The sequence below is a fragment of the Salinivibrio kushneri genome, from assembly GCF_005280275.1.
In the GTDB taxonomy this organism is placed as follows: Bacteria; Pseudomonadota; Gammaproteobacteria; order Enterobacterales; family Vibrionaceae; genus Salinivibrio; species Salinivibrio kushneri.
In genome coordinates, this window is the sequence record NZ_CP040022.1 from 403700 (window position 1) to 461370 (window position 57671).

Sequence of the window (57671 nt, forward strand, 5' to 3'; positions counted from 1 at the left end):
ATCAACACGCGGCTGAAGCCTCGGTAGTTGGGGTAGGGGTTAGCTTCGGTGCAACCGCATCGTTGACGCCGTTTTGGTTTAAGCAAGGGTTTAAGCCGGTTAAACTGGGATTGAAACGCGATCAAGCCAGTGGCTGCTACTCACTGCAAATGATTAAACCTATCCAGCCATTGAGATGGTGTGATCTGGCGTTGCGCTTGTTTAGGCAAAGTCTTCCCATTCAGATGCTCACTAGCCATCAACGGATGGAAACGGACATTGCTATGTCTATCATTGCAGGGTTACCAACCACACCGCTACCGGAGGAAGTAAGACAACAACTCGATGGGTTTGTAGCCGGTGGTGTAGGAGTCGATGCTGCCCTATCGAGTCTACAGGCTTGGTTATATCATCATATTCGTTGTGACGGGAAAAAGGGCGAGAACGCCACACTCCCCATTCTGGTTAGCCGTATTTTGTTAGGGTTGCCTTGGTCTGTGGTTTGCACCCGATATCAGCTTGCGGGAAAGAAGGACGCGGAATCTCGAATACGGGACTATGTTCACATGCACCTGACGACATGAGCGATTTACACTGTAAACGAAACACGCGGCATTGGCTTGATTTACAGTGTAAACGCTGTCACGCTTGACACGTATTTACACTGTAAATCGTTCTAATGTCGATCATTGTGGGGAGCATGAAGAGGGTCAATGAATTAATCCTACCCTGGTCACGTTTTTATCAGTGATCCTGCTCCCATAAACGATAAACCTGTATAATTTATTATAAATGAGACAATTGCGCACACTGGCATTGGATTTGGACTAATCTAGTCAGTGACGACAGTCGAGCGTAACGTTCCACAAGATGATGGAGCAAGCGCGTTGCCAAGTGGTTTACTGGGCTAATAAAGCCGCCACAAGGATCAGATAGGCAGGAAGCGAGATGCTAGACGATATCCTCCGCGTCTCTCAGGATGGTCAGCGTGTATATTTATCGGCAGGGAACGTCGAGCATACAAATGGCCAACCCATAGAGAAAAAACAGATTAAGGACTGGTTGGTGAGCAATCAAGTCGATGGCTTTTTTTGTTTTGATGATACGATAGAGTCAGCCCTCACCAAGTTAAATGCCTCGCCGGATGATGCTGAGTCGGAAGATTTCATTATAGCAGAACGCCGTGATGCAACTATCGAGGCGCGTATCGCCGATGATAAAATGACGGCCTATTTGATCGTTAACGGCGCTTGTGGCGGGCGTGGACTGAAAGCCGATGACATTCTTTCGACACTGCGTGATGCTAATATTGTTCGAGGGATAAAAAAACCAACCCTGCAAAAACTTCTCTCCGCATCAGGAAAGCTCAAACCTGGTGAATATCTCGATGTGCCCGTTGCATTCGGCCGACAGCCTATCGCCGGCGAAGATGCACACCTTGTCTATCTCATTGAAGATCCTACCGAGCGTGTTCGTCGTCCCAAACAGCGTGAAGATGGAACCGTTGATATGCGTGATTTGGGGGAAATGGTGATGGTGAAGCAAGGACAGCCTTTAGCCAAACTGATCCCAGAAACGTCGGGTTATGAGGGCTTCACGGTCACTGGCTCAGTGTTGTCGACCTCGTCCGGTCAGCCAATGACACTCACCGCTCACCCAGGTAGTGAGTTCAGTAACAAAGATCCGAATATTTTGGTGGCGACCATGGCCGGGATCCCTCGGTTACAAAAAGACGGCGTGGCTGTCGATGATGCCTTGAGCTTAGATGCGGTTGATGTCGGTACTGGGCATGTCAACTTTGAAGGCAGTGTGGTGATTAAAGGGGATGTCGAAGTGGGTATGAAGGTCACGGCATCGGGAACCGTCACGGTAGGAGGAGTGGTAGAATCGGCGACCATCACCGCCGGTGCCGACATTATTGTCCAGAACGGGATTATCGGCCGACAAGTTGCAGCCGATTCTGATATTAATTGTACCCTGATTGCGGAGGGCAATATCGTTGCCAAGTTCGCGCAGTATGCCACGCTCTGTGCCAATCAAAACCTAGAACTTACCTTGCATGCGATGCACTGCAAAACACATGTGGGGCAGTCAATCATCATTACTGATGCCACCAAGCGCAAAGGGACATTAGCGGGCGGTCAACATGAAGTCGGTGAGAAAGTACAGGCGGTGATTATCGGCGCCAGCGCAGGGGCGCATACGTATATCCATTGTTTCCCGCGTCTGCCGATACTTAAACGGGAACTCGTCAATCTAAACAAAAGCTGGGAAGAGAAAAGTGCCCAACTGGACAAGATCCAGGCGGCAGAGAAAAAACTTGACGCTGTTCCAGAAGAGAAGCGCGACGCCGCGATGGTGGAAAGAATAAGTTCGACACGCGAGCACCTTTCTACCGAGCTAAGTGAAATAGAAGCCACGGTGGAAGAAACAGATGCGGCGATAGAAAGCGGATACAAAGCCGCCAGTATCATTGCGACTAAGTCATTACTGAATCGTGTCCATTGTACTATCGGCGAAGACAAGCACGTGATTCACTCAGAGCATGGTCCATCACATTTGTTTTATGATAATGCGGCGATTGAATTAAAGCCGTATCAAGCCAATGGTTAATGCTGGTTTACAGTGTAAACTGTTAGCCAACCTTACGGATTTTCCCTTCTTTTAAGGCTTGAAGTACCGCTTTTTTCGGGCCATCTGCGACCACACATCCTTCCTCCATCACAATAAGACGGTCAACCACATCCAGCATGCTGGTTTTGTGGGTACTGAGAATGAGTGTCTCCTCTCTGCGTAAATCTTTTAGCTGGGTCTTAATGAACTGCTCTGTGCGGTTATCCATCTGACTGGTTGGCTCGTCGAGTAAAACCACCGGTGGGCGGCCTAAAAAGGCGCGAGCAATTGCAACGGCTTGCCGTTGTCCCCCGGACAATAAGGCACCGCCTTCTCCAACCTGTCTTTCTAGTCCAGAGGCATGGCGTTGGGTGAAACTTAACACACCGGAACGGGTCGCGGCGTCCATAATATCAATATCATCAGCGAGTGGTTGGCCTAGGGTCATATTGTCTCTGATTGAGCCAAAGAATAGGGTCGGCTCTTGAGGAACAAAACCGACATTGCGACGCACGTCGATATAATGAAGCTGTGAGATATCGGTATCATCGATGGCAACCGAGCCTTGGGTGGGAGAATAAAGACCGACTATCAGACGGGCAAGCGTTGTTTTTCCTGAACCCACCCGGCCAATAATACCGACTTTTTCTCCCGGATAAATACGAAAGGACACCTGGCGCAAGGCGAGGGCAGTGGTGTTGGGGTAATGAAAGTCAACGTTGTCGAGTTCGATTTTGCCACGCAGCATCGGGCGATGAATATAACGTTTACCCTCGGTTTGTTCCGTGGGCAATGCCATGAGTTGGTCGATAATATCGAGTGCTGATTTTGCTTGGTGATAGCGCGTGGATAACAAAGATAGCTGAACCAAGGGCGCTACCGCTCTTGAGCTGAGCATGCTTGCCGCAATCAATCCCCCCATTGTCAGTTCGCCTGCGGCTATTTGGTAGACACCAAATACAATCATACTGACGATGACAAACTGCTGAACAAAACTGGCCGAGTTATGGACCGAGTCTGTGAGACGACGTGTTTTGATGCTCCAGTTTGCCATATGGGCAACGGCTTCTTCCCAGCGATACTGAAACTGACTCTCTGCCCCGAATATTTTAATGGTCTCAAGCCCTGATAAGCTCTCTATGAGGTTGGCGTTCTTTTGTGAAGAAAGACGTGTCCCTTCCTCAATCGTGCGCCTCAGGGGCTTTTGGATCAGCCATGCGTGGATAACCAGTAACGTAACCGCAATGATAGGGACGATCACCAAAGGACCGGCGACAAACCAAATCACGAGTAAGAAAATGATGGCAAAGGGGAGATCGATGAGTGTGGATATCGACGCAGAGGTAAAGAACTCGCGAATGGATTCAAACTCTTGCATATGTCGCGCAAATGCCCCCACTGAAGGTGGTTTGGCGTCCATTCTCACCCCGATGACTTTGGCATAGATACGGGACGAAATAAGCAAATCCGTTTTCTTACCGGCAATATCAATAAAGTAACTACGGAGCAACTTAAGGAGTAAGTCGAAGACAAAAATGACCAAAATCCCACTGGCGAGCACCCAAAGTGAATCGAAGGCCAAGTTAGGCACGATTTTGTCGTAAACGAGACGAGAAAAGAGTGGCACACTGATCGCGAAGGCATTAATAAAGAGTGAGGCGATTAAGACATCTCGGTAAATATGACGCGATTGCCAAAGCGTGCCCCAAAACCAGTGGCTCTCATCCTTCACTTGTGCGTCTGGCGCGCGTTCATCAAAGCGGTATTGCTTTTTCAGTAAAAAAAGGCGTCCCAGATAGGCATCGTTAAGATCATCAAGCATCACCCAACGAGGTGTCATATCCGCATGCGGCAAAACGATTTCCGCACGCCCCTTTTTTGCATCCATTTCGAGTACGACGCACGCGTCGTTATCTTTCATTAGCAAAATGGCTGGGCAGAGCAGCGAAGAGAGGCGTTCGAGCGGCATCGTTTCTTCTTTCGCGACAATCCCCGCTCGTTCAGCCGCGCGGGGAAGTAAAAAAGGTGAGAGGTAGCCGTCGGAGATAGGGAGTCCAGACACAAGGGCATCGGGGGAGTTCGCGTTACCGAAGTAACGCGATACATAAATCAATGATTGCAGGAGCGGATCTTTAACCATGGCTGTCCTGAGTGTTATTGAAGATATAGCCTTGGAAACCATTGACGAAAAGCTCGGAAAGGTGAGCAAGTTGTGCGTCTGTTTCCACGCGTGTCGCGATAGTGGTGATATTTAGGTTATGCGCGGTGCGACAAATTGATGCCAAGACATGCCCTTGGGCATCGTCTTCTATATGGCTGGTATAGGCAAAGTCTATTTTTACGTAATCGGGCTTAAAGCGTTGTAAGTAATCCAAAGACTGGAAGTTGCGACCATAATTATCGACGCCAAATTGGAAGCCTGCTTGGCGGATTTGATCGATCAACAAGCCAGTGTGATCAGCATGACGAACAAAAGCGACCTCTGGGATCTCAAATAACAGTTGGCCGGCCAGTTTGCGGTGCTGATACAAGGTTGTTCCCAACCAACGAATAAACGACGCATTGGTCACACTACTCAAGGTGAGATTCACCGCCAATGGCCCGACACTGGCGTCTTGAGATAATGTCTTAAGCACGTGAGTAATGACATACTTATCGAGGGTCTCACCCAGCTGGAGCTGTTCCACGGCCCCTAAAAAGTGCCCAGCCCCATAATACTGGTCGTCTTTTTCTATCGCAGAAAAGACCTCTTGATGCAGTCGGTTTGATTCGCTGTCTGTGGCGGGTTGGTATTTGAACACAAACAGCTCTTGTGCGACGGCTTCATGCAGCAGTGCTTTCCATTGCTGTTTACCCATTGCAGCGTCACCGATGGATTGGTCAATCAGTACGACAGGGTGCTCTGGCGTATTGCGTGCTTGTGATAAGGCATTATCTGCTTGTGACAGTAGCACGCTGGCATCCTGGTTCCCGCCGCCATTGATAGCTAACCCAACCGCTACCTTAGGTGGCGTGAGGCCGGTCGGATCCGCTTGCATGTCCACGACCATGGCGAGCACACTCTCGCCGAGCAAGCGTAAGTCATCAGGGTCTGAATTCGGGGCTAGGATCACAAATTCATCTTTGCTCAAACGCGCTGCGGTCATGTTGTCGTCGCTGATAATCGTGGTAGTGAGGTTATTCGCAAATTGCTCAACCACACGGTCCCCCGCTTCGAAGCCATGGTTTTTATAGGCCTCCCCAATGAGGTCCACTTTAATTAACGCCATACCGCCAACACCAGACTCGGTTAACCAAGATTTAAGCTGGCCAACATAGAAGCTGCGGTTACCGAGGCCAGATACCGCATCTCGATAGGCGGTTTTACGTAACCGGTCGGCCTCTTTTGCTTGTTGTTCAAAGTAGTTTTTGAGCTGATCGGTCATGACATTAATGGCATTAACCACGGTTTTAAGCTCTGTCGTGGGAGGAAGCGGAATGGGATCACCAAATTTGTTTTTGGCGATTTCGCCCGCTTTGGCCGTAATGCGCGCAAGCGGTCTCAGAGAGCGCTGTAATTGCCAGCCAATGATCACGGACGCAACCAAAAAGATGACCACCATAATGGTCCCCAGTTGGACAAATGATTTCCATAGTTGCTTATATGCATACCCTGGGTGCGCGACCACTTCGACTTCGGCAAGTTGCATCCAACCACTGGTGATGGTTTGTTTTTCTGTGATCACAGGAAAAATATCGAGATCGATAAACCACTGGGGAACGCCCTGAATTTGTACCGGGTACTCGCGAACAATCTCGCTGTTATCTGACAGCAAGGTCAAATTAACCTCGCGGTAAAAGCCGCCATCAAAAAACGCATTGATCACTGACTCGGCGGCGACTTTATCATCCGATTCTAAATAGGGTGCCAAGGCTAACCCCATCGAATTGACCGTGTTGTTGACATCAGAGGTTTGCTGATTGAGTAAAAAGTTGCGAGTGGTATTCAGCTCGATACCGAAGACGGCCAGCACTATGCAGAAGAAAATCACTAGCATCCATGAGAATATTTGGTTGAATAACGTCATCGGTGTTTACCTATCAAATTGTCTAATCGGTTTTTGCATCTTTAAGGTGTCGATACGGCTACGTAAATCATTCCAAAGGCCAAGTCGGGAGGCGTTGCCAGCAAGCTCGCCTTGGCCGCGTTCTTTCATTAACCATAGTCGGCTACCATTAAAGCTATATATAGGAAGCAGGTCGCGTCTTAACGACGCACGTTTAATTGCTGGATCTAAGTTATCGAGTAGCACCGGCTCGGAGGACGGTGTTGGGTAATACGCAACGACCATATGAAATTGGTCGAGACGGATTGCTTTTACGTACACCAGGCGCAGCTTTTTATCATCAATGCCTAACTCGCGAAGCGAAAAGTATTTTGCGATACTAAAATCTTCACAATCACCGGCGGCGGCACCAAGAAACTCTAAAGGCGTTGCCCAGTAGTCTTTTTTTCCCCATAGGTCGATATCATCGACAAAGTACATCTGATTAAAAAAATCATTCACCTTGCGCAGCTTTTCTTGCTCTGATAAGCCTTGGGTCTTTTCCACCATGTTGCGCCATGCCGTGACACGCTTACCCGCGCGTTCACCATAAAAGCTCGATACTTGCCCCACCCAGCGTGACTCTTTGGTGGTCAGACTCATCGCGCTGAGAGAGAGCAACAAACATAACCCGGCAATATGCCATTGCTTCATAAATGGTTTCGCTTTAAGACTGAGGTCGACGCGTGAAGATGGTCCATGCTTTCTCGACATCCCCTTTGAAATTCAATACTTCACCACTGACTCGCCGATACGCGTCGGCTGCCCCACTGCCATGCTTGGCGTCCGTCTCTCCTTTGGCAACCACGTCGATGCGTTGTGGCGTGATACCACGCTCGATAAGCGCACGCTTGACCGTCATAGCTCGACGATAAGAGAGCGCGTGATTGTAGGATGCCGAGCCGCCCGCACTGGCGTGACCGGTTAAACGGAGCGTGGTACCAGGATAATCCATCAGAAAGTCTGCCATAGCGTCGATATTGGTTATAGCGCCCGTCGTCACTTTTGCGGTATTGGAGGCAAAGTACACATCAATTTGTCGTGCTGATGCGGTCGGTGACTGGCGCGCGGCGGTCGGTTGAATGTAATTGGGACAGCCTTGATTATCAATGACGGCGCCGCGTGGTGTGTTGTCGCATCGATCACGGGCGTTGATGACGCCATCTTGATCACTGTCGGTTACATCATGACTTTGCGTGGCCGTAGGGGGTGGAGAGATCGCCACCGTACATCCGGTGACTAGCACAAGAATCAGGCTCAGTCCCAATACTTTCATTCCGTTTCTCCTTCTGTTCCTTGCCACTGTTTGGGTAAGGAGACTCTCAAGGCTTCCAATAAGTGACCGGTATTGTTGAGTAAACGATATTGTGCCAATAAATGATCGTAGTTTGCGTCTAAGTAAGCGCGCCTCGCTTCAAGCAGTTCGTTTTCGGTGTTAAGTAGGTCGAGCAGCGTTCGTCGCCCAATTCTAAATTGTTTTTCATACGCTTGCACTGTGTCCGAGGCGGCATCGACTTGCTGTTGCAAAAGGTCTTTTTGTTGCTCGGTGAGCTGGAATGCACTCCAAGCCAGCCGGGTGCTTTCTTCTAATTGTCGATAGGCGTTATCAAAGATATCTTTGGCACGATTTAACTCATAGGCGCCTCGTCGAATATCGGCTTGATCGCTCCCGCCATTAAACAGTTGATAACGCACGCGTAGCATGGCGCTAAATTCATCACTAAAATCATCCACGCCGCTGACTTCATCCGCCCACGTTTGGCTGACTTCTACACTGATGTTTGGGTGGTGAGCGCCTTTAAACTGTTGATACTGTGACTTTGCCGCTTCAATATCGTATCGCGCTAATTTGAGTAGCGGGTTACGTTTGACGGCTTGTTCAAGGGCACTATCCAGTGAGGTGGGGAGGCGTGTTTTATCAATCACGGGTTGGACTGTGTTGTTCGCGGGCACACCAACCACGCGAAAAAATGCCGTAAAGGCATCTTCTAGGTTGGTTTCAGCGGACAAGAGGTTAGCTTGGGCCCGAGCAACGCGCGCTTGTACCTGCGATAGATCTGCCGTTGAGCCAATGCCTGTGTCCGCCCGGCGGCGAATATCGGCGAGAATTTCTTCGTGTACAGTCATATTCGCGCGAGAAAGGTCGAGTACCTGCTGAGCTTTAAGTATCTCAAGGTACACTTCGGCGACCCGTAGCGCTTTATCGGAGGCATCCGAACGCAGTTGAAAGCGCTGACTCTCTGCCTCATACTGATTACGGGCAATGTTGTTGTGTGTTTGCCCGTCCCACAATAATTGCCGAACATTAAGAGTGGCATCTTTTCGCGCAAAATCGAGGTCATCTTGCGCTTGTGTTGTATCATTATCGATGCGTTCGTAACCCATCCCTGCATTCAAATCCACGTCGGGGAGATAGTCGCCCTCACTGGCCTTGGTTCTCTCACGGAAGCTTTGCAGCTGATGAAAGGCGCCACGCAACTCAGGATCCGTGGCAAGCGTTGTCACCACGGCTTGCTCTAAAGACTGGCTATGAGCCGGTGCGATCACTGCAATTGTTAGGGCGACGCACCAAGAGGGTTGCCAAGGAAAGTGGTAAGCCATAAAGTCTGTTGCCTCTTTATTCACGCAATGCGGTTTTTTGCGCGCGCGTAATGGGATTGAGTAAGTAATCTAAAACCGTACGTTTACCTGTGATAATGTCCACGGAGGCCGTCATGCCGGGAATAATGGGTAAGCTGGTTTCTTTGCCCAAGCTGTCTTTTTCGGCACGTATCTTAGCCAGATAAAAACTGTTGCCTTCTTCGTCTTCGATGGTATCGGCACTGATGGTTTCAAGCCTGCCATCCAGTCCGCCATAGACGGTAAAATCATAGGCGCTGAATTTGACCACTGCATTGAGTCCTGGGCGTAAAAAAGCAATATCTTGAGGGGCAATTTTGGCCTCAACCAAGAGGTTATCCTCGGAGGGGACGATCTCTATAATGTCCATGCCTGGTTGGATGACACCGCCGACTGTGTTGACGTGCAGCTTTTTAACCGTTCCATTGACAGGCGAGGTCACCACGGTGCGTGAGACTTTATCCTGCAATCCCACACGCCCTTCAGACATCGTAGCTATTTGCTTCTCTACTTGGTTTAGTTGTTCTTGCTGGTCGGTGCGAAACGTTAAAGCGACATCGATACGTTGGAAAACGGCTTCGCGCAGTGCTGAGACCACAGAAGGGAGAGAAAGCTGTGCTGAGGATAATTCACGCTGTGTATCATTGAGTTGACGCTGCAGCTTAAGCAAGTCGATTTTGGGCACAACGCCTTCATCGGCAAGTGGGCGCGTGATGTCCAGCTCCTCTTGCGCAAATGCTTGGCTTTGTTCGAGATTCGCGATCCGAGACTCTAATTCGACAAGCTCTTGTTCCTTTTGCCGGATCTTTTGCGCGGTAACGTAGAGCTGATTTTGAATATTAGACAGCTGCTCTTGATATCGCGCTTGTGTCTGTTTGATCAAATCAGGGCGTTTTGTGGTAAAGACATCCGGAAACGAGAGTGGTTGGCGCTCCAGCAGGATACTTTCTCGCCATTGCTCAAAAGGCGCAGTTTCATCAACACGAATCGCGGTGAGCAACGCTTGCAGACGCAATTTATCTGCACGTAAACCGAGCAACTCTTGTTCTCTTTCTCGGAAGTTGGCGCGAAAGAGGGTATCGTCAATGAGGATAAGCCGTTGCCCTTTTTTTACCTTGTCGCCTTCTTTGACCAGGAGCGCTTTGACTAAGCCCCCTTCAAGGTTTTGCACCACTTGAAGTTGTGAAGAGGGAATCACTTTTCCTTGTCCGACGGTCACTTTGTCGAGTTGTGCTTGCGATGCCCACGCCGTGGCGACAACTAGAAACAGCACGATAGTCCATAGCAAAACACGCGCACTTTTCGGCGTGTTGAGCAAAAGTGCAGCCGTCTTGTCATCGATGTAATCGAGGTGCTCATCTCGGGGCAAGGTCGCGCGAGATTTATCACGTATCGCCATCTGACCCCCATCAGGTGTTTCACTTCTTTCAAGCTTAGCCTATGGTGCTGATTTTTTGCAGACTTTATCAGGCTTTGAATGGATAAGTGCGACGAGCGTATAGATGGCTCGCGTTGCTAAACCTGAGAAATCAAAAGCGTCGCGATCACTGATCCCTGTTTCTGTCGCCACGGTAATAAATTGCACTTGTGTATCGGTAGGTACCTGCGCAAAATAGTTGAAAATAAACGAATTGGAGAAAGCAATGGAGTTGTCAGACATTCGAAGAGAGTACACCCAAGGGGGATTACGTCGTGATGATTTACCCGATGCGCCCATGGATTTATTTGGCCAGTGGTTGCAACAAGCCATTGATACCCAAGTGCCAGATCCAACCGCAATGACTGTCGCCACGGTTGATGAAGATGGACAACCTTTTCAGCGCATCGTTTTGCTTAAAGACTTTAATCAAGAGGGGTTTGTGTTTTACACCAACTTGGGAAGTCGCAAAGCGCTGCATTTGAAAAAAAACAGCAAGATTAGCTTGCACTTTCCTTGGCATTTTATCGAGCGACAAGTCCATATTATGGGGGAAGCGGAGCCTCTGAGTAAAAAGGAGGTGTTTAAGTATTTCACTTCTCGCCCCAAAGAAAGCCAGATCGCGGCATGGGCGAGCAAACAAAGCGAACGTTTATCAGCACGCTCGGCGTTAGAAGGCAAGTTTTTGGAGCTGAAAAAACAGTTCGAGAAAGGGGAAGTGCCTGTCCCTACATTCTGGGGCGGTTATCGCATCAAGCCTAAAAGCATTGAGTTTTGGCAAGGTGGCGAGCACCGCTTACACGATCGTTTCTTATATCAACGGCAAGAGGATGACAACTGGGCGATTGAGCGCTTAGCGCCATAGCCGCCCCTTTGATGATAGCGACGAGGGACATCTTAGCGCCCTCATCGCGCAGGACTGGCGGCAAGATGGCGCACTGTTGAACTGGGCGCTGTCTGATTAACCTCGTAGCACCACAGACAATTGCTGGGTTAACAAGCTTTCTGGAATCGCGGAGCCAAATCCCTGCGCGAGCGCATGCTCGAGTAAGCCTGCTTTGGAGTCGACATCGAACTTTTCACGTAAATGCGCAAAGTGATTTTCGATGGTTTTGACGGATACCGACAATGTCTGCGCGATCAATTGCGGTTTCTTGCCATGCAGATGAAGGAACAGTACCTCCCGCTCTCGCGATGTCAGGTGTACCTGAGCTTCACCATGATGATGATCGGATAACGCCTGTTCAGGGTGAGTGACTGCACGGCACACCCAATGTCCCACTTCTAAAATGGCGGTGTCGCTCAGCTCCTGGCCACAGAACATGACCCCACAAATATGCCCCTGTTCATTGAACCAAGGCGTTTTGGTAAACAGGTGCGCATGCCAACGGCCATTGGCATAGGGATGAATATCGAGCACACGGAGTCGCTTGCCTGTTTTCATCACGTATTGGTCTTGCGCTTGAAATTGATCGGCACAACGCGTGGTGGGGCAGGGCATATCATGATCTGTCTTGCCTATGCAGTCTTGCGGTTGTTTGAGGCCCACAAGACGGCAGTATTCACTATTGGCGTAAACAAATACCGATTGTGTATCTTTGCAGCCCCAGCAGCCGGGTAATTGCTCGAGCATAGACAGAGCAGGAGGAACGTGATTCATATCGCTTACCCATTCATTGTTATTATTATTGGACGTCATCGCCCACCAAGATATAGAAAAACGGACACGTTATTGGAGCATAAAAAAAAGCCGGCATAAAGCCGGCAAAGACAAGATTTCCCCAAAGGGAGTTATCCTGTACGACGTGTAGAAGAGGTTGTTTAGATAATTCACTGGTATCATGAGGGTTGTTGATACAAGATCGTTATCTAACTGCACCTAACAGTGTTAGGAACTGCAAACGCGTCTATCGGGACAAATTGCGTTTACGGGGTCTACTATATCCAGAAGACTAGACGTTGGGTAGGGGGGATTTGACCTATTGACATTGAGTAAAGCAACTTAATATCAAGATTGTTGATTTTATCTTACTCGAAAAAACGCCGCTAACGAGTAGCGGCGTGTGTTTTCTACTATTGTGATGAGGCGAGTGAGATCAAGGTGTTTTGATATCTCGCACCACGCGGAACCCAAGGTAATTGGCGCTGGTGTTCTCTCCTAACTCCAAACGCTCGGAAACGCGAGAGCGTTGAGGTGAAAAGTTCCACGCACCGCCGCGAGCAATAGGGGTATCATTGCTTACCCACTCCCAAACATTGCCTGCGGTGTCATAAACACCGAACGGGTTAGGCGGAAAGCTTTTAACCGGCGAGGTGCGGTCGTTTGACCATACCGTGCCGCTCCAGCCGGTATTGGCGTTGCCGACACCGATTTCATTGCCCCACCAGTAATCGCTTTCCGTGCCACCACGGGCAGCAACTTCCCACTCAACGTCGTTTGGAAGCGCGTAGCGCTGGCCCGTTTGCTGACTTAGCCACTCGGTGTAAGCCTCGGCATCATCTTTATTGACACAAACGACTGGGGAGTCGGCCGCTTGATCAAAGCCGGGTTGACGCCAGTCTGTATCCAAGCTTTGGTTGATCTCGCCATTTACCAGCTTATCGCAGCCATTACCTTGTTCGGCTGCGGTGACATAACCGGAGGCGGTGACAAAGGCGTCAAACTGCTCTACCGTGACGGGTGTGGCGCCCATCGCAAATGATTGCTGAATAGCCACATTTTCACGTGCATCTGGCCCGACTTTGTATTCGCCAGCGCCGATCACCACCATTTGCGGTGCTTCGAGATTATTGGCAACAGGGTCGGTAAACTTTTTTCCTGGGCTAGGGGGCTGATTAGGTTGCTCTTTCAGTTTGGCCCACACTACCTGGTCTTTACCGAGGTAAACTTCGCGATCATAAGGCATAAAACCAGGCTTAGTGACCGTTAAGTCATGGTTACCCACTGGTAGCATGAGTTCTACCGGTGTGCTTCCGTATGACACATCATTAATGGTCACACTGTCATCGTAACGATTAGAGCGTATCGTCACGTTAACCCAGCGTTTCGCCTGCTGTTTACGATTGGCTTGCTGCTGTGCTTGGGTGGTTTCAACACAGTATCTGTCTTCAAGATCAAGCAGTCGACATGCCGCCGTTTTATCAGGACGGCTTACCAGCTCGGCTTTGATACGTGTTGTGTAGTCCATGCCACCGGTAAAGCCTGCGTCAACGACTTCACTGTTAGTGACGTGGATATTAAACGCCACTTTATCGATGTTTTGCTTCACGGCATTGGATTCGGTGACAAAGTCCGTTACCTGGCCTCGGAAGTCACGAATCGCTTTTTGCATGGTCAGCGTTTCACCTTGGTTCGCGCACGCCGACAATGTCATGTTGGGTGAACAGGTCAAGCTATGGACAACTTCAATCGTGTCTTTTTGGGTGAGTTCTTTACGTAGACGCTCTGCACGTGCTTCGCGCATGGCCTCATGTAAATTCTCAAGGGTGGTTGCCAATAAGGCTTGTTCTCGTTCAAGTTTCGCCAGTCGTTTCTTCTGCTCAATAATGGCGGACTCGTTGGCAGCTTGTTTTTGCTGGTGATTGTTCACCTGCTGCCATGCTTGTTGGTAGGCCTGCTGATACGGGCTGATATCTGTGCTCGGGTCAGCGATTAAATCCTGAAATTTCGCATCCAGCTCTGCTTTAGCATTACTGCGTTTGCGCTTCAGGTTACTCAGTTCATCTTCTAACGTCGCGCGCTTGACCAAAAGGTCATCCAATTTCGCCTGCTGCAGAGCCAGTTCATCGTTTCGAGTCTCCAACGTTTCTTCTTTATCGCGGAGCTTCTCAACCAACTCACTGACCGGATCGAGATTATCAGCGGAAGACGCGTTTTCAGCGAACGCCAACTCGGTTAGCAGTAGGGGAGGGAGCGCTAAGCATAACGCTTTTATATATTTCGTTGTCATAGTTCCCTTGCTTACGCATGTCGCAATAATAATACCTATGTCCAAAAAGTAGACTATCACGGAAACCCGCGTTGCCACGCAAACCGTGCTAATTATTTGACGGCAGTCAGCATTCTGCGACGTGATCGGTGCAACTGTGCTCATGGTTTTTATGTTTATGCGAGATTACCTTAAGCGGTGGCTTGCTTCAAATAAGATTGCGTGACGGCACAATAAAACGGAAGAATGATCAAGGTGTTGATCCCCTCGAAACAATGATCAAGTAAGTGATATTTCCATCGAATAAAAAGTAAGTCGTTGAATTTTATGTTATTTACATATATCAGAGGTGGGTTTTTTATCGCATTGTTCTCGATATTACCCCGATCAACGTGCAATACATGAGGGATCCTTCGCATTTTTAGCGTCAAAATGACATAGGCCGTAAAAAATACACTACTTGATCATTGTTCCGCAACGTTGAGAATACGCATAGAGAATCCAGTCGCACACGGGTGACAAGCGTGCCAGAATAATGAAGGAGGAAGTTGAATGGTTGACGGCAAACCCGTAATCCGCACCGAGAGGGAGAGCCATGGTGACAAAAACACCCAAAGTCTCTGAAGTGATCGCCTTACCTCGACAACAGCTTCACCATAGCCATGAGTACAAGCAGGTCGTGATTGGTCTGCAAGGGCAAACGGAATTCGATGTTGATGGGCGAGGTAGTCTGGTTGGCCCAGGCCAAGGCTGTTTGGTGGGAGAATCACAAGAGCATGCTTTTACCGGGGTGGGACGTAATGAAATTCTGGTGATTAACCTTCCATACCAAGAATGGGTGGGGCATGCATCCATGCATGACAACATTGCGCGTTTGTTTAGTCGCGAGCCTTACTTCCAGCTCGACACCCATGCACAAACGCTGATCAAGGCGCTGACAGCCGAGATGATCGCCAACCCATCTGATTTACTGCTGAGCCGCGCATGTGCTGATACGCTGATGTGTGTATTACATCGCCATTTCCGTGATCATGTTTCGCCGCGACGAGATGGCCATCGCTTAAACATGGATATCATTGACCGTTATATTCACCAGCACATCAGCCGCAAGATCACGGTAGCGCAGCTAGCAGGCAGTGTGTTTCTGGCTGAAAGCCAATTCCACCAGTTATTTAAAGAGCAGGTGGGCACCACGCCGCATCAATATGTGCTTGAAAAACGCTTTGCTTTAGCGAAACAACTGATTAAAGAAAGTGAGTTGACCATGGCACAAATTGCCGATAGTTGCGGTTTCTCTAGCCAGAGTGGTTTCACCAATGCGTTTTCTCGCTATTTTGGCCTCTCTCCTGCCAGGTTTAAGGGCTCGGTTTAAGCGTGGCCCGATGTGCTGTCGCCGTCTCCGGCATCAATAATATGCGCGTCTTTTGTTATGCCATTATGGCGATCGACCGCTTTATTTGTTAATCATCGGAGGATTTTGCAATAATGCCGGTGTATTTTGTAAGACCCTACTGATAGACCACGCATAGAATCGATCGCAAAGTAACAATGACGTAACATTTTTTCCTGCCCGAGTTTGGGAGGACGTGAGTGAGGATACCACTATGTTTAAAGCCATCGATGCTATGCAGCCCTCGTTTATCGAGCGCCCACTGGCGCAGCTCTGGTCTGAAATCTCGCCGCTGTATTGCGTTGACGAAAGCCTATGGCTTCAACAGTTAATTCCCCTAGCGGAAGCCACTGACAGTGAGCGTGAGCAAACTCGTCGTCAAGCCACGCAGTTAATTGAGCAAGTGCGGGCGGATAAAAAAGCGGTCCAAATGATTGATGCGCTCTTGCTGGAGTACAGCCTGGATACGCGTGAGGGGATTTTGTTGATGTGCCTGGCTGAAGCGCTGATGCGGATCCCTGATTCGCACACCGCCGATGCCCTTATCCGTGACAAACTGAGTGTTGCAGATTGGAAAGCGCACTTGCGCCATTCCGACTCCTTGTTTGTGAATGCCTCAACCTGGGGGCTGATGCTCACTGGAAAAGTGGTGACCTTGGATGAAAGCACGGAGGGCAAGCCGACGTCGGTGATCAACCGCCTCGTGAACAAAATGTCCGAGCCGGTGATTCGTCAAGCCATGCACCAAGCGATGAAAATCATGGGTCACCAGTTCGTGCTTGGCCGTGATATTGATGAAGCGCAGAAGAACGGTGAGGGTCCACGCAATAACGGCTTTACCTACTCATTCGATATGTTAGGGGAGGCGGCACTTACGCAAGAAGATGCCAAAGCCTACTTAGCGGATTATTTACAAGCGATTGAGTCGGTGGGCGATGCCAAAGCAAGCTATCAAGGCCCATCGCCATCGGTCTCTATCAAGCTGTCGGCTTTGCATCCCCGCTATGAAGCGGCTAACTACGATCGCATGATGGACGAAATGTTCGAGACGGTGCTCGTTCTGCTCAAGCGCGCCCGTGAAAAAGATGTCGCGATCACCATTGATGCTGAAGAAGCGGATCGTCTAGAGCTATCACTGGCACTGTTTGAAAAGCTATACCGCGATCCTGTGGTTAAAGGCTGGGGGAAATTTGGGCTGGTGGTGCAAGCCTATTCAAAACGTGCGCTCCCTGTGATTACTTGGCTAGCGGCCTTAGCGAAAGAGCAAGGCGATGTGATCCCAATGCGGTTAGTAAAAGGCGCTTATTGGGACAGTGAAATTAAACTGTGTCAGCAAACGGGACATCACGGTTATCCGGTATTTACCCGCAAAGAAGGGACAGACGTTTCTTACCTAGCCTGTGCACGCTTCCTACTTAGCGAGCATATACGCGGTCTGATTTATCCGCAATTTGCCAGTCACAACGCCCATACCATAGCCGCGATAGCCTCGATGGCGACCCATCAAGACTTTGAATTTCAGCGCCTTCATGGCATGGGCGACGCGCTGTATAACCATGCGAAAGCCTTGTTTAACACTGAAGTGCGCATTTATGCCCCAGTGGGCAGCCACAAAGACTTGCTCCCTTATTTGGTGCGCCGCTTACTGGAAAATGGCGCAAACAGCTCTTTTGTTCACCGCTTGGTTGATGCACGTTGCCCGATTGACGATCTGATTGCGGATCCTGTCGATACACTGCGCGCTAACCCAACACTGCATAACGATCGTATCCCCTTGCCGTTAGATATCTTTGGCGCGTCGCGTAAGAACTCTCAAGGCGTAGCCACTGATATCGACTCAGAATGGCAGCCTTTCACCGCAAGCGTTGCGCCTTTTATGGGCGCGCACCAATGGCAGGCCGGCCCCATTGTCAATGGCCAGCGTCTGGCTGGCGATACGCATCCTATCGCTGCGCCTTATGATCGCGAAGAGCCAGTCGGTCACGTTGACTGGGCGACGTCTGACCAAGTCAACAATGCACTCGATATTGCCGCGAATGCTTACCCAGAGTGGTCGAAAACAGCGGTCAGTGAGCGTGGTAAGTACTTACTTGACTTGGCTGATAAACTTGAAGCGAATTTAGGTGAGCTGGTGGCGATTTGTCATCGCGAAGCCGGTAAAACGATTCACGACAGCATTGATGAAGTGCGTGAAGCGGTCGACTTTTTGCGCTACTACCCCGAGCAGGCCAAAGCATTGCAGGGCGAGCCGCTTTCATACACAGGGTTTGACGGCCAGATGCAGTCCGTGAGCTATCAAGGTCGTGGTGTCTTTACCTGTATTAGCCCGTGGAACTTCCCATTAGCTATCTTTTTGGGGCAAGTCAGCGCGGCGCTGGTAGCTGGTAATACCGTGGTGGCAAAACCGGCAGAGCAAACATCCATTATCGCTTATCGCGCGATTGAGTTGCTACTTGAAACCGGGATCCCAACTGGCGTTATCCAACTGCTTCCAGGCAGTGGGCCTGTGGTAGGGGCGCCATTAACCGAAGATAGCCGCATTGCCGGTGTGGCGTTTACAGGGTCTACCCCGACCGCACAACGTATTACACGCACGTTAGCCGAGCGCGACGCTGATCCTGTGCCTGTGGTGGCAGAAACTGGCGGACAAAACGCCATGCTGGTAGACAGTACCGCGTTACCTGAGCAAGTGGTGCGTGATGTATTGCGTTCCGCGTTTGCCTCGGCGGGGCAGCGTTGTTCAGCTCTGCGCGTTTTATACATTCAAGAAGATATCGCAGACCGTGTGATTAGCCTGATTAAAGGCGCAATGGCTGAGTTGTCGGTGGGGCGACCAGAGCGGCTTTCTACTGATGTGGGGCCGGTGATTGATCAAACCGCGAAAGACAAATTGCTTGCTCACATTGAACAAATGAAGCGCAGTGGCAAATTAGTCACCCAGGTACCGCTTTCGGCTGAGTGCGACAAAGGTACCTTTGTCCCACCGACAGCTTTTGAAATTCGCAGCATTGACCAACTGAGCGAAGAGCACTTTGGCCCGATTTTGCACATTGTTCGCTATCGCGCCAACGAACTCGACAAAGTGATTGATGATATCAACCGTACTGGTTTCGGCCTGACAATGGGTGTGCATAGCCGTAATGAAACCACGTGTGCCCACATCGAGTACCGCGCGCGCGTCGGTAACTGCTATGTGAACCGTGATCAAGTCGGTGCCGTGGTTGGGGTTCAGCCTTTTGGTGGCCGTGGCCTGTCAGGCACTGGCCCGAAAGCAGGTGGTCCCCATTATCTCTACCGCTTTACACAAGCGTCAGTAAACGTTCAATAAATCGGTTGGTATCAAGATCAGGAGAAGCGTGATGGAGCAATTAAATAACGTTTTAGAGCAGTGTGACGCGGTATGGGAAGACTGGAACGATCAAGCCGTTGCTGGCCGCATCATTTTATTACAGCGGTGGTCTGAAACCGTTGCCGCACGGGGCGATGACTTTGCCCAAGCGGCGAGCATGATCCGTTTTCAGTGCGACAGCGCAGACCGACTGCTCAACAAAGTACATGAATTACCAGGGCCAACGGGGGAGACTAACGAGCTCTATACCGCCGGGCGTGGCACCGTCGTGGTGACAGGCGATGCCTCGCTGACGTCCGTTGCCTTATGTGGCCAGTTAGCCGCCGCCTTGGTCGCTGGTAATTGTGTGGTAGTGAGTGTTGAGGGCACTCACGCTGATATGGTCGACGCTGTACTGGCCGACCTCATTAAAGCCGGATGCCCAGACCGTGTGGCCGTGCGCGTGAGTATTGACGCGCTTAGCGATCTGCTGGTTCATCCGCATATCGTCGGGTTGGCAACGACAGGGGAAGACGCACATGTGCGGCATGTCAATCGCCAACTTGCACAACGACAGGGTGTGATCGCCACACTGGTTGCGGAAACTGACACGGCGCATTATCCCGTGATTGGTTCGCCCGACTATGTGTTGCGTTTTGTGACCGAATGCACCCGAACCATAAATATCACTGCTGTAGGTGGTAATGCCACGCTTCTGGAACTCGGCAGTGGTGAACATTAACTTTCCAGAGATGGCCCCGACTGGGACCATGTAATTGAGGGACAGATATGATAGACAATAGCTATGCCATCAGTGCAACCTTTCTGGCATATCTCATCATGATGCTTGCCATTGGTGTATATGCCTACAAACGCACATCCAACTCCGAAGATTACTTCCTCGGGGGGCGTTCGTTAGGCCCATGGCCCGCCGCCTTGTCAGCGGGTGCATCAGACATGAGTGGTTGGTTGCTGCTTGGCCTGCCTGGCTATGCCTACGCTGCGGGAATGGAATCACTTTGGTTAGCAGGCGGTTTGCTGCTAGGGACTTACCTGAACTGGTTGATTTGTGCCAAGCGCCTGCGTACTTACAGTATTGAAGCAGATAACGCATTGACGTTACCGGAGTTTTTTGCCCGTCGTTTTGAAGACAAATCAAAACTGCTGCAAACCATCTCTGCTTTCTTCATTTTGCTTTTCTTCCTTTTCTATACCAGTTCAGGTTTGGTTGCAGGGGGCAAACTCTTCACCACGGTGTTTGGGTTTGATTACACCACTGCGGTGGTCATTGGCACCATTTGTGTTGTGTCTTATACCTTGTTCGGTGGTTTCTTAGCGGTATCTTGGACTGACTTGGTACAAGGTTTGTTGATGGCGGCAGCCCTGTTGGTCGTGCCCTTCGTTATCATGGACGGTAGCATCTTCAAATTGGGTGGCGACGTAGCGGCGATTAACCCTGAATTGATGACGATCTGGCGTGATGTTGAGGGCGAGCCTCTGTCTTGGATCGGCATTGCATCGCTGGCCGCATGGGGGCTGGGTTACTTTGGACAGCCACACATTTTGGCACGTTTCCAAGCGACCCGTTCAAACAAAGACATTACCACCGCGCGTCGTATTGCGGTTGGCTGGTCTGCGCTTTCAATGTTTGGTGCGGTGCTTATCGGGCTGGTGGGTATTTTGTACGTGCAAAACGACATGACCGGTGACCTGAAGGATGGCGAGAAAATCTTCATGCTTCTCGTTAACGCGGCCTTCCACCCTGTCATCGCCGGTATCCTGCTCGCCGCGATTTTGGCCGCGATCATGAGTACCGCGGATTCACAGCTACTGGTGTCGTCGTCTGCGTTAGCAGAAGATTTCTATAAGCAAGTGTTCCGTCCCGATGCCTCCACGCAAGAAGTGGTCATGGTCGGTCGTGGTGCAGTGATCTTGCTCTCAGCGATTGCGCTTGGCTTAGCGATGGATCCAGAAAGCTCAGTCCTTGGCCTGGTGTCGTATGCATGGGCAGGCTTTGGTGCAGCCTTTGGTCCAGCACTACTGTTAAGCCTGTTCTGGCGTGACATGAACCGAAATGGTGCACTGACTGCGATTCTCGTCGGCGGCGTGACAGTTGTGGTATGGAAACAGCTTTCAGGCGGCATTTTCGATCTGTATGAAATTGTTCCTGGCTTTATCTTCGCGGGACTGGGCGCGATTGTGGTAAGTAAAGCAACCGGTGGCCCAAGCGAGTCGGTAGCCAAGCAATATGAGTCTTATGAAAAGAGTTTAGAAACCATGGCGTAAGCGTTGGTGACAAACGTTATTTTTCATCAGATCTAACAAAAAGGAGCGCGCTGGCGCTCCTTTTTTTACCTTTTTTACGCATCCGCGTATGACGATTGACCACTACGTTGACGAACACAATTGCGCCCATCGCGCTTGGCACGGTACAAGGCTTGATCGGCTTGTTTGAGGCCATCAACATAATCCGTGGCCTGATGGTTGCCAGCCACACCAATGCTTACCGTCACTTTTAATGACGGCGCAATGTCGTCGAGGGTCAGTGCCGCGATACGGCGACGTAAGCCGTCAAAGTAGGTGTAGCCATCTGCAGGGGTACCTGCAAACAGTAACGTAAACTCCTCGCCACCCCAGCGGGCAACATGGCTTAACTGTTGGCGTTCGTTATGCAAAAAGCGCCCAATACGCTGGATAATTTGATCGCCCACCAGATGCGAATGCTGATCGTTAATGCGCTTAAAATGATCAATATCTAAAATGGCCACTTGTAAGGGCTGACCCGACTGGTTGGCGTCATCAAAGGCGAGGTGCCAGTACTCGTCAAACGCACGCCGGTTAGCCAGACCCGTTAATGCATCCTCTTTCGACATACGTTCAAAATCGTCAGCTTGCGCTTGCAGCGCTTGCGTTTTCTCTTTCACTAGCGCTTTGAGCTGCGCTTCTTTTTGTTGCATCCGGCGGATCCGCCACATAAAGGCGCCGTAGGCGAGGGCGACTAAGGCCAAAAAACCTAGCGCACGTATATCTGACCGTTGCCAAAGTGAGGGGGTCACACTGAAGCGATAGCTAAGCACATCATCACTCCAATCGCTATAGGGGTAGCGTGCACTCACTTTAAAGGTGTAGTCACCCGGTGGTAAATTCGTATATTCGGCAATATGGTTTTCGTGGCGATAGGCCCATTCAGACTCAAAGCCCTCTAGCTGGGTGCGGTACTGGATTTGCTCTGGCATCGTATAGCCGAGCGCCGCATAGGAGAAAGATACGCGATTGGTGCCCGCCGGTGCGGTGTTACTTGCCTCAGGATTAATCGCTTGGCCATCAAATCGCACTTGTTGCATCACAATCGGTAACGGCTGGCTAAGTAATTGCGCTAGCCGGGTCGGCTTTACGCTAGTCACCCCTTTGGCGGTGGCGAAGACAATATCGCCCTCTGCGGTTTTGGTCGCCGCAGGATTAGAGCCGCCATTGGCCTGACTATTTCTCATGCCATCGCTTTGATCATAGTGCTCAAAGTCAATACGCGTGCGGGTGTTATCCGCTACTTGATGGGCATGATAATAGTTGACTCGCCAGATCCCTCGGTTGCTGGACAACCAAAAACTTTGGTCATCGCCTTTAACGATTTGAAAGAATTTATCAATCGGTAGGCCATGGGGTCGGCCGACCAAGGCGAGTTGGCCATCCGCCTGCCGATAACGGATAATTCCTCGATCAGTGGCCATCCATACGTAACCCGGTTCGTGGAAAAAGCCAAACACATACTGCGCCTGCTCTTGCTCGCTGAAATCGAGAGGAATGATGGTCTGTTTGTGCAGATACCCGGCGCCGCTGCCCGTTCCTATCCATAGCTTGCCTGTATCGTCGAACGTTAACGACATAATATAGTTGCCGGGGAGGGCACTATTTTGGCTGGTGTAGCGTGCACGCTTTTGATAAACGGCTGACGCGCGCGCGGGTTGGTTGCTTGGCGGGGACGAAAACTTGATCAAGCCACGGGGTGTGCCCACCCATAATGTGCCCTCACGTTCGACAATCGCCCTGACTTCATGGTCAGGTAATTGATCGTTCAGTGTTGTGGCGGGGGTGAGCGAGCCTTGCTCCCAATAATAGAGACCTTGTTGATAGGTGCCCACCCAGACGCCACCTTGTGCTCGAGGCGCGAGACTGAGCACCGATATGTCGTCGGCTAATATTTTGGCATTACCTTGTACGATATCAATTTGGCTTAACCCTTCACTGGCCCCTGCCCACACCGTATTTTTATCGCCCGCAAGTACGGTGCGCACATAGTCACCGGCTAGTCCATTATCTTTAGTCAGCGTTACAAACGGCGCGTATCTAAGCCGCATTGCCCCGCCATTGGTGCCTATCCAAATACTGCCTTCATTGTCTTCAAACCAGGATAATATCCGGTTGTTAGACAGTCCGCGGTGAGCGTCAAGAAAATCGACATGTTGGCCTCTCATGTGGGCAATCCCGTTGTTGAGCGTACCGAACCAATAGGCACCACGACTGTCTTGTTCAACCATGGTAATCGCTTGGTGGAGTAGCTCACTCGCCAGTGGTGTCCAGCGACTGTTTTTATAGCGCCAAGCGCCATTTTCGGAGCCGACGAGGAGGCTCCCATCCTGACCACTCGAGACATAAAAGGCTTTACGAAACAGATTATGAAAAGAGAGAGGCGTCGCGCCATGTTGTAACGATAGTTGATAGACCCCTTTTTCGGTGGCTGCGTAGACTTGACCATCGGCGGTTTGGGTCAGGTGATAGCTGCTCACAGTATCGATAAATGTCTGTGGGGTGGGGTCGGGTTGCGAGAGCTGCTCGGGGGCGTAGTAAGCAATCCCCTTTCCCTCAACCGCGAGCCATAAGCCGCCTGTTTGGTCATGGAGCGCATCATTAATGAGGCTGGGAGCGGTGGGAAGGCCCTGCCACGAAAAGCCTTGGCGCATCACTAAGCTGCCTCGCGCCCCGCCGGCATAAAGTTGATTGTTCGGTCCGGTCGCCAGGGCGCGCGTGCCTGAGTCTTGCATTTGTGTGTCAGGGCCGCGGTCAAAGCGCACAAACTCTAAACCGTTATAACGTGCCACGCCCTCCCAGGTCGCAAACCACAAATAGCCATCCGAAGTTTGGGCGATGGCATTGATGCTGTTATGGGGCAATCCGTTGGCAGAGGTCCAGGTTTCAATAAAATAATCAGATAATTGATTATCTTTGGCATAACTGGGCGTGATATGTCCTGACAAACCGAACCAACATAAAAGCGTGAGACACACAAGACGTCGGCTTAGTTGTAATGGGAAATGTCTCAGTGTGTTCCTTAGGTGCATCTTTTGTTCTTTGCTCCGATTCCGCGTAGACTGGCGATTCTATCTTAATCACTGTTTATTTCTTGGACATAATGGTCAGGTTTTGACAGCAAATTGAGAAAGATCACACTAGCGATACAAAGATCACGCAGGCCTGACAGCTCATGATGCAATTTATGGCGATTCGCCAGCAATTATTAGCGCAAATTGATCGCGGTTTACTGGCGCCGGACAAAAAACTCCCGGGTGAGCGTCAGCTTGCAGACACCTTTTCCACTACCCGTGTCACCTTGCGTGAAGCACTTGCGGTGCTTGAGGCAGAGGGACGCATATATCGGCGGGAGCGACGTGGCTGGTTTGTGGCGCCTACCCCTTGTGCGTATGATCCCAGCCAACTCGTCGATTGGCAGCATGATTTCTCTCAACACGGTGGTCAATTTGCTTGGTTGGCGCAAAAGACGCCCATGGCGTCAGCGGCGGTGAGTGATCAAATGCAACTGCCTCCCTTTGCGCAGGTGTTTGAGGGTGAGGGACTGATTCAGATCGCGCAGTTACCTGTTGGCTTTGTGCGTACGTTTCTCCATCCTGATTATTTCCCCAGTGTCTGGCAAACCGGTGACCAGGCAACGTTGTTAAACACGCCAGCGAACGCGGATGTGTCTTGGTCGAGCACGTGGGAAGCGTTAGACAGTGAGCGTGCCAGTGTATTGGCCGTGCCTGCGGGTACGCCCGTGTTAACGGTGACGCGAGCGTGGCGCATCCAGCCCGCCCAAGGGAGCCAGACGATCCGCATTGATACAGAATGGTGGCGGCAACATGCGGTGACACTCTGTGGTGGCTCAGCGCGTGATGCTCAGACTGGCTCTGTGAAAAAACGAGAGTAAGTCTTCACTTTTAAATAACCGAGTCACCAAAGGGTGCGCCGTTGTGGGTACATTGGGGTTGGGGTTAAAGTGGATAGTACGCATCTCGGCATTGATCCCCGCTTGTATGCCCTTGTTGGTGTCATCGATGAACACACATTGGCCGGTAGGACAGGCCATATTCATCGCGGCGTAGTGAAGCAGATCGGGGGCCGGCTTCCAGCTGTTAGTATCAAAGGCACTGAATAGGCGATGCTCAAAGTAGGGCAACAGCTTGGTGAGTCGCAGAGCATGCGTCATTTTTTCTACGGGGCTATTTGATGCCACACAAATATCAATGCCTTGCTGTTCAAGCGCCTGTAAGACGGTTTCAATGCCTTTTACCGGTGCTAATTCAGCCTCGAAATACTGACGACACAAGTGCCGAAAACGTGGCTCGAGTTGATCAATAGGAATATGTGCCCCGTTTCGTTCGCAGGTTTGCTGGAGGACATCGGTCAGTTTTCCGCCCTCAAAATGATCGAGCGAGTCTTGCAGATCAATACGCACACCAAATGTAGAGAAGGTTTCTACCAAGGCTTGGTGAGATAGCTTCTCGGAGTCAACCAAGGTCCCTTCGCAGTCAAAGATGACACAATGGATGGGGGAATCAAGTGGATGTTGCGGCATAGGTGCTCCCTTCAATCTCTCTTTGTATCCTTGGACGAGTTAGAAAAATCAACAAGTCAGTGACACGGGAAATGCTAACTGTGTCTTGCATTCTTGCCTTTTTCGTTATCAAAATTAGTCAGGGATCGACTTTTCATTAGCAAGGAAGAAAACGATGCGTTATCAACATCAATGGTTAGAGGGTGGAGCGATCGATTTGCCCGTTGGACAGGTGGTGTGTGTGGGACGGAATTATGCTGCCCATGCGCAGGAGCTTAACAATCCTATTCCGGACGAACCTGTGCTGTTTATGAAACCGCCGAGTGCCATCCAACCGTTAGATGACAAGCTAGCGATAGTGGCGTCATTCGCTCCCGTTCATTACGAAACCGAGCTGGCGGTGCTGATCACCAAACCTTTATTTCATGCCACTAAGCAAGCCGTTGAAGACGCCTTGGGCGGAATGACACTGGCGCTGGACTTGACCCGTCGTGAAACGCAAAGCCGCTTAAAACAAAAAGGACTGCCTTGGGAGCGGGCGAAAGCGTTCGCGGGGAGCGCAGCGATTGGACGTTTTGTCGCGGTGCCTGATGATTGGCGTGAGGTCGTCTTTGCATTGTCCATCAATGGCGAGAGGCGGCAGCAGGGAAATAGCGCGAGTATGTTAATGCCTGTGATCGCGCTTATTCAGCATATAAGCCAGACATTCTGGTTGAACCCAGGCGACATTGTGCTAACGGGCACCCCCGAAGGGGTTGGTGTGCTGGAAAACCGCGATCTTTTATCCTTGTCACTTGAGGGGCAGCACCTTGCCCAACCCCAGGTAGTGGTTCAGTCTGATGAGGCTTTTATCCAAGGAAAGAGTGCTTGACGCTCTTCATGGGTGAGTGCTGAAACACGCGCAATATTGCGTGCGGGGATCTGTTCTGGATCTTGGCCATAATGCGCCAGCGCGCGTGACATGCTGGCTTCACGAATCAAGTGAAAGCATGGATAGGGGGAGCGATTGGTCAAGTTCTCGCTATCTTCTGGCGCGCACCCTTCAAAACAATAGTTGGGATGAAAACTGGCGACTTGGAAAACTCCCCGCCACTGGTAGTGGTCAATCATCGCCTCGGTAGCATCGACCACGTCGAGGTAGTGATCAAAGTCAGCGAGCGCGTTGGGCACCACGACCACCGTGGTATCAGTGATGGCAGGCTCGGTGTGATCAAGATGGACTAAAGCCTGATAAATGGCAGTTAAAATCTCGGTATCATCCTGAGCGTCGCACACAGTGAGCTGAATTTGTTGTTTGCGACGGGGCTTAGCGGCGAAAGGGCAAAGATTTAGTCCAATCACCACCTCATCTAGCCACGTATTCATCTGTGTTTCGACTTTGTTCATCGAGTTCTCGTTTAAATGTCGCCTGTAGGCGTGGCGGTGATTATTGTTGTGGTTGTGACTGGTACGCCTTGGTGCCCCAAAGAGGAACCGTGGACAAGCTATGCTTAAAGCTGCCAGATGTTTCTTTGGTTGAGTAAGAGAGATACATCAAGGTCTGATTTTTCACATCGAAGATCCGACGAATCTTCATCGACTTGAAGAAAATACTTTTCGATTTTCTAAATACCACTTCGCCCGATGCGCTTTTATCAATATTGGCAATCATCTCGGGCGTAATCTCCCCAGTTTGACGACAAGAGATAGCGCTATCACTGGGATCAGAAAAGCTTAAGTCCGCTTCGACAGACGCAACATGGCACGTCACCCCGCTTACCACAGGATCGACGAGATGGTTAAGCTTGATGTCTTTCATGGTAAACATCCCTAGGCTTACGTCGCCAACTTCATCGTTATCACAGCCACTGAGTGTCGCGGCAAGCGCAACAACGAATAGTATTTTCTTCATTATTCGAGCCCTTATTGATCAGTGGCAGGAGTGTATCACAGCCCAGGCGGGAGGAGGAAAAGTGTGCGTCGATCACGGCGCTTAGTATCGTTAATGTCCGATAAAAGTATTTAGGCCAATGGCCGGCTGTGCGTTATTGCTCTTTAAATTGCGCATCGCCATCTTGGCCTGAGAGGGACTTAGGCTCAAAATTCATCAGTACTTGGGCAGCATCACAATAGCTGCCTGTATCGGCAAACGTTTTTCGGGCTGCCGCAATTTTACGCTCGGCAATGCGCCTAACGTCTTGCGCATTAGCTTGATTACTAAACGTCATTTGCTGGCTAATCATTTCTTGGCTAAAGGTCGATTTGCAAATCGTCTCGTTCTTTCCCGTCACCAGCTGCTCGGCGTTTGATGAATCTTCCGTGTTAGCGTGAGCGAAAATACTCATAAAGAGCGTAAAGACCAAAAATGTTCTCGTCATGCTTCTGACTTCCTATGCTATTTGTTTCAATCTTAGCATTAAGCCGCGACGTCGCCCACTGGCGACGTCAAAACAAGATAAGTGTTTGGGGAAGAGAGGATTAGGCAGAGATGTCACTTTCGATTGTCGTTGGGCTTGGCTGAGTTTTTGTTACGAAACGCCATTTCTTTGCCTCAGCAAGGTACCCCAGCGCCGACAGCCAAATGAGTGAGTAAGCGACTAATTCGGTACTTTCTTCCGCAATATTTTTCACATCTCGTACGTAGTTGGCGCCCATCGCTTGTTCCCATAACTCGCCCATACCAAACAAACGCGAATACACGAGTAACAGCGCTAAGGCGATCATTAAAACCGTGCTGTGTCTTGAATGAACTGCTTGCGCAAGGCTAGTGAGGGTTTCTCGCCAGTGTTTCAAAGCGGGCCAAATGGCGAGCCCCGTTACAATGAGTGCCGGTACTTTCCAAAAACCATGCATCACCACATCAAGTGTGGCATCCAGTTCTCGGATCATTAATACCAAGAAAAAGGCACTCATAAGCCCGGCAGCGTGGTGAAGGGATTGACTGAACTTAGCGACACGACGAAACGCAAATACCGTCGCGGCGAGTAGCCCCAGCTGGGACAGCTCAATCAATGATGATTCGGAAGCAACGTTGTGAGAAGCCACACTGTAATGAACAATGCCTGCAATACCAGCGAAGTAAAGGGCGATTATAAAAAATTGTCCGGCGCTTTTAAGCACCGTACGCGCAGCAGATGAAGACCGTGGTAATGTCATATTATCCTCAATTCGATAAAACGATCTGCCCGTCCGTAGCAGGTGTCACCACCCTATGTGTGACCCTTATCCCAAAAATTTCATTTGGATTGATAGTACGGTGAGCTTCATTAAACTGCAATAATTTATGTGATCGATGTCACTATATGTTCAGGGAGGCGTCAGGATTGTGAGCATTTTTTCGTCAGGCGTCTCGTTAGGTCGACGCGTTGTCAATAAATTTACACTGTAAATAGAAAATGGGCGAAAGTGGCAAACATCAATGGCGAAAATGAGCAGATAGCTATACCTATGAAATTCAACATTTTAATTGTGTTTTGCTAGACAGGCGTAGACAATAAAGTCTGATATTTTAGATAGAGGTATGCTTATGTCCACACTCTCTGCTCGTTGCCTATGCGGTGGTGTCCGTCTTACATTACCTGACACTTTCCTTTATATGGGAAACTGCCATTGCTCTGAATGTCGAAAGTTTACTGGTTCAGACTATTCATCAGTCGGCGGCATAGAGGCAGACAAAGTCTCGGTCACGGCTGGCCAAACGCATATTCGTTATTATGAGAAGAGCGCAGAAACGGTGCTTGCTTTTTGTGGGCAATGTGGGTCGAGCCTTTTCTCTCATAAAATCAATAAGGGAGTGTTCAATATTCGTCTGGGAATTTTGGATACCGCTCCACAATCGGCGCCAAATTTTCATATTCACACGGCGTCGAAGGCACCATGGCATACGCCTAATGAGGCATTAAAACAGTTTGAACATGGGCCGGATTAATTTGGTCGTGTTATGCAGCTGCTGATCCGCCCCCTTACCCTCGCTGATACGGACTTGTGACACTCAACGCCATGGCGTCTACGACCAACATGGCATCGCAAACCGTGTTGGAGCGGAACGGGTTTAGTAAATGTCGCTAAGTATCTCATATCGCCCGTATCGCGGGGCAACATATTGATGGTGTCTGTTACCAAAAAGCGCTGAGGTAGTATTAGACCTGACGGTGCGGGCGATATGACGGTAAATATCATAATATGACTACAACTGGATACATTCGCACACCACTCTCATCGGACCTCTAACAAGGTGATAACACGCATGTGGAACGGCTGGCTTGACTATGATTCATAGGTCATTAATTTAAAAGGCCAATTTTATTGGCGAATGTTTATATGCTCATACTCTTTTTGAGATACTCATTTTTTTACATCTCCTTTTACCAATAAACGAACTAGTTTTACCCTCACATTAGTACTGATATTTGTGTTAATAATTTTAATGGGAGGGCTTGCCATGTTTAAGTCAAAGTTACTAAGAAAGAGTGAGGGTGCACTACAGCAAGTCCTCGATCAAGCCATCGATGCGATTGTGACGATTGACCACCACAATAACATCACCTACTACAATCCCGCCGCTGAGCGTTTGTGGGGGTATCGTCCCGATGAGGTCCTCGGTAAAAACGTGAAAATGCTGGTGCCGAGAATGTATCAGGCGAATCACGACAGCTATGTGAATAACAACCGAAATACCGGTGAGGACAAGATTGTTGGCACATCGCGCGATGTTCAGGTTGAACGTAAAGATGGCGGTATCGCATGGTGTAACCTTTCGTTATCGAAAGTCCAAGTTGGCAAGCACATCCACTATACCGCGTTTGTAAAAGACATCAGCAAACAGAAAGAGTCTCAAGAAATCATTAATCAAACCCTCGAACAGTGTATTGATGCAGTCGTCACGATTAACAGCAAGAATGAAGTGATCTTTTTCAATAAAGCGGCTGAAGCATTGTGGGGATGTAAACGAGACGAGGTGTTGGGCAAAAATGTGAAAATGCTGGTGCCTGCTGAGATCCAATCTAGACACGATCAATTTGTGAACGCCAACAGGGAAACTGGCCAAGACAAAATCGTGGGCACGTCACGCGATATTGAATTACACACTTTTGACGGCCAAACGATATGGGCAAACCTATCTCTATCTCGGGTCAAACTCGACAGCGGTGATATTCTCTACACTGCGTTTGTGAAAGACATCGACGCGCAGAAAAAGCAGCAAGAAGAATTTAAGGTACTGTCACTGGTGGCTAACGGGACGGATAACTCAGTGATTATCACCGACCCCAATGGCTTGGTTGAGTATGTGAACCCTGGGTTTACCAACATGACGGGCTATACCTTGGAAGACATGATTGGCAAAAAGCCGGGGCATGTATTGCAAGGCAAGAACACAAGCCCAGAAACCGTGGCGCGTATTCGGCATAACCTTGATAATAACCAGCCTTTTTACGAAGAAATACTCAACTATACCAAAGCGGGTGAACCTTACTGGATCTCGTTATCGATTAACCCAATTTTTGGTCATGATGGTCAAGTCGAGCGGTATATCTCGGTGCAGGCGAATGTTAATGCGACCAAATCTGAAGCGGTGGAGAATGATGCTCGTCTAAAAGCGATTTCCGAAAGTAACATCGTGATTGAATGTGACTCGCAAGGACACTTTGAGTTGATCAATAGTCATGGCTTAAATGCCCTTGGAGAAAAGAGTCTGGACGCATGCCAACGCCGTTACCGCGACTTAAAAGGGTTAGTCGGTGATTACGATCTACAACGTCTCCAATCTGGCCAAGTCATTCAGCAGCATTTTACCTGTGAACATGAGCACAAGCGTGTGACGGTCGAAGCTGTAATGTCACCTGTGTTAGATGACGATGGAAAGCTTTCCAAAACTATCGTTTATGGCTCTGATGTGAGTGAACGGAACGCGGTGATCAGCGACACGCATGGGTCGATGGTGCAAATTCTAGATAGCATTGGCACCATTACAGGGACGATTAACGGCATTTCTGACCAAACCAATTTACTTGCCCTTAATGCGGCGATTGAATCTGCTCGAGCTGGGGATGCGGGCCGAGGATTTGCTGTGGTAGCGGATGAGGTACGTGCGCTGGCACAAAAAACCACCGCATCGGCGTCAGAAATCAGTGGCCTCATTGATGAAACCCGTACGCTCGTCGAGCGGTTGTCGCAATTTAGTGCTAACAAAGCGAGTTGATGACTAGCATCAATACCGTCTTCAATGCCATCATTAGGGATAAACAATGACAGTAAACAGCGGCACACCCATGGCCGCTTCTTCAAAAAGGAAACATAATGGCTGATTTGAACGGACTAAGTTTGTACCACAAAGAGCACTGCCCATTTTGCCATAAAGTGCGTGCAGTCATGACAGAGCTTAAGTTAGATATTCCGCTGGTGGATATGAACGCTAACGCCGAAGAGTGGCAACGCTTACAGGCCGAAGGCGGCAAAGGCATGGTGCCTTGTCTGCGTATTGACCAAGGCGGCGAAACCCAGTGGATGTATGAATCGGACGACATTATTGAATACTTGCGTGACAACTTCGCGTAATTGAACCAGATACTGGTTATGAGGGTCGCAGTTATCGATGCGACCTTCTTTTTAAGTGTTATTACCTGTATGCCTGCCTCTCCGCCTTCTTCAACGCCCTGTGCACTGTGTCAGCACCCAAGGCCGCTGACCTTCCATCACTTGATCCCCAAAACTTGTCACAACAACAAATGGTTCACTAAACGTTTTTCCCGACCTTACATGCGCGAACACGGTATTTGGGTATGCCGGCCTTGCCATGCTTTTATTCATCGCCAATTCAGTGAAAAACACCTGGGTCGCGCATTACACACCCTCGACCTTTTACTCGCTGAGCCTGTGATCCAAGACTACATCTACTGGGCCCGCAAACAGCGAGGATGAATCATTGCTTCTCGATTCGATTGCGGCCGTTTTCTTTGGCGAGATAGAGCGCGGTATCGGCACGTTGAATGATACTGTCTTGTGTATCACCTGCCGAGAAGCCCGTATAACCGATACTGATGGTACAGCGTATGGTTTGTCCGTCGACGTGAATTTCTTCACTATGTACGCGCTCCACCAAACGTTTTAGTACAACTTCCGCACCACTTAAATCTGTTTCAGGAAGCAAGCAGAGAAACTCTTCTCCGCCCCAGCGGCCGTATATGTCATTGGTCCGTGATTCTTCCCGTACAATATTGCCAAAGCGTTGTAAGGCGATATCGCCTGCCCGATGACCATAGGTATCGTTTAAGCGTTTGAAATTATCGAAGTCTACGATCGCCAGCGTTAAGGGATTGTTGTACCGTTTGCAGCGTGCCAACTCCTGAACGAGAGCATTGCTGAGATAGTGGCGGTTATAAAGTTGCGTCAACGAGTCAGTATTTGCTTGTATCTCGAGCAATTGCTGTGCCTGCTCGAGTGCTTCCCAGTCCCGTAGACGCGCCAGTTCATGGCCGACCCACTCGGCAAAGAGTCGCACCAATTCGTAGTCTTGTGAGACAAAGGGGCGAGTGGGTTCTGGGCTTGAAAAATTTAACGTGCCATAGCGTTCGCCATCAATAAAAATGGGGGCACCGATATATGCTTCGAGGCCGAAGTGTTCGTAGCAGGGATGGGTTTTGATATCGCTTTGCGAAACATGGTGGAAACCTTGCGCCTCATTAGTCTCGTAGACGTGATAACAGTATGTTTCTTTCAGATCAAACACCTGCCCAGACTGCAGGGCGTTGTCGGGATGCTGCGCGTATTTTATGGTATAACGCTGGCCATTAATTTGGCTTAGTATGCCAATAGGCAAGTTAAAGTGTTTACACCCGAGAGAGAGAATGCGCTCCACGCGGCGGCAAAAATCTAAATTGCGTGCTGAAGTGATTGAGTGGAGCTGGTTGAGAGCGGATTCTACTTCTACGCGGGTGCTAATGTCTTGAATAAAAGCCACGTACATGGTGACAACTTGCTGCTCATTGCATACTGGCCCACCATGTGTTTCACCTAAAAACACATGGCCATCGGCGGTTTTATACCTCACCACATAAACGTCATAGTATGTTTGAACTGAGTGTGTATTAAAACGATCTTTGCCCGTCGCGGTAAAGTCTTCTTGTTCGGCATAAAGAATGCGCGTGCTAGCGCCTTTGACATCGGCTAGGCTGCAACCGAACAGAGCTTCTGCTTGTGGGTTAAAAAACTGGATACGGCGATCTGTGTCGGCAATAACAACCGCCGTATCGAGATGGCGAAAAAGCGAGGGCAGTATGGCGGTAATATATTGGTCATTGGACTGGTTCACTACTGGACTCTATACGGCTGTTTAGTTTACTTTTAAGCGTAGTACAAATCCCAGAAGCTCGTGCTCGCTGAGCGTGTGAGGCTGTGAAACGGGTTATACTGTCAAGGTAAACACGTTGGCCATCGACATCGCAATATTGTTATCGTAATAGGCTGCTTCATTAATGAAGTGCGGATAGGCCGTGTAGTCGCCTTGCCATGCTAATTCAGTGCCATCAAAACACATAAACAAGGGTTCACCGGGCTGTATTGGCTGAAAGTCTTTGTCTTGAACGTGCTGGTGCACCATACCAATTCGCTCTCCATGCGCATTTTGTGGCAAATGCAGTGTCTCTTTGTAACGGTAGGCGGTGATGCTTTTAGGCAGCGCTGGCACCTTATCAATATTAAACAGATGCACGAAGTCCAAAATGTGTGTTGTCATTTCTTGCATCGATTCCATCACATCATGACGTAGCACCGATTGGGGCTGTGGACCCACTTCAACGATCACACCTTGCTTGCCGACTGAGCATAAAAACGCGTGCTGAATAGGTTCAATGTGATCTTCGACTAAGATGATGGCATCGGGCATACGCTCGCTAATGTAAGCGGCGAGTTGCTTATTGAACATATCAAGTGTCAAGAGTATCAGTGTGGGGCCCATGTTGCTGGTGGTGTTATGCAGGTCGATAATAAAATCGACACGCGGATCCCCTTTTGGGCCTAATTGTTGGTTAAGGGCTTTAGCGCGACTTTGCTCGTAGTTTGCCAAGCTGTAGTCAGCCAGCAGTTTAGGATCGAATTGACGGTTAAGATCGCAGTCTACATAGCGTTTGTTGGCGCTATAAGCAGAGGGATTTGCAAACACATGTTCGGTGGAAAAACTATCGCGGGCTGTGATTGCTGGGTTGGATTGCCACTGTTTCAGCGCATAAATACCGCTAAATTCGTTACCATGGGTGCCACCTACAATAGCAACGTTACTAAACCGACTCATGAAAGCTCCTGATAAGTGAAGAATAAACGCATGGACTTGCCTATTGAGACAGCTTAGCACTAACTACTCGATAGGTTAATAGCATAATTTTTCTTTATTAATGCTTTTCTATTCACTTGATCGCGAGTTGGTAGTGGAGGTCCTATGCTTTTTCGAGTCAGTTCACACTTCAGCTGAGTGGAAATCGTTAGCCTAGCGGAAGACGATACAAAGAGGTGAACAATGAAAACGGTATTTCCTGAGCATTTTTTATGGGGTGGCGCGGTGGCGGCTCACCAAGTTGAGGGAGGATGGGATTGCGACGGTAAAGGCGTCAGCATTGTGGATGTGCTGACCAAAGGTGCCCATGGTATCCCGCGCAAAATGACCCAGCGGGTGGAAGAACATCAAGCCTATCCAAACCATAATGCTGTGGATTTTTATCACCGCTACCGTGATGATATTGATCTCTTTGCGGAAATGGGCTTTAAGTGCTTTCGCACGTCTATTGCGTGGTCGAGAATATTTCCTCATGGTGATGAGCTTACGCCAAATGAAGCGGGCCTTGCCTTTTATGATGACCTTATTGACTACCTATTAGAGAAGGGGATTGAACCTGTCATTACGCTTTCTCATTTTGAGATGCCCCAGCATTTGGTGACGCAATACGGAGGCTGGGCGCATCGAGATGTGATTGAGTTTTTCGTGCGTTTTTGCGAAACAGTAATGACGCGCTATCGCGACAAAGTGACTTATTGGATTACCTTTAACGAGATCAACAACCAGCTCAACTGGGATTATCCGCTTTTTGGCTATTGTAATTCAGGTGTGGTTTTTACCGAGCACGATCATCCCGAGCAGGTGCTTTATCAGGTGCTACATCACCAATTCGTCGCCAGTGCCAAAGTGGTGTCTCTAGGGCATGTGATTAATCCAGATTTTAAAGTGGGTAGTATGATCCACATGATGCCGCTGTATCCGGCGAGTTGTCACCCTGATGATATGTTGGCGTCACAGCAAGCGATGCGTGACAAATATTTATGCAGCGATGTGCAGTTGCGAGGCCACTATCCACACTACATTTGGCCGCAATGGGCCAGCAAAGGGATTGAGGTCAACATGCATCAAGAGGATGCGACGATTCTTAAAAACGGCTGTGCGGACTTTTTGGCGATTAGCTACTACATGACCAATATTGTCGATGCCAACCCGCCAGAAGAAGATGAAAATGCTTTGTTTAGCGCAAGCCGATTGAATCCGCATCTACCCGCTTCTGACTGGGGCTGGCAAATTGATCCCAAAGGTCTACGTTTTGCGCTTTCTGAACTGTATGAGCGTTACCAAAAACCGATTTTTGTGGTGGAGAATGGGCTGGGCGCGACAGATAAGCGTGAAACCTCAGGGGAAATCAATGATGATTATCGCATTAGCTATTTGTCACAACATATCGAGGCACTCGGAGAGGCCATTTGGCAAGATGGCGTTGAGGTGATTGGTTACACGCCATGGGGTTGTCTCGATTGCGTGTCCTTTACCACGGGCGAATACCGCAAGCGCTATGGTTTCATCTACGTTGACCGTCACGATGACGGCAGTGGTGACTTTTCTCGTCATCGTAAAAAGAGCTTTTACTGGTATAAAAATGTGATTAAGAACAATGGCTTGACCGAGTAATGGCTTTGGTCGAGTCGTAGTAAGACGAGAAGGGACGCCTATTGCGTCCCTTTTATAATTATCGGTAAAGTCATTGCATCGAGGTACGCGATTTTTACCTTTTTAGCGCGTCAAGCCTCGCCCAAGAAGGGGGGAGACGTTAGAGGTTGGGTTGGTAGTCGACCTCAATCACTTCTCCATACTCAATCCCCTGCTCACGATAACCTACTAAGCTCTCAATCACGTTAAAATGCGCGATAACCGCAATCGTATTGTAGTCTTGATAGGTGTCGAGCACAGATGTCACCCGGCGATATAACGCGGTCGCGGACTCATAACCTGCATTGGTCACTTCATTTCCATTGGCAAACAGCTCGCGATACTCAAGCCAGCGTCTATCACGTTCTGAAAGGGGGATATAGCTCCCTTTGACATCCGCTTGCCACTCGCGGAGATCATGCTCGACAAACAGTTCTTTTTGCAATTGACGGTTGAGGATTTCTGCTGTTTGTAAGGCGCGTGTGTAGGGCGAGGAGAGGATGATATCCGCTTGTTGTATACTCGGGTGATGGGCTAGCGATTGAATGGCCGGAATACACGCACGTTGGAGTGGCGCATAGTCTTTTTCCAGTTGGCTCATTTGGCGAGCGTCGGCCAATGAGTAATCGGTTTTTCCGTGACGGACAAAGACGACTTTCATAGGGCTTCCTTTTCTGCGTCTACAGCGTCTGAAGCGCTGCTGCTTGGGTCAGTGACATTTTATTATCCGGATAATGAGGCGGCACCCGCTTAGGCAGGTGGCCGACATATCGCTGACGAGGGTTGTAGCATACCGTCATCGGACTGTCATGACTCACGTGTGGCATTGACAGTAGGGCGTGAGCAAGCTCGCTATTTTTCCGCTGTTTGGTCAAGGATCCTAGTTTGGTCGCGACCTTCCTCTTTGGCTTGGTAGAGACGTTGGTCAGCCATCTCAAGCAGGTAAGAGTCAGTGGTCTCACGAGTCGGTAGGGTGATAATGCCACCGATGCTGACAGTGATTCTGTCACCATCTGGGTTTTTCTTATGCTCGATATCAAGCTTGGCAATTTCAGCGCGAATGGTTTCGGCCAGTTGAGTTAACTTGGCGGCATAGCGTGTGGACAGCGTAATCGCAAATTCTTCGCCTCCAAACCGAGCAACCGAGCCTTGATAGCGCTCGGTTTGTGTGAGTAGCACGCGCGCGATTCGGGTGAGAACGTCATCGCCTTTTAGGTGGCCATACTCATCGTTATATGCTTTAAAGTGATCGACGTCGATCATCATGACGGCGACAGGTAATCGGCTGGCGATGCCATGTTGGATATGATTTTTTAGCTCACGCTTGAACGGTCTTCGATTACTTAATCGAGTTAGATCATCGGTTTCTGCTTGGACTTTCAACTTTTCATTGGCGACAATCAGCTCTTCTTGCAGCTCTTCCATGGCGTAATGGTTCCGCTCGCGGATCATGACTTCACTAATGGCAGTAGCGAAACGTTTTAAAAGCAACGTTTTATTATTATCCCAGATGAAGGGTAAACGGCGATTCGCCACTGTAATCATCCCAAAGCTTTTTCTACCGTCGGTTAGCGGAAAAGCGGCAAACGATAAAATATGCCGTTGGCGCAACCAAGAGCGCTCGTTAGTTGCATCATCGCCGAGTTGTCCGACATGGGGCACGACCAGTGCGTCGGTATCAGCCAGCCACCGTTTTATCATATGCATATCGCTTAAATCGACGGTCTGGGGCGCAAAATCAATCTCTTGTGGCCAATAACAACGGCGTTCAGCGCGGAATGCGTCAAAGGCATACCAACCAATGGCCTCAACGCCGAGTAATGACACCATATCTGGAAAAATTTTCTCTACGTCTTCGGTAATATATTGCGAGTCTGCGCGTAAGAATTGAATTGAAATATCAGCGAGTAACGAGCTAGCGTTTGATTGCCAATTGAGTGCCTTGGTGCGTTGCTCAACTTGCTCTTTCAATAAAGTTTGATGTTGGCGAAGTTCACGCTCTGTCACGCGTTTTTGTAAAAAGTCGTCTCTGATACGCGATTGCATCGCATTGATTGAGCGAGACACTTTGCCTATTTCGTCATTACGTTGAATCAACGAGAGTGGCACACTCGTTTGGTTGGTCTTGTCAGTTTGGTAGTAATCCAGCGTATTTGATAGTTGTTGGAGGGGGCGCGAGCACAGCCGGTGGATGACCCACAGAATGAGCAGGGTAATGAGCAAGGTTTCAGTAAAATGGACGATAGCGACAGGCACGGTGCCCGTGAAGGCATCGCGTTTAATCGCACTGCGATCGAGCACAATATTCAGGGTGCCAATATTGTTTCCTTGAACGCTCAACAATGACTGATGATTGGCGTCACAATCCTCACTGCTACTATTGACTTCAGTGATATGTGTGCCATCAAAACCTTTTACCTCAACGCGACAAATAGTGGGGAGCATCGATAACCCCTTTACACTGCGGCGTACAAGCTCTAAATCAACGACCCACAATGCGTGGCTAATCACGCGAGCCGAGTTATGGCTCCGGCTCTCTACCAGCTGCGTGGTAGCAGCCAGTGTGCGTTGGTAGTTGATGTACATCTGCGTTAGTGTACTCCCTACCGCAAAAAGTAAGCTGATCGCGAGCACAACGAAGGCGACGCGCGCTTGAAGACCGCGTAAGTTTACATCGCGTTTTATCACTTAGTTATCCATTTTCGTTGTGGTTGAATGACAATGGCTTTCAATCCCTTTCGCCATGTTCAAAAACGAGATTTGATCCCACGCCTGCTCGCGCAACTGTAGGAAAAAAGCGGAGCCAGGTTCAATTAAGTGAAATAACTGTCCAGTGCATTGCTGTGGTAACGACCAACCTTTATCGTGAGCATAAATACGGCTCAATGCAAGGCCAGCGGCTTTAAAGTGCCCGCCCCCAAGAGCGGAAATGTCGCCTTTTTCTCGCAAAGAAAGCACCCGCTCGGAGGTATTGACCGTGGCAAAATAGATGTCATCGCCAGGCGTTTTTCCCGCTTGTCGTGCGGCTTTCATCGCACCAAATGCCATATGGTCGTTAGCCGTCCACACGTAGCGTACATTGGGATAGCGTTGCAATAAGGTATGCATTTGCTCCTGGCTGATGGACTCATCCCACTGACCATGAACGACTTGATGTAACGTAATGTCTGAGCGTTCAACGAAAAAGCGTTTGCCCCCCGCTTCGCGTTTTACGGATGCGGGGGTGGTGAGATCACCTGAAATCATGACGGCTTCGCCAGGGGCGTTATCGCCTGCTCGCACCATGGCTTCGGCGATCGCATAGCCTATCGCATGATTATTGGGAATAATGCTTGGCAATAAGTATTGTTGCCAATGTGGATCTTGATAGAGTTGAGTTTTGGTCTGCTGATCGACATCATTCAAGATAAGTTGCACATAAATGGGATATTTGCTCAGTATGGGGAGTAGGTTTTTGGCCGCCAGCTTTTCATTCACAATAATAATGTAATCAGGGTGGGTCGGTTTACTCAAGGTAGCGGCTAGGATTTGACGCACCGCGAAGTGATTGCGATCGGCGTGACGAATCGTTAGATCCACATTCAATGCAGAGGCTGCGGCATTGGCATATTCATCCACGTCCTGCCAGAAGCTTTCCGTTGCATAACCAGGGTTAATAAATAGTACACGGGGCTGGGCCTGTTCAGCGTGAGCGTGGATACTGAACAGCATGTATACAGAAACAACACACCACAAAACCAGTCTTCTACACATGTAGGGAAGGCTCCTCTCCATTTGCCATCTGTGTTAAGGATAGCGCATATGTATACGCTTGATTGCGGTAGGTTTATCATTGTCTGTCATTGGTTTAGATTGCCGCTGCTTGACACACAAATTTTATTGGGCAAGCGAAAGCTTATACGGCATCATAGCTGTGTAGACTCGCGTGCCAGTCCATGGCGAATAAAATGAAAATAATGTAATGAAATCTTACTACGATAAGAAGAAATTTAAGCGGCATTTTCCGATGGATTTTTATGGCGAGAGTGAAGGCTGGCAGTTTGCAGTGCGCGCCTTGTCTCCCGCGCAAGTTCTATCGGCGAAACATTGGGTAGCACGATTGAACTGTCGTCGCCGAGACTTTCGGCTCGTTGACTTGGCGATTGACTGCTTCCACTTTGTGAGTGGCGGCAATGAGCAGATGCGTTTCACAGGGGTGGATTTGGGCACTAAAGTGAGTATCCGCCGGCAAGGGCAGATCGTCACTGTCGACGCGCTTAATCACCGCTATGGTGCTTTGATAGCAAACGTCCAGTCGTCGATTTCAACCGCGTGCATAGAGCCTGCAAGCAAGGTCGCACTCTCTTAAGAGGCTTGTTTTTGGCGGTTTGCGTCAGTGCCATACTGAGAAAAAAGGTGGGAACTCATGACGTTTATTTTGATTATTGTGCTTAGCATTCTAGGTGGATTGTTGGCGGGTGAGCATTTCCATTCTTATCTTCTTGGGTTGGGCGTCGCCAGTACAGCGGTGGGGGCTTGCTATTGGATCACGTTTCGTAGCAGCCATTATCCGCAGTTTGCTTTATTTTTGTTGTTGCTCGGGGTGGTCGCTAAGATTGCCGTGACGGCCGCGGGTGTATTGCTCGGGTTAAAAATTGCCTTGATCACCTCGCCTTTGGTCTTTTCGCTTTCGTATTTATTTTTCCTGTTTGCCTCGACCTATTGCTATTTTCGCTATCGTGAATATTGGCTCACGCGCTTGCGCCATAGAGATTTGCAGTAACGGGATCGGCGGTGTGCAGTGTGATCCTTAACGAGGAACGGGTATTGGTGATGTATTCAACGGCGCGACTGACGCTACGCGCATGGCAAGCGTCCGACTTGGCCCCTTTTGCGGCACTCAATCAAGACCCAGACGTTATGCGCTATTTTCCCAGCGTGCTCTCACGCGCCCAAAGTGATGCGATGGCGGCGCATATTCAATCCAAGCTGGCGGATAATGGGTTTGGTTTTTGGGCAGTAGAACTGACGGAGACACGGGAATTCATTGGCTTTGTGGGGTTAAACCGTCCCTCCTTCGATCTCGGCCATCAGCCGTTTGTTGAAATTGGCTGGCGTTTAGCGTCGCCACATTGGGGAAAAGGCTATGCCACTGAAGCGGCACAAAAAGCACTCGCCATCGGCTTTGAGGACGTTGAGCTCCCAGCGATTTATGCGTTTACCACCGAGAATAATCTGCCCTCACAAGCGGTGATGAAAAAACTCGGGATGACACCGGCTGCTCCCTTTACCTTTTCTCATCCTCATTTGGCAGCAGATCATCCGCTCGCAAAGCATGTCTTATACGCGATATCGAAACCCAGCTGGCAGGCAGACCATGCTGATTAATCGCCAGTACGATACGTAGGGGATACAGTATTTAAAGCAATATATTCAGGTTTCAACACGGCGGTCTTGGGTTCGCCATGATGAACACTATCACGTTGATTTTGCGGTGCCTTGCCAATAAGGGCAGAATAAAAACAAAAAGAAGAGACTGGGAGAAAGTGTGCACAAACTCGCGGATGACTTACACCAAAAACTTTTTAATGAAGAAGATGCGCGTGCCTGTAAAGACATTGATGGCAGTGCGTGTCGTGAAGTGCCGGGCAATTTTTTCCGCATTATCGTTAGCCAAGGACTCACCAAAATTGGCGACGCGGTGTCTAACCCGAAAATTGTCTTGCCAGCGCTGCTCACCGCAGTGGGCGCCCCGTTAGCGTTAATTGGCTTATTGGTACCTATTCGCGAGGCAGGCTCGTTAGTGCCTCAGTTAGGTATCGCCGGTTATGTCCGCCAATTTGCGGTACGTAAGTGGGCATGGGTGGCGGGCTCTGTCATTCAAGGGGCGTGTATCCTAGCAATGGCGATCGCCGCGTTGCTTTTAACCGGTCAAGTAGCTGGCTGGAGCATTGTTGGCTTGTTGGTAGTATTTAGTTTGGCGCGAGGCCTGTGCTCAGTTGCCTCCAAAGATGTGTTAGGGAAAACCATTCCTAAGCCGCAACGAGGACGTTTGAATGGGTGGTCGTCAAGCTTGGCGGGGGCGGTGACGATTGCCGCCGGTGTTGGATTGTTCAGTGTTTCGGATCAGCAACATGTGTGGGTTTATTGCGCGTTGTTGGCGTTCGGCGCAGTACTTTGGTGGATTGCCGCGGCGGTTTACAGTCAGGTTGATGAGTACGAAGGAGCCACTGAAGGCGGTGCCAATGCGCTCACGCATGCGCTCTCTAAACTGCGTTTATTGGTGGATGATAGACGCCTACGCCACTTTGTGATCACGCGTTCACTGTTACTCTGCTCGGCCCTATCTGCGCCTTATTATGTGCTGTTAGCCAGTCAGCATAGCCAAGCGCTGGCGATTACCACCGCAAGCTTTGTCGCGATTAGCGGTATCGCAAGTTTGTTGTCGGCTCCTTTTTGGGGGCTATTTGCCGATCGCTCCAGCCGCCAAGTGATGATAATGGCTGCGGTGGTGACGGCGTTATTGGGGCTGGTGGTAGTGAGTATTAGTCTCTGGTATCCCGCGCTTTTTTCTTTGGCGTGGGTACTGCCTGGCGTCTACTTTGTCCTGACTATTGCTCACGAGGGTGTACGCCTTGGGCGTAAAACCTACATTGTGAACATGGCCGAGGGTAACCAGCGCACCGATTATGTCTCGGTCAGCAACACCTTGATTGGTTTCGTGCTCTTATTCATGGGCGGTGTCACGGCATGGTTGAGCCAGTGGGGATTAATGGTAGTGATTGCAGTGTTATCGGCGTTGGGTCTACTGGGTGCATTGATGGCGCGCGCACTGCCAGAAGTAGAAAGATAAGTCTACGGACGGAACATGAAAGAGGCGCTGCTCACCAGCGCCTCTTTCATCTGGTGTTGCCGGTTAGACTTTAAACTGGCTCACTAGTCGTTTGAGCTCTTCGCCTGTCTGATTCAAGTCAGTCGCCGCTTGTGCCGAGTCATTACTGGCGTTAAGTAACTGGCTCACAATGTCGCGAATCGATACCAGATTACGGTGAATGTCTTCGGTCACTGTGGTTTGCTCCGACGCAGCCGAGGCAATATAGCTGGTCATGTCATTGATTTGGGTAATGGCATTACTTACCGAATCAATGCCACTACCAATTTCGTTAGATGCTTCTGAGGTTTGTTGGCAAGTATCATTACTTTGCTTCATTCCGTCCACAGCCTGATTAACGTATGACTGTAGCTCATCCAGCATTTCGCGAATTTCGTGAGTGCTCTTTTGCGTGCGGCTTGCAAGGGTTCTCACCTCATCAGCGACCACCGCAAACCCGCGACCCTGTTCGCCTGCACGCGCGGCCTCAATGGCAGCGTTAAGTGCCAGCAAGTTGGTTTGTTCAGCGATATCGCCAATCACAGAAAGCACACCGGTAATTTTATGGGACTGCTCATTCAGAGAATCCACATGGCTGCTGGAGGTGTTCATTTGCTCAACCAGCGCTTGCATCGAGGTGATCGAGAACTGGACTTTTTCTTGGGCGTGACGCGCATCATCAGTAGCAGCACTGGTGGCATCAGCCACTTGGGTGGCGTTCTGAGACACCTCCTGCGCAGCCGAGCTCATTTGGGTAACAGCGGTGACCACTTGCTCGGTCTCGTTATCATGAGTTTGTAATTGCGTGGCAACCATTTGGGTTTGCTCGTCAATTGTGCGTGCGGTGTGGCTCACTTTCTCCGTGACATCGACCACACTGCGGATGGTGGTTTGCAGCTTGTCGATAAAGCGATTAAACGCATCCCCAAGCAGCGCAATTTCGTCACTGCCTTTAATTTTCAGGCGTTGGGTTAGATCGCCATCGCCGTCGGCAATATCATTGAGGTTGTCCAGCATATCTTTCACTGGTGTTGACATCCGTTGGGCAACAAAGGCAGCCGCAACAAAGGTAAAAACTAGAATAATAATACCTGCAATGATCATTCGAGCAGTTTGTGCCGCTAATGCCTCTTCTGCATTTTCCCGGAAATCGGCAACGCGCGCCTCAATATCGTCAATGTAGGCCCCCGTTCCCAACATCCATTGGCCGTTATTAACCATGTCGGCATAGCCAATCTTTTCGATCAGTTCATCGGTACCCGGTTTTTGATAGAGGTAGGTGAAGGAGCCATCGCCACTTTGCGCCGCGTCGAGCAGGCCTACAATAATTTTGTTGCCCTTAGGATCAGTAAGATTAATCAAGGACTGGCCTTCTAGCTCTGGCTTTAAGGCATGGAATACGTTATTGCCTTGTTTATCGTAAATGTAAAAGTAGCCTGCCTTACCAAAGGTCACTTCACGAAGTGCGTCTTTGACATTTTGTGTGGCATCGCCGCTCGCTTGCTGCGCATTTTTTACCACTGTTGCGGCAATTTCTGTGGCTTCGCGAAGCTGCATTTTTCGCTCATCGATCAATTTGGTTCGAAAAGTGGCAATGTTCTCTTCGACCAGCTCACGCTCGTAATAGGTAGTGATAAACAAAGTCACCAGAATGGATAAGATCAAAGGGACGATGGCAAGCACTAAGAGCTTTCCGCGCAGCATTAACTTCAACATACCGGATACCTTGTGTTAATTGTGGTTTCTCGTTTGCTCAAGTATGGGAGATATCCTTTCCGTTTGCCGCGCAAAAAGCCCTTTTATTTGATATGGATTAGGATGCATCCTGCAATCTTTCACATATGTCTAATTTGTTATGCACAATAGATTGCGGTAACTATCTAATTTATAGATGATAAGTAAATATAAGCTATGTTTTACTCACTCCTCTTACCTCTTTATCCCACAAGCAGGCCCAACGAACGCTTAACGTTCTGGCATGTTTGGTTTGTCTGTATACTCGCCTTTTGTTGCCCATCTTTTAGGACATCCAGCAAGTGATCAGGGGCGTTCATCAATGCTTTTCGCCGTTCTCGAATGGGTGATATCAGGGAGACTAAGCTATCGGTCAGCACGTTTTTCACTGTCATATCCCCCAGACCTCCGCGCTGATAATGTGCTTTGAGTTCGGCGACGTGTTGAGCGTCAGGGTGGAAAGCATCCAAGTAGGTAAAAACGACATTGCCTTCGACTCGACCGGGATCTGAGACGCGTAGGTGTTGAGGGTCCGTGTACATGGATCGTACCGCGTCACGTATGGTGTCATTGTCATCGCTAAGATAGATGGCGTTACCCAAAGAATTTGACATCTTGCTTTTGCCATCAACACCCGGCAAGCGCGAGGCTTTGCTGGTGAGTGCGCGACATTCGCGTAATACAGGCTCGCCGACAACGTGATTAAATTTGCGCACAATATCGTTTGTTTGCTCGATCATAGGAAGTTGATCATCGCCTACAGGCACGAGGTTAGCGCCAAATGCGGTGATGTCGGCAGCTTGACTGATTGGGTAGGTTAAAAAACCGACGGGTACTTGCTGTCCAAACTGTTTGTCGTTGATTTCGTGTTTTACCGTGGGGTTGCGGACCAGCCGCGTGTAACTGACTAAATTACTATAAAACATGGTGAGTTCTGCGAGCGCAGGAAGTTGGGACTGCTGACAAATTGTGACCTTGTCAGGGTCAAGCCCAACCGCGAGATAGTCTGCGACCAAGCCTAAAATATGCGTTGCGACGTGACCTGGTTGATGGCCATTGTCGGTTAACCCCTGCATATCTGCGACTAGAATGGTTTGAGCACACTGTCCTTGTAAGGCAAGTCGCTGGCTGAGTGAGCCACTGTAATGACCAAGATGTAAGCGCCCTGTGGCGCGATCGCCGGTCAGAATAACGTCGTTTTTGTCGATAGAGCTTTTGTCGATAGAGTAGGGGGTGTGCATTGGTGTCTCCTTGAGGATAAAAGCCGACGGAGACAGGGAAGTTGAAAACGATTCATTGACTGCCTACCGGCGGCCAATGAATACCCAGACTCAATGGCACGCTAAAGCGCGCGCCACCACTGGGTGCGAAAAATCAATAGAGTTTGTGTAGCAGATACCGTTTTCATAGTGGTTTAAGCTATCAGTCTTATGAGTACGACACAAGCCTCACACCCTGACGATTTTGTTGGTTTATCCGTGGGTTAAAAAGCCGTAAGGTAAAGCAAAGTCATTGAAATCGAGGGAATGATGAAACTAAACGCAGACATGGGTGAAAGCTTTGGTGCGTGGACAATGGGAATGGATAGCACGCTAATGCCGTGGATTGATATGGCTAATATTGCGTGTGGTTTTCATGCCTCTGATCCTGATGTGATGGCGGCCACGGTGGCACTCGCAGTACAGCACAATGTGAGTATTGGTGCTCATCCCGGCTACGCCGATAAGCAGGGCTTTGGCCGTCGTCATATTGATCATACCCCAGCACAAATTAGTCACCTCGTTCGCTATCAAATCGGCGCATTACAAGGGATCTGTGCACACTTTAATGCGAGCCTTGATTATGTGAAGCCCCATGGTGCGCTGTATAACACCATGATGGTGGACAATGATTGCTTTGAAGCGGTGTTGGCTGCGGTGGCTGATACGCTGCCCAATACACCATTAATGGTACTGGCACTGCCTGATAACCGTCCGCATCGCCAGCTTGCCCAACAAGCCGGTGTACCGCTGATTTTTGAGGCCTTTGCCGATAGAGCCTATCTGGCGTCAGGACAATTGGCGCCGCGCAGTCGACCGGGCGCTGTGTTAGATGACGCCAACGCGATGATTGCCCAAGTGTTGCAGTTATCTCAGCATGGCTCGGTGACAACCCTTGAGGGACAAACGCTCTCGCTTGCGCCGGATACGGTGTGTGTGCATGGCGATAACCCACAATCGGTCGAGGCGATAAAACAACTCAGAAAGGCCTTAACACCATGACACTCAGGGTTGAGCAGGTCAGTGAAACCACGGTAATGATCCGGTTGGGCAATAAGATCGATCTTGCCTTAGTCCCACAGTTATCTGCGCTATGTGAGCGAATCCAGCAACATTTTGGTCGTGGTGTGGTTGAGTTAATTCCCGCCTACACCAGCGTTCTGGTGGAAGTGAATGTTCGCTTACTCTCACCAGAAGGATTGAAAACGTGGGTGATGAATCAAGGCGACTCACTGCGAGTCACCCGTGACTCAGGGAGCGGAAAACAGGTGACGTTGCCGGTGTATTATCACCCCTCGGTTGGGCCCGATCTGGCTGCGGTCGCCGAGTTTGCTGGCGTGAGTGAGCAAGAGGTGATTGCGCGACACAGTCAACATACTTACACCGTTTGTGCGATTGGTTTCGCGCCCGGCTTTGCCTTTCTTGCGTCGGTGGATGAGACGATAGCTATGCCCCGTCATACCACGCCTCGTCATCAGATCCCTGCCGGCAGTGTGGGCATTGCACAACAGCAAACCGCGGTGTATCCGGCAGCGTCACCCGCAGGCTGGCAAATTATTGGTAACTGCCCCAAGGAGCTATTCAATCCCCGTCAATCGCCCATGATGCCGTTTGATGTAGGTGATACCGTCCGTTTTGAGCCGATGTCAGAGTCTGATTACCGCGCGGCAGGAGGTCAATGGTGGCAGGATTAACGGTGCTTGATCCCGGCGTATTGAGTTTGGTGCAAGACACAGGGCGCTATGGGGTGGGCCAGCTTGGCTTAAGCCAAGGCGGGCCGGTCGATTGCCACGCATTTGCTTGGGCGAATTATTTACTCGATAACCCCGCAAAGACGCCGCTGGTCGAGATAACCATGGGCCAAGCACGTTTTCGTGCTGAGCAAGCTATTTCGATCGCTATTACCGGCGCAGACATGCAACCTTGTATTAATGGTCAGCGCGTGGGTATGTGGCAGACCTTGACGCTAAATGCGGGAGATGAATTGCGTTTACGCTACGCGCGCCGTGGCTTGCGGGCCTATCTCGCGGTGCGTGGCGGGTGGACGGTCGATGGCGCATTTGGCAGTGCGGCGACGGTGATGCGCAATCAACTCGGCGGCCTGCATTCCGGATTAGGTGAACAGGCGGGAGGCATGGCGCTCACCAAAGGAGATGTATTGCCTTACCGACCGCATGCGCTGTTGCCGAGGGGGCGCGGTGTACCGACACGTTTTATTCCTGACTACAATGCCCTGACTCCACTGGCGCTTGTGCCGGGGTATCAGTTTGATAGCTTCAGCGCCGAGGCGCTAACGGCATTTTTTGATGGCGAATACACGGTCGATCAGCGCAGTGATCGTATGGGCGTGCGGCTCAATGGACCGAGCGTCGTGAGCAAGCAACCGGGTATTGTCTCCGAAGGCATTGCGCTCGGGGCCGTGCAAGTGCCCCCTGACGGTCAGCCGATTGTATTACTCAACGATCGGCAAACACTCGGTGGTTATCCTAAGCTTGGCTGTTTAACTCGTGCCAGCTTGAGCATGTTGGCGCAAACGCGACCCGGTCAGGCCGTGCGTTTTTATCCGGCGAGGCTGGCGGATGCATCGGCGCAATGGCAAGCGTTTGTGCAGTTTTTTGACTGGGTCTAGCCTGCAAAAACGGATAGATGAGCCTCTGGAAGACAGAGGCTCGCGAATGGGGGTCACGCGCAAACAGTGGACTAGCGGAAACGGCTAATTTGCTCGAGGGCTTTTTCCATTTGCGCAAAGTCAGGTGACGCGTTTTCTATGGGTCGATTGGTATTATCCATGTATTGATATTGCCCCCCTGCACCCACTTCTAAAATAGTATCGTCGGTGACTAACGCATAGCCGCTATAGTTTGACGATAACACCCAATCTTGACCGGGGTTGGGTGCAAGCAAGTCATGACCGATTGCGTAGCTGGCTGGATCGGACGTGACGCCCAAATAATGCTTCATCAGGGTGGGCGCTACATCTTGGTGGCTGGTCAGCCGCTTGCCAGTATCGACCTGTTTGGCATTGATGCCGGGGCCTATCATCGCGAAAGGCACGTGAATTTGTGGGTCAGTAAAATTGCTGTTGTGGCCCCAAAAATTCAGTTGGTTGTCATTCATCTCTTGTCCATGATCGCCAGTGAGCACCAGCAGAGTATTGTCGAATTCTCCGCTTTGTTTTAGCTCCTCAACCACTTTGGCCACCAAGCTATCAACGTAACGTACGCTGGTCTTGTAGCGATTAAAAAACGGTGTCGGATCTGTCTCGTTGTCCAACTTGAGGTAGTTAATTTCATCCAACATCGGCTGATACTTGGGGGTAAAGTCCGCAGGAAAATCATAGCCATGTGGCGCATCGTAAAATAAAAACGAGAAGGTGGGACGATTGGGGTCACGCTGCTGGTGCCAACGGATCCAATCTTGGGTGAGATCCGCGTCTAGCTCGGCGGGAGAGTCGCCCTCAGAGCCGTTACGTAAATCGGACACCTTAGCAAATACGGTTTGATTGAATTCCGGCTTTTCCAATTGTGTCGCGGTGAACACACCCAGTTGATAATCGAGCGCCTGTAGGCGATCCATCAGCATCGGTGATTGTTGATTGGCAAGAAAGCTGTGCCAATAGGTGCCAGGCATGCCATAAAACAGGCCAAAAATGCCGGTTCGAGTGGCGTTCCCCGTCGCGAGATGATGTGAATAGGTACGGCCATCTTGCGCCAGTGCCCAAAGGTTGGGCGTGTTGTCGGCATTGAAGGTATCTGCGCGCCATGAGTCAACCACCAAAAACATGATATTCACCGGTTGCTCAACCTCGGTCGTGTTCAGCGGTGAAAGGGGATAGTTAAGATCGGCTTCGCGATCCACATCCATGGCTTTTTGGCGCGCTAGAGCTTGTTCATCAATCCAGCCGTTTTTGCGCATCATGCTGTTGGCGGTGGCTGGATAGAAAAGTGGCAAATAACGTTTCACCGTTGTCACGGGTTGGTACGCGTAGGCCGCGGCCCAAATATGAATCCCGTGGGTGGCGAGCAAGGTCAGAAACGTGAGCAGCGCGAATTTTTTGCCGACTTTGCGCTGCTGGGAAAAACGTGTCCGCGACAACCCAGTGAGCAATCCCCATTGCGCCGCGAGGCAGGCAATCACGCCCCCGATCACCATCAGCCAAGTAATGAGCGGGAAGCTAACGATCTGTCCGGCGAGGATCAGATCCAGCACCATAGCATTAATATGGAATCGGTATTGGGCAAACACGATGGTATCAATGAAAAGCGTGATCACACCCACCGAGGCAATCAAGGCGAGCAATGGTTGGCGCAACTTGGTTGGCAGGAGTAAAAGTGGAAGTGTCACCAAGCCAACAATGGCGGCGAGTAAGGCCATTTGGCTAAAGATACTGACCACGATAAAGGTGATGCCAAGTGGCTCAGTGGGAAAACTCGGTAGAAACGCAAAATAGCGGCTGGCTATTGCCATCAATACAAGGGCGTTAATGGCAATAAACCAGCTATGTGTTTGAAGTCGCGATTTAAAAGACATGGTTTCTCATCACAGTTGAGTGAATCAATCGGCAACGTATTGGGCGCGTTGCCGGGTTGTGTATTTAGGTGTATGACTGAATAAGTGGCATGCCGAAGTGATGCCAAAGGGTGGCAAGCCAGACTACACCCGCCAAAAGCAAACTGACAAATACCGCCGCAGAACCAATATCTTTGGCTCTGCCACTTAGCTCATGACGCTCTTCACCCACTCTGTCGACCACGGCTTCAATGGCGGAGTTAAGTAATTCGACGATAATCACTAACACAATGACGCCGAACATCATCAAGGATTCCGTCAGCGGTAATTGCAGCCAGAGTAATACGACTAGCGCCGCAGCCAATAATACAACTTCTTGACGGATCGCCGCTTCATGGTGATATGCCGCTTTTAATCCAGCCCAAGAATAGCCGGTGGCTTTAATGATACGTATGATCCCTCGCGGCTTTTCTGAGGGGGATGTATTAGCGCCCATAAATACATTCTCGTAACAATTTGATTGATAGGCTGGCATTTTACATTTAACCGAGCCAACTGCATAATCGGCGCGATAACTTAATTGGAATTTGTTATGCCTCTGTTTACTCACGCCCCACGCTCCCTGTGTTTTTTACGCCTGTCTGCGATTGGCGATGTTTGCCATGCGGTGGCAGCGATTCAAGCCGTGCAGCGTCATTGGCCACAGACGCAGATCACTTGGGTGGTTGGTAAAGTCGAAGCACAGCTTTTAGCCGGGCTTGAAGGAGTGGAGCTGGTGGTGTTTGACAAAAAGGCAGGCTTGGCAGGCATGCGTCACGTCTGGCAGCAGCTGAAAGGGCGCCGGTTTGATGCGCTAGTGCATATGCAGCTTGCTTTACGCGCTAGCTTATTGACTGTGGGGATCGGCGCGCGCCATCGCGTGGGGTTTCATCGTCACCGAGCGAAAGAGGGGCAGTGGCTGTTTACCAATAAACGGATCCCCGACACCCAGTCGTGCCATGTGTTAGACAGCTTTTTCGCCTTTACTCAATACTTGGGCGTGCCGGTTACGCCGCCGCAGTGGCAACTACCACTTTCTGAAGACGATCATGCCTTTGCCAACGCGCAACTGGGTGACAAGCCTACTGTCGTGATCAGTCCTGCCGCGAGTAAAGATGAGCGCAACTGGCTGCCAGAGCGCTACGCTGAATTCGCCGACTACGTGGTCGGTAAAGGGTATCAGGTGGCCCTCTGTGGTTCACCGGCCGAGCGTGAAAAAACGCTGGCCGCGCGCATTATTGCCGACGCCAACGTACCACTGGTTAACTTGGTGGGACAAACCAGTCTCAAACAATTGGCTGCGGTGCTCGCGTGCGCCGATGCGGTGCTGGCCCCCGACTCCGGCCCCGCGCACATGGCAACCACACAAGGCACGCCCGTCTTAGGCCTTTATGGCCATAGCAACCCGAAGCGCACCGGCCCTTATAATAATCTCGCGGATGTGGTCAGTGTTTACGAAACTTTTGCTGAACAGCAACATGGCAAGCCCGTTGAGCAGCTAGCATGGAGCACACGGGTGAAAGGCGATCATGTGATGGCCGCCATCGACACTCAGCAGGTGATCGACGCGTTTGAAACCATGATGGCGACGCAATAAAAAAGGCCCCGCGGGGCCTTTTGGGTATTGGTGCCAGTATTAGCTAGCGAGTTGGCGCAGCACGTAGTGGAGAATGCCGCCATGGCGGTAGTAATCCCATTCAACGGCTGTATCGATGCGGACGTTGACGTCAAACTCCATGGTTTTATCATCCCGAACTGCACGTACCTTGAGGGTAGAGGGTTCGCCCTTGATCTCGTCAAAGTCGAACACTTCTGTCCCATCCAACCCAAGTGATTCGACGGAATCACCCTCTTTAAATTGTAGTGGCAACACGCCAAAGCCTACTAAGTTAGAGCGGTGAATACGCTCGAAGCTTTCAGCAATGACGGCTTTGATACCCAGCAAGTTGGTACCCTTGGCGGCCCAGTCACGGCTCGACCCTGTCCCGTACTCTTTACCCGCAAGCACGACTAATGGCGTATTATCTTTTTGATAGCGTTGGGCCGCTTCATAGATGCTCATTTGCTCATTGGTGGGCAAATAGGTAGTCATACCGCCCTCGGTGCCCGGCGCCATTTGGTTTTTCAAGCGCACGTTGGCAAAGGTGCCACGTACCATCACCTCGTGGTTGCCTCGGCGTGAGCCGTAGCTGTTGAAATCTTTTGGCTCAACGCCTTTAGATTTCAAATACTCGCCCGCTGGACTATCTGGCTTAATTGCGCCGGCGGGTGAGATGTGGTCGGTCGTGATCGAATCACCGACTTTGACCACACAGCGTGCGCCTTTAATCGGTTTCATTTCCGGCAGTGCCATGGTCATGCCGTCAAAGTAGGTTGGTTTTTTAACGTAAGTGGAGTCAGGCCATGAATAAATCTCATCTTCAGGCACCGGCAGTTTACGCCATGCGTCTGTGCCGGCAAACACATCCGCGTATTTGTCTTGGTACAGCCCTTCCGTCATTGCGGATTGGATAGTTTGCGCCACTTCCTGCGGGGTTGGCCAAATGTCTTTGAGGTAAACAGGCTTACCGTTTTCATCTTGTCCTAATGGCTCCTTAAGGACATCGACATTCATATTACCCGCCAGTGCATAGGCCACCACTAACGGGGGTGAGGCGAGATAGTTGGCTTTCACATCTTGGTGAATACGGCCTTCAAAGTTGCGATTACCGGAAAGCACGCTGGTCGCAAGCAGATCCGCCGAGCGAATGGCTTCAGTGATAGGCTCAGGTAGCGGCCCTGAGTTACCAATACAGGTGGTACAGCCAAAGCCAACAATGTTAAAGCCAAGTTCGGCAAGTGGTTCAAGTAGGCCAACATTTTCTAGATAGGCAGGCACCACCTGAGAACCAGGTGCGAGAGAGGTTTTCACCCAAGGCTTGGTGTTTAAGCCTCGCTCACGTGCTTTTTGTGCCACCAACCCTGCAGCCACCAATACGGCCGGGTTCGAGGTGTTGGTGCAGGAGGTGATTGCCGCAATCACAACGGCCCCATGCTCAAGCGTAAATCGCTCACCGTTATAGTCGACCTCCACTTTACCTTGTTCGCGAAGGCTAGGATTATCGACCGCGGTTTGTCCGCCTTCACTGGCAAAACTGGCGATCAGGTTATTTGCTGCCGCTTGCTCTTTTTCCAACAGCTGATCGAACTGGGCTTTGGCGTCGGTTAATGCAATTCTGTCCTGTGGGCGTTTGGGGCCAGCAAGACTTGGAACCACATCGCCGAGGTCGAGATGGAGTGTGTCACTGTAATCGGCAACGGGTGCGTCGTCATCACGCCACAGACCTTGTGCTTTGGCGTAGGTTTCGACCAGTGTGATTTGCTCATCAGTGCGGCCTGTCAGGCGCATATAGTTGAGGGTTTCATTATCAATCGGGAAGATGCCACAGGTTGCACCATACTCGGGCGCCATATTGGCAATGGTCGCACGGTCAGCCAGCGGTAATTTGGCGAGCCCGGGGCCATAAAACTCAACAAATTTACCCACCACACCGCGTTCACGTAGCATCTGGGTGACGGTGAGTACTAAATCAGTGGCGGTAGCGGAAGCAGGCAGCTCACCTTTTAGCTCAAAACCAACCACTTCTGGGATCAGCATGGTGATAGGCTGGCCGAGCATCGCCGCTTCTGCTTCGATCCCCCCCACGCCCCAACCGAGCACGCCTAAACCGTTGATCATGGTGGTATGTGAGTCTGTACCTACCAGGGTATCTGGCATGGCTAACTTGTTGCCGCCTTGCTCTTCCACCAGTACACCCGGGGCTAAATACTCAAGGTTTACTTGGTGCACAATCCCAGTGCCAGGTGGCACTACGCGGAAGTTAGAGAAGGCTTGTTGACCCCAGCGCAAAAACTGGTAGCGCTCGCTGTTACGCTCAAACTCAATCTCGGTGTTTTTCTGCAAGGAATCAGGGTTGCCGTAGTCATCCACCATGACCGAGTGGTCGATGACAAGATCAACCGCACCAAGCGGGTTGATTTTGGCTGGATCTCCTTTCAATTCGCGCATGGCGGCACGCATCGCCGCTAAATCAACCACCGCAGGTACGCCAGTGAAGTCTTGAAGCACGACACGAGCAGGCGTGAAGTTTACCTGATCTTGCCCAGCTTTATCGGCTTGCCATTGGCAAAGCGTACGAATATCGTCTGCGGAGACATTCTTGCCATCTTCTTTACGTAGCAAGTTCTCTAGCAGGACTTTTAAGCAGTAGGGTAAACGACTGATCTCGAAATTATCGGACAGTGCGTCCAGGCGATAGTAGTCGTAGGTTTCACCGTTGACATGTAGAGTACGTCGGGTGTTGAAACTATCTGGGTGTTGAGATGGGTTGCTCACGGATGCCTCCCCTTGTCCGTTATTGTGAATAAGAGAGGCGACCTTGCCTAGAAGGCTGTCGCCTCGCTCGGGGGATTGCTTGATTTTACAGCTCTATTGTAAATGGGCTGATGATGAAGTTAAAGCGTTGTTATCACGCTACAACCTATCACTCCCATCGGTCTTACCTTATCTTGTCACGGCAGAGGCTGTTTCCTTCTCGATGAGGGGGCTGATTGCTCCACATGATGAATCAGACCACGCGGACGCCCTTCACGGTCAAAAAAGACATTCGGACGATGTTTACCCAGTAGCCGTGCCCACAAGCCCTTTACGGCAGTGATAACCATCAGGCGCAATGGAAATCTTGCGTGAACCTTGTTTGCTGTAGGCGTTGAGCGAGCATCTTGTCCTTGCACATACCAGCGAACCGGGCCGATTTCTTCTTCATTATCGCCTTCAATCTGATAGCAAGCACTCACCACGCCAACAAAAGGAATATCGGCATGAATGGTATTGGCGATAGGCGTTTGACAACAATGGGTATACCAGCGGTATAGACCTCGTTCGCTCAGTCTCAAACAGGTTAATTGATCTCGGCCGCGATAAATGCGGAGCTGCGATGGCGTAATTTGTAGCACTTCTGTGCCGCCGCCTGGCTCGAGTTCAGTATAGTAGCCCAGTGTTTGCGCATAGGCCTGGCAATCACTGCAAAAGCACACACAACGTTGGCTTTGCTGTGCATCAATGATCTCGCCTGTCATTTGCCCACATGAACACCGAATGGCAAGACGTGCCATATTATTTCCCCTCGTTGCAGAGCCTATCTCATCAGTATAGCGCGAATTATGTGTTTAGACGTTTGCGATAAAACGGATATAGACCGTCGCAATCACGCGAAAACGTTATCTATAAGATCCTGTTTTATCGGATATGGCAACTTTTCGTGACAGTAAACTGCCGATAGTGCGACTTAAAATATTGATCATTGCCTTTTAATTGGTGGTTAATGCTAATGTTTACTAATTGTTAACTTTTGGGTTGGAGGTTTTCAATGGCTTAAGGGTTATTAGTAGGTAATCATTCTGATTGATGGTTTTAAACTCGACAAATCTAGGGTCGAAACTGGAAATGGTAGGGGATTTAGTTAAACATAACATGTAACGCATTTGTTAATATTGTGCTTGGCAATGGCCCTGGCATCAATGCGTGCTTCGGTACGGATAAAAGGAGAACGCCATGACTACGTCTTCACTACTCATGCAGCTCAATCAACTGGATGATAACGACATCAAGCAGCTTCAACCCTCGTTTGATAATCTCCCCGGCACTTCACATGCAGACGGCGGCTATCGACTTCGTCGTTACTCGGTGGTTCATGTTTTCAATGAAGGTGTCGAAAAACTACCACCACGGCCGTTTATGCAAACCTCGGATATCAACGAGTTCCAAGGCGATGTGGCGAGGACATTTGAAGATATTGAATCAGAAACCGTGCAAAAGCCTGGCTTTCATGCCATGTGTCGCACTTTCCGCGATATGTATCAGTTAAGCGACGGTAACGATATTGAAATCCACCAAATTCGTATTCAGGCGGATAATCAGTCGGTACAAGTCGCCCCAGAGGGGGTTCACCAAGATGGCTTCGATCATATCGCCATTGTGAGCATTGGCCGCGATAATATTGATGGCGGTGACTTTCAGGTATTTAGTCATAAAACAAGCGCCCCGCTGTTTAGTTTGCCGCTGGCACCGGGACAAATGGCAGCACTTGATGACCGTACACTGTGGCATTACGCTGAGC

General features: G+C 50.0%; 48 protein-coding genes (2 of these 48 running past the window's edge). 23 read left to right on the top strand and 25 right to left on the bottom strand.

What is annotated here, in order from left to right; translation table 11 throughout:
• Together FCN78_RS14900 and FCN78_RS14905 are read left to right on the top strand one after the other, a co-directional pair.
• On the top strand, window positions 1-563 hold the 3' end of the coding sequence (locus FCN78_RS14900; protein ID WP_077658915.1) for a GNAT family N-acetyltransferase. 1465 nt of this gene lie to the left of the window's left edge; the window shows 563 of its 2028 coding nt (coding positions 1466-2028); its start codon lies beyond the left edge, outside the window; it ends in the stop codon at window positions 561-563.
• Window positions 564-927: 364 nt separating this feature from the next.
• Entirely contained in the window at window positions 928-2592 is a 1665-nt protein-coding gene (locus FCN78_RS14905) for a DUF342 domain-containing protein (protein WP_069360880.1), read from the top strand.
• A 22-nt stretch (window positions 2593-2614) separates the two neighbouring features.
• Here FCN78_RS14905 and FCN78_RS14910 read toward each other — a convergent pair whose 3' ends face one another.
• From FCN78_RS14910 to FCN78_RS14935, 6 genes are read right to left on the bottom strand one after another with little or no spacing between them, the layout of a single operon-like run.
• Entirely contained in the window at window positions 2615-4732 is a 2118-nt protein-coding gene (locus FCN78_RS14910) for a type I secretion system permease/ATPase (RefSeq protein WP_069360879.1), read from the bottom strand.
• The gene (locus tag FCN78_RS14915) at window positions 4725-6659 is read right to left on the bottom strand and encodes a bifunctional diguanylate cyclase/phosphodiesterase (RefSeq protein ID WP_069360878.1); all 1935 of its coding nucleotides are present in this window, start codon (window positions 6657-6659) and stop codon (window positions 4725-4727) included. Before FCN78_RS14915 ends, FCN78_RS14910 begins: the two co-directional genes overlap by 8 nt.
• A 6-nt stretch (window positions 6660-6665) precedes the next feature.
• Window positions 6666-7331, bottom strand: coding sequence for a transglutaminase-like cysteine peptidase (locus FCN78_RS14920; RefSeq protein WP_069360877.1), 666 nt, complete (start codon window positions 7329-7331; stop codon window positions 6666-6668).
• Window positions 7332-7344: 13 nt separating this feature from the next.
• Window positions 7345-7953, bottom strand: coding sequence for an OmpA family protein (locus FCN78_RS14925; protein ID WP_077650704.1), 609 nt, complete (start codon window positions 7951-7953; stop codon window positions 7345-7347).
• Entirely contained in the window at window positions 7950-9278 is a 1329-nt protein-coding gene (locus FCN78_RS14930) for a TolC family outer membrane protein (protein ID WP_069360875.1), read from the bottom strand. Before FCN78_RS14930 ends, FCN78_RS14925 begins: the two co-directional genes overlap by 4 nt.
• Window positions 9279-9294: 16 nt before the next feature.
• Window positions 9295-10695 (bottom strand): HlyD family type I secretion periplasmic adaptor subunit, encoded by a 1401-nt coding sequence (locus FCN78_RS14935; protein WP_069360874.1) that lies wholly within the window; start codon window positions 10693-10695, stop codon window positions 9295-9297.
• A 244-nt stretch (window positions 10696-10939) separates the two neighbouring features.
• Between FCN78_RS14935 and pdxH the strand changes: the two genes are divergently transcribed.
• Window positions 10940-11578: a pyridoxamine 5'-phosphate oxidase gene (gene pdxH, locus FCN78_RS14940; RefSeq protein WP_069360872.1), complete on the top strand. Its 639-nt coding sequence runs from the start codon at window positions 10940-10942 to the stop codon at window positions 11576-11578.
• A 96-nt stretch (window positions 11579-11674) separates the two neighbouring features.
• On the opposite strand, the gene FCN78_RS14945 is transcribed toward pdxH, so the two are convergent.
• Window positions 11675-12373 (bottom strand): helix-turn-helix transcriptional regulator, encoded by a 699-nt coding sequence (locus FCN78_RS14945; RefSeq protein ID WP_077458848.1) that lies wholly within the window; start codon window positions 12371-12373, stop codon window positions 11675-11677.
• A 436-nt stretch (window positions 12374-12809) separates the two neighbouring features.
• The gene (locus tag FCN78_RS14950; protein ID WP_069360870.1) at window positions 12810-14663 is read right to left on the bottom strand and encodes an SUMF1/EgtB/PvdO family nonheme iron enzyme; all 1854 of its coding nucleotides are present in this window, start codon (window positions 14661-14663) and stop codon (window positions 12810-12812) included.
• 574 nt (window positions 14664-15237) lie between these two features.
• Here FCN78_RS14950 and FCN78_RS14955 point away from each other — a divergent pair.
• The 4 genes from FCN78_RS14955 (at window position 15238) to putP (ending at window position 21646) form a co-directional block, all read left to right on the top strand.
• Complete coding sequence (locus FCN78_RS14955) at window positions 15238-16014, top strand: helix-turn-helix transcriptional regulator (protein ID WP_069360869.1); 777 nt, start codon at window positions 15238-15240, stop codon at window positions 16012-16014.
• 232 nt (window positions 16015-16246) lie between these two features.
• A complete protein-coding gene (gene putA / locus FCN78_RS14960) occupies window positions 16247-19360 on the top strand; it encodes a bifunctional proline dehydrogenase/L-glutamate gamma-semialdehyde dehydrogenase PutA (protein ID WP_077658913.1) in 3114 nt (1037 codons plus the stop codon).
• Window positions 19361-19391: 31 nt separating this feature from the next.
• Complete coding sequence (locus FCN78_RS14965; RefSeq protein ID WP_069360867.1) at window positions 19392-20102, top strand: aldehyde dehydrogenase family protein; 711 nt, start codon at window positions 19392-19394, stop codon at window positions 20100-20102.
• Window positions 20103-20149: 47 nt separating this feature from the next.
• Window positions 20150-21646, top strand: a complete 1497-nt coding sequence (gene putP, locus FCN78_RS14970; protein ID WP_069360866.1) for a sodium/proline symporter PutP — start codon at window positions 20150-20152, stop codon at window positions 21644-21646.
• A gap of 74 nt (window positions 21647-21720) precedes the next feature.
• On the opposite strand, the gene FCN78_RS14975 is transcribed toward putP, so the two are convergent.
• On the bottom strand, window positions 21721-24612 hold the full coding sequence (locus FCN78_RS14975) for a ligand-binding sensor domain-containing protein (protein WP_162274065.1): 2892 nt from the start codon (window positions 24610-24612) through the stop codon (window positions 21721-21723).
• 227 nt (window positions 24613-24839) lie between these two features.
• Between FCN78_RS14975 and FCN78_RS14980 the strand changes: the two genes are divergently transcribed.
• Complete coding sequence (locus FCN78_RS14980) at window positions 24840-25559, top strand: GntR family transcriptional regulator (RefSeq protein ID WP_077658911.1); 720 nt, start codon at window positions 24840-24842, stop codon at window positions 25557-25559.
• Here the strand turns inward: FCN78_RS14980 and FCN78_RS14985 are convergent.
• Window positions 25515-26207: an HAD-IA family hydrolase gene (locus FCN78_RS14985; protein ID WP_077658910.1), complete on the bottom strand. Its 693-nt coding sequence runs from the start codon at window positions 26205-26207 to the stop codon at window positions 25515-25517. The two genes, FCN78_RS14980 and FCN78_RS14985, sit on opposite strands and share 45 nt — an antisense overlap.
• A gap of 154 nt (window positions 26208-26361) precedes the next feature.
• On the opposite strand from FCN78_RS14985, the gene FCN78_RS14990 reads away from it, so the two are divergent.
• Complete coding sequence (locus FCN78_RS14990) at window positions 26362-27057, top strand: fumarylacetoacetate hydrolase family protein (RefSeq protein ID WP_077658909.1); 696 nt, start codon at window positions 26362-26364, stop codon at window positions 27055-27057.
• Here FCN78_RS14990 and FCN78_RS14995 read toward each other — a convergent pair.
• The 4 genes from FCN78_RS14995 to FCN78_RS15010 form a co-directional block, all read right to left on the bottom strand.
• Window positions 27018-27572: a DUF1415 domain-containing protein gene (locus tag FCN78_RS14995; RefSeq protein WP_077658908.1), complete on the bottom strand. Its 555-nt coding sequence runs from the start codon at window positions 27570-27572 to the stop codon at window positions 27018-27020. The two genes, FCN78_RS14990 and FCN78_RS14995, sit on opposite strands and share 40 nt — an antisense overlap.
• A 40-nt stretch (window positions 27573-27612) precedes the next feature.
• Window positions 27613-28077, bottom strand: coding sequence for a CreA family protein (locus FCN78_RS15000; RefSeq protein ID WP_069360860.1), 465 nt, complete (start codon window positions 28075-28077; stop codon window positions 27613-27615).
• 133 nt (window positions 28078-28210) lie between these two features.
• Window positions 28211-28543, bottom strand: coding sequence for a hypothetical protein (locus FCN78_RS15005; RefSeq protein WP_077658907.1), 333 nt, complete (start codon window positions 28541-28543; stop codon window positions 28211-28213).
• 100 nt (window positions 28544-28643) lie between these two features.
• Window positions 28644-29321: a hypothetical protein gene (locus FCN78_RS15010; RefSeq protein ID WP_069360858.1), complete on the bottom strand. Its 678-nt coding sequence runs from the start codon at window positions 29319-29321 to the stop codon at window positions 28644-28646.
• A 370-nt stretch (window positions 29322-29691) separates the two neighbouring features.
• On the opposite strand from FCN78_RS15010, the gene FCN78_RS15015 reads away from it, so the two are divergent.
• The 4 genes from FCN78_RS15015 to FCN78_RS15030 all read left to right on the top strand — a co-directional run bounded on the left by FCN78_RS15015 (window position 29692) and on the right by FCN78_RS15030 (window position 33083).
• Window positions 29692-30093 carry a GFA family protein gene (locus FCN78_RS15015; RefSeq protein ID WP_077520382.1) on the top strand — a complete coding sequence of 134 codons (402 nt, stop codon included), beginning with the start codon at window positions 29692-29694 and terminating at the stop codon, window positions 30091-30093.
• A 513-nt stretch (window positions 30094-30606) separates the two neighbouring features.
• Window positions 30607-32364, top strand: a complete 1758-nt coding sequence (locus tag FCN78_RS15020) for a PAS domain S-box protein (protein ID WP_077658906.1) — start codon at window positions 30607-30609, stop codon at window positions 32362-32364.
• Window positions 32365-32462: 98 nt separating this feature from the next.
• Window positions 32463-32720, top strand: a complete 258-nt coding sequence (locus FCN78_RS15025) for a glutathione S-transferase N-terminal domain-containing protein (RefSeq protein WP_077485007.1) — start codon at window positions 32463-32465, stop codon at window positions 32718-32720.
• An 18-nt stretch (window positions 32721-32738) separates the two neighbouring features.
• Window positions 32739-33083, top strand: coding sequence for a hypothetical protein (locus FCN78_RS15030; RefSeq protein WP_201258643.1), 345 nt, complete (start codon window positions 32739-32741; stop codon window positions 33081-33083).
• 1 nt (window position 33084) lies between these two features.
• Here FCN78_RS15030 and FCN78_RS15035 read toward each other — a convergent pair whose 3' ends face one another.
• Together FCN78_RS15035 and FCN78_RS15040 are read right to left on the bottom strand one after the other, a co-directional pair.
• Window positions 33085-34473 (bottom strand): sensor domain-containing diguanylate cyclase, encoded by a 1389-nt coding sequence (locus FCN78_RS15035; protein WP_077520378.1) that lies wholly within the window; start codon window positions 34471-34473, stop codon window positions 33085-33087.
• Window positions 34474-34566: 93 nt separating this feature from the next.
• On the bottom strand, window positions 34567-35451 hold the full coding sequence (locus FCN78_RS15040; RefSeq protein WP_077658905.1) for an aspartoacylase: 885 nt from the start codon (window positions 35449-35451) through the stop codon (window positions 34567-34569).
• Between the two features lie 222 nt (window positions 35452-35673).
• On the opposite strand from FCN78_RS15040, the gene FCN78_RS15045 reads away from it, so the two are divergent.
• The gene (locus tag FCN78_RS15045; protein WP_077599724.1) at window positions 35674-37104 is read left to right on the top strand and encodes a 6-phospho-beta-glucosidase; all 1431 of its coding nucleotides are present in this window, start codon (window positions 35674-35676) and stop codon (window positions 37102-37104) included.
• Between the two features lie 139 nt (window positions 37105-37243).
• Here FCN78_RS15045 and FCN78_RS15050 read toward each other — a convergent pair whose 3' ends face one another.
• The 3 genes from FCN78_RS15050 to FCN78_RS15060 form a co-directional block, all read right to left on the bottom strand.
• Window positions 37244-37783, bottom strand: coding sequence for a histidine phosphatase family protein (locus FCN78_RS15050; protein WP_069360852.1), 540 nt, complete (start codon window positions 37781-37783; stop codon window positions 37244-37246).
• A gap of 191 nt (window positions 37784-37974) precedes the next feature.
• Window positions 37975-39810 (bottom strand): GGDEF domain-containing protein, encoded by a 1836-nt coding sequence (locus FCN78_RS15055; protein ID WP_077459217.1) that lies wholly within the window; start codon window positions 39808-39810, stop codon window positions 37975-37977.
• Window positions 39811-40875 (bottom strand): ABC transporter substrate-binding protein, encoded by a 1065-nt coding sequence (locus tag FCN78_RS15060; RefSeq protein WP_158014680.1) that lies wholly within the window; start codon window positions 40873-40875, stop codon window positions 39811-39813.
• 208 nt (window positions 40876-41083) lie between these two features.
• Here FCN78_RS15060 and FCN78_RS15065 point away from each other — a divergent pair, with 208 nt between their 5' ends.
• The 4 genes from FCN78_RS15065 (at window position 41084) to FCN78_RS15085 (ending at window position 43954) form a co-directional block, all read left to right on the top strand.
• Window positions 41084-41470: a hypothetical protein gene (locus tag FCN78_RS15065; RefSeq protein WP_077658903.1), complete on the top strand. Its 387-nt coding sequence runs from the start codon at window positions 41084-41086 to the stop codon at window positions 41468-41470.
• A 57-nt stretch (window positions 41471-41527) separates the two neighbouring features.
• Window positions 41528-41884: an NADH:ubiquinone oxidoreductase gene (locus FCN78_RS15070; protein ID WP_077658902.1), complete on the top strand. Its 357-nt coding sequence runs from the start codon at window positions 41528-41530 to the stop codon at window positions 41882-41884.
• Window positions 41885-41904: 20 nt separating this feature from the next.
• Window positions 41905-42489, top strand: a complete 585-nt coding sequence (locus FCN78_RS15075) for a GNAT family N-acetyltransferase (protein ID WP_327292361.1) — start codon at window positions 41905-41907, stop codon at window positions 42487-42489.
• Window positions 42490-42649: 160 nt separating this feature from the next.
• Window positions 42650-43954, top strand: a complete 1305-nt coding sequence (locus tag FCN78_RS15085; protein ID WP_077599722.1) for an MFS transporter — start codon at window positions 42650-42652, stop codon at window positions 43952-43954.
• Between the two features lie 63 nt (window positions 43955-44017).
• Here FCN78_RS15085 and FCN78_RS15090 read toward each other — a convergent pair whose 3' ends face one another.
• Window positions 44018-45688 (bottom strand): methyl-accepting chemotaxis protein, encoded by a 1671-nt coding sequence (locus FCN78_RS15090; protein ID WP_077658900.1) that lies wholly within the window; start codon window positions 45686-45688, stop codon window positions 44018-44020.
• Window positions 45689-45909: 221 nt separating this feature from the next.
• Window positions 45910-46947 carry a tryptophan--tRNA ligase gene (gene trpS / locus FCN78_RS15095; protein WP_077658899.1) on the bottom strand — a complete coding sequence of 346 codons (1038 nt, stop codon included), beginning with the start codon at window positions 46945-46947 and terminating at the stop codon, window positions 45910-45912.
• A gap of 288 nt (window positions 46948-47235) precedes the next feature.
• On the opposite strand from trpS, the gene FCN78_RS15100 reads away from it, so the two are divergent.
• Genes FCN78_RS15100 through FCN78_RS15110 form a run of 3 tightly spaced genes read left to right on the top strand, consistent with a single transcriptional unit; the run spans window position 47236 to window position 49594 of the window.
• Window positions 47236-47967 carry a 5-oxoprolinase subunit PxpA gene (locus FCN78_RS15100; RefSeq protein WP_069360843.1) on the top strand — a complete coding sequence of 244 codons (732 nt, stop codon included), beginning with the start codon at window positions 47236-47238 and terminating at the stop codon, window positions 47965-47967.
• Window positions 47964-48659: a 5-oxoprolinase subunit PxpB gene (pxpB, locus tag FCN78_RS15105; protein WP_077658898.1), complete on the top strand. Its 696-nt coding sequence runs from the start codon at window positions 47964-47966 to the stop codon at window positions 48657-48659. Before FCN78_RS15100 ends, pxpB begins: the two co-directional genes overlap by 4 nt.
• Window positions 48644-49594: a 5-oxoprolinase subunit C family protein gene (locus tag FCN78_RS15110; RefSeq protein WP_069360841.1), complete on the top strand. Its 951-nt coding sequence runs from the start codon at window positions 48644-48646 to the stop codon at window positions 49592-49594. Before pxpB ends, FCN78_RS15110 begins: the two co-directional genes overlap by 16 nt.
• Window positions 49595-49665: 71 nt before the next feature.
• Here the strand turns inward: FCN78_RS15110 and FCN78_RS15115 are convergent, their stop codons facing one another.
• Window positions 49666-51495, bottom strand: coding sequence for a DUF3413 domain-containing protein (locus FCN78_RS15115; RefSeq protein ID WP_069360840.1), 1830 nt, complete (start codon window positions 51493-51495; stop codon window positions 49666-49668).
• Window positions 51496-51559: 64 nt separating this feature from the next.
• Window positions 51560-51970, bottom strand: a complete 411-nt coding sequence (locus FCN78_RS15120; protein WP_069360839.1) for a diacylglycerol kinase — start codon at window positions 51968-51970, stop codon at window positions 51560-51562.
• A gap of 96 nt (window positions 51971-52066) precedes the next feature.
• Between FCN78_RS15120 and FCN78_RS15125 the strand changes: the two genes are divergently transcribed.
• Window positions 52067-53110, top strand: coding sequence for a glycosyltransferase family 9 protein (locus FCN78_RS15125; protein ID WP_069360838.1), 1044 nt, complete (start codon window positions 52067-52069; stop codon window positions 53108-53110).
• Between the two features lie 39 nt (window positions 53111-53149).
• Here FCN78_RS15125 and acnA read toward each other — a convergent pair whose 3' ends face one another.
• On the bottom strand, window positions 53150-55888 hold the full coding sequence (acnA, locus tag FCN78_RS15130) for an aconitate hydratase AcnA (RefSeq protein WP_077658897.1): 2739 nt from the start codon (window positions 55886-55888) through the stop codon (window positions 53150-53152).
• Window positions 55889-56064: 176 nt separating this feature from the next.
• Entirely contained in the window at window positions 56065-56667 is a 603-nt protein-coding gene (locus FCN78_RS15135; protein ID WP_077658896.1) for a DUF6151 family protein, read from the bottom strand.
• Between the two features lie 439 nt (window positions 56668-57106).
• On the opposite strand from FCN78_RS15135, the gene FCN78_RS15140 reads away from it, so the two are divergent.
• Window positions 57107-57671 carry the 5' portion of a 2OG-Fe dioxygenase family protein gene (locus tag FCN78_RS15140; RefSeq protein WP_069360835.1) on the top strand. 71 nt of this gene lie beyond the right edge of the window, so the window shows 565 of its 636 coding nt (coding positions 1-565); its start codon is at window positions 57107-57109; its stop codon lies beyond the right edge, outside the window.

What these genes read in the sequence shown, in the direction of transcription:
- FCN78_RS14930 (WP_069360875.1), bottom strand. Translation starts at nt 9,278, where the DNA reads ATGGCTTACCACTTTCCTTGGCAACCCTCTTGGTGCGTCGCCCTAACA.
- trpS (WP_077658899.1), bottom strand. Translation starts at nt 46,947, where the DNA reads ATGCACACCCCCTACTCTATCGACAAAAGCTCTATCGACAAAAACGAC.
- FCN78_RS14950 (WP_069360870.1), bottom strand. Translation starts at nt 14,663, where the DNA reads ATGACAACGAAATATATAAAAGCGTTATGCTTAGCGCTCCCTCCCCTA.
- putA (WP_077658913.1), top strand. Translation starts at nt 16,247, where the DNA reads ATGTTTAAAGCCATCGATGCTATGCAGCCCTCGTTTATCGAGCGCCCA.
- FCN78_RS15115 (WP_069360840.1), bottom strand. Translation starts at nt 51,495, where the DNA reads ATGTCTTTTAAATCGCGACTTCAAACACATAGCTGGTTTATTGCCATT.
- FCN78_RS15120 (WP_069360839.1), bottom strand. Translation starts at nt 51,970, where the DNA reads ATGGGCGCTAATACATCCCCCTCAGAAAAGCCGCGAGGGATCATACGT.
- pxpB (WP_077658898.1), top strand. Translation starts at nt 47,964, where the DNA reads ATGACACTCAGGGTTGAGCAGGTCAGTGAAACCACGGTAATGATCCGG.
- FCN78_RS15125 (WP_069360838.1), top strand. Translation starts at nt 52,067, where the DNA reads ATGCCTCTGTTTACTCACGCCCCACGCTCCCTGTGTTTTTTACGCCTG.
- FCN78_RS15030 (WP_201258643.1), top strand. Translation starts at nt 32,739, where the DNA reads ATGAGGGTCGCAGTTATCGATGCGACCTTCTTTTTAAGTGTTATTACC.
- FCN78_RS14945 (WP_077458848.1), bottom strand. Translation starts at nt 12,373, where the DNA reads ATGAATCACGTTCCTCCTGCTCTGTCTATGCTCGAGCAATTACCCGGC.
- pdxH (WP_069360872.1), top strand. Translation starts at nt 10,940, where the DNA reads ATGGAGTTGTCAGACATTCGAAGAGAGTACACCCAAGGGGGATTACGT.
- FCN78_RS14965 (WP_069360867.1), top strand. Translation starts at nt 19,392, where the DNA reads ATGGAGCAATTAAATAACGTTTTAGAGCAGTGTGACGCGGTATGGGAA.
- FCN78_RS14995 (WP_077658908.1), bottom strand. Translation starts at nt 27,572, where the DNA reads ATGAACAAAGTCGAAACACAGATGAATACGTGGCTAGATGAGGTGGTG.
- FCN78_RS14935 (WP_069360874.1), bottom strand. Translation starts at nt 10,695, where the DNA reads ATGGCGATACGTGATAAATCTCGCGCGACCTTGCCCCGAGATGAGCAC.
- FCN78_RS15065 (WP_077658903.1), top strand. Translation starts at nt 41,084, where the DNA reads ATGAAATCTTACTACGATAAGAAGAAATTTAAGCGGCATTTTCCGATG.
- FCN78_RS15015 (WP_077520382.1), top strand. Translation starts at nt 29,692, where the DNA reads ATGTCCACACTCTCTGCTCGTTGCCTATGCGGTGGTGTCCGTCTTACA.
- FCN78_RS15070 (WP_077658902.1), top strand. Translation starts at nt 41,528, where the DNA reads ATGACGTTTATTTTGATTATTGTGCTTAGCATTCTAGGTGGATTGTTG.
- FCN78_RS14980 (WP_077658911.1), top strand. Translation starts at nt 24,840, where the DNA reads ATGATGCAATTTATGGCGATTCGCCAGCAATTATTAGCGCAAATTGAT.
- FCN78_RS15060 (WP_158014680.1), bottom strand. Translation starts at nt 40,875, where the DNA reads ATGTGTAGAAGACTGGTTTTGTGGTGTGTTGTTTCTGTATACATGCTG.
- FCN78_RS14925 (WP_077650704.1), bottom strand. Translation starts at nt 7,953, where the DNA reads ATGAAAGTATTGGGACTGAGCCTGATTCTTGTGCTAGTCACCGGATGT.
- FCN78_RS15020 (WP_077658906.1), top strand. Translation starts at nt 30,607, where the DNA reads ATGTTTAAGTCAAAGTTACTAAGAAAGAGTGAGGGTGCACTACAGCAA.
- FCN78_RS14915 (WP_069360878.1), bottom strand. Translation starts at nt 6,659, where the DNA reads ATGACGTTATTCAACCAAATATTCTCATGGATGCTAGTGATTTTCTTC.
- FCN78_RS14905 (WP_069360880.1), top strand. Translation starts at nt 928, where the DNA reads ATGCTAGACGATATCCTCCGCGTCTCTCAGGATGGTCAGCGTGTATAT.
- FCN78_RS15040 (WP_077658905.1), bottom strand. Translation starts at nt 35,451, where the DNA reads ATGAGTCGGTTTAGTAACGTTGCTATTGTAGGTGGCACCCATGGTAAC.
- FCN78_RS15010 (WP_069360858.1), bottom strand. Translation starts at nt 29,321, where the DNA reads ATGACATTACCACGGTCTTCATCTGCTGCGCGTACGGTGCTTAAAAGC.
- FCN78_RS15135 (WP_077658896.1), bottom strand. Translation starts at nt 56,667, where the DNA reads ATGGCACGTCTTGCCATTCGGTGTTCATGTGGGCAAATGACAGGCGAG.
- FCN78_RS15045 (WP_077599724.1), top strand. Translation starts at nt 35,674, where the DNA reads ATGAAAACGGTATTTCCTGAGCATTTTTTATGGGGTGGCGCGGTGGCG.
- FCN78_RS15000 (WP_069360860.1), bottom strand. Translation starts at nt 28,077, where the DNA reads ATGAAGAAAATACTATTCGTTGTTGCGCTTGCCGCGACACTCAGTGGC.
- FCN78_RS15090 (WP_077658900.1), bottom strand. Translation starts at nt 45,688, where the DNA reads ATGTTGAAGTTAATGCTGCGCGGAAAGCTCTTAGTGCTTGCCATCGTC.
- FCN78_RS14920 (WP_069360877.1), bottom strand. Translation starts at nt 7,331, where the DNA reads ATGAAGCAATGGCATATTGCCGGGTTATGTTTGTTGCTCTCTCTCAGC.
- FCN78_RS14910 (WP_069360879.1), bottom strand. Translation starts at nt 4,732, where the DNA reads ATGGTTAAAGATCCGCTCCTGCAATCATTGATTTATGTATCGCGTTAC.
- FCN78_RS15100 (WP_069360843.1), top strand. Translation starts at nt 47,236, where the DNA reads ATGAAACTAAACGCAGACATGGGTGAAAGCTTTGGTGCGTGGACAATG.
- FCN78_RS15110 (WP_069360841.1), top strand. Translation starts at nt 48,644, where the DNA reads ATGGTGGCAGGATTAACGGTGCTTGATCCCGGCGTATTGAGTTTGGTG.
- FCN78_RS15050 (WP_069360852.1), bottom strand. Translation starts at nt 37,783, where the DNA reads ATGAAAGTCGTCTTTGTCCGTCACGGAAAAACCGATTACTCATTGGCC.
- putP (WP_069360866.1), top strand. Translation starts at nt 20,150, where the DNA reads ATGATAGACAATAGCTATGCCATCAGTGCAACCTTTCTGGCATATCTC.
- FCN78_RS15005 (WP_077658907.1), bottom strand. Translation starts at nt 28,543, where the DNA reads ATGACGAGAACATTTTTGGTCTTTACGCTCTTTATGAGTATTTTCGCT.
- FCN78_RS15025 (WP_077485007.1), top strand. Translation starts at nt 32,463, where the DNA reads ATGGCTGATTTGAACGGACTAAGTTTGTACCACAAAGAGCACTGCCCA.
- FCN78_RS14985 (WP_077658910.1), bottom strand. Translation starts at nt 26,207, where the DNA reads ATGCCGCAACATCCACTTGATTCCCCCATCCATTGTGTCATCTTTGAC.
- FCN78_RS14990 (WP_077658909.1), top strand. Translation starts at nt 26,362, where the DNA reads ATGCGTTATCAACATCAATGGTTAGAGGGTGGAGCGATCGATTTGCCC.
- FCN78_RS14955 (WP_069360869.1), top strand. Translation starts at nt 15,238, where the DNA reads ATGGTGACAAAAACACCCAAAGTCTCTGAAGTGATCGCCTTACCTCGA.